Source organism: Variovorax sp. J31P207 (genome assembly GCF_030316965.1).
Taxonomy (GTDB): domain Bacteria; phylum Pseudomonadota; class Gammaproteobacteria; order Burkholderiales; family Burkholderiaceae_C; genus Variovorax; species Variovorax ginsengisoli_B.
Genome location: NZ_JASZYN010000006.1, coordinates 109,320 through 165,954 on the forward strand (window position 1 = coordinate 109,320; position 56,635 = coordinate 165,954).

Below are 56,635 nucleotides of genomic sequence, written 5' to 3' on the forward strand. Positions count from 1 at the left end.
CGTTCCGCGCTCCGAGATGGTCAAGGGCTACGAATTCGAGAAGGATCGCTATGTGCTGTTCACGCCCGATGAACTCAAGGCGGTCGAGGAAAGCGCGAGCCACGCGATCGACATCGTGAGCTTCATTCCCGAGAAGGCGGTCGACCCGATCTACTACGACAAGGCCTACTACCTCGCCCCCGACAAGCGCGGCGGCAAATCCTATTCGCTGCTGCGCGCCGCCATGCAGGAAAGCGGCCGCTGCGCACTCGCGAAATGGGCCTGGAAGGGCAAGCAGTACGTGGTCCAGGTGCGCGCCGCCGAAGACGGCCTGGTGCTGCAGCAGCTGCTCTACGCCGACGAGGTCCGGTCGCTGAAGGAACTCGATATCGAGCAGGTCCAGCCCTCGGACGCGGAAGTGAAGCTCGCGCTCCAGCTGATCGACCAGATCGCCGAGGACAGCTACGACCCGACGCAGTTCGTCGACGAGGAAAAGCAGCGCATCCTGGCCGCCATCGATGCCAAGATCGCCGGCAAGCAGGTGGTCGCGGCCGAGGCGCGCGACGCCGACGCGGGCGGCCAGATCATCGACCTCACCGAAATGCTGCGCGCCAGCCTGGCCCGTGGCGGCACGGCCGGCCAGCGCGCCGCGCGGGCGCCCGCCGACAAGGTCACGCCGCTGGCCTCGAAGGAGCGCAAGGGCGTGAAGCGGGCCAGCGCCAAGGCGCCCGAGGCCGAGGCGCCGGCGCGCGCGCGATCGAGAAAGTGAAGCCGTCGCCGCCGCCGGCGCCCCATACCCTGCGCGGCATCCAGGAGATGCTGGGCCTGTCGCGCAGCGCGGTCGCCAGACTCATCGCCCATGGCTTCGTCAGCCCATCGCGCGGACCGCGCAACGAATACCGCTTCTCGTTTCGCGACGTCGTCCTGTTGCGCACTGCCCACAAGCTGCAACTGGCCGACATCCCGACGCGCAAGATCGTGCGCGCGCTGCAGCGGCTCAAGGGCACGCTGCCAGCCGAACTGCCGCTGAGCGGACTGCGGATCACCGCCGTCGGCAGCGAGGTCGCCGTGCACGAACGAGGCAGCCGATGGGCGGCGGAGTCGGGCCAGTTGCTGATGGACTTCGATGTCGCGGCGATGAGTGGCACGGTGGCCTTCGTCGAGCGCGGCCCGGCCGAGGCGCCGGCGCTCGTCCAGTCCTCGGCCGAGGCCCTGTTCGCGCAGGCCGAGGCCCTGGAGCCGAGCGACCCGGCCGCGGCCGAGCGCGCCTACCGCCGCCTGCTCGAGGGCGCGCCGGCGCATGCCGACGCCTACCTGAATCTCGGCGCCCTGCTCTGCGAATCGGGCCGCCACGCGGAAGCCGTGGCGCTGTACGACGAGGCACTCGCCCAGTGCCCCGACGTCGCCCTGCTGCATTTCAATCGCGCGGTGGCGCTGGAAGACCTCGAACGCTACCCAGAGGCCCTGCTGGCCTACGACCGCTGCCTCACGCTCGACCCGGCCATAGGCGACGCTCACTTCAATGCGGCGCGCCTGCACGACCACCTGGGCGACGAAAAGAAGGCGATCCGGCACTTCAGCGCCTATCGACGCCTCCAGGACAAATGAACGAATTCGGCTTTTTTCACTCTGCCGGCAGAATCGGCACTCCATGAAAACGATTCTCGACACGAGCCCCGACGCTGCAGACGACTGGGCGACGCGGCTCACCGCTGTGACAGCCGACGCCGACCTGCGCGCCAGCGGCCTGATCGAGGTCTCGATCGGCAGCCTGCTGCGCGTGGTGCGGGAGCAGCTCAAGCTCGAGGTGGTCTTCATCGGCGAATTCGTCGACGGCGCCCGGGTGTTCCGCCACATCGCCTCGCGGACCGAAGACGCCGTCATCAAGCAGGGCGAGGGCCATCCCCTCGACGAAACCATCTGCCAGCGCATCGTCGACGGCCGCATGCCCTGCCTGACGCCGGACGTCGCAAGTGTCCGTTCGGACTACGGACTTCCCCTCTACTACGAAGCGCTGGGCGCCCATATCGGGGTGCCGGTGCGCCTGTCGGACGGCACGCTGTACGGCATGTTGTGCGGCTTCAGCTTCACGGCCTGCCCCCATCTGGACGAGCGCGACGTCCGGCGCCTGGAGATGGCCGCCCATGCCACGGCGCGGCTGATCGCGCAGGCCGAGGGGCGTGACTTCGAGCCGCTCGCCTTTGCCCACTGAGGTCCGGTCGCGGGCCATCCCCCATATGGCGGATTCACTTCCGCGCGGGCCTCGTCCAGACTGGGGCCAGTGACTCCCCATCGCTCCGCCGCCATCGTTTCGGTACGCCGCAAGTCGGCACTGCTGGCGGCCATCTCCCTGCTGCTGGCCGCCGCCGCGCTGCAAGGCTACGCGGCGGGCTATCCGCTCGGCATGGCGCTGCTGGCGGCCGCCACCGTGCAGGCCGGCATCTGCCTCACGATGTTCAGCAGCCGGCTGCTGAAGACCGTGCTGGCGGCCAATTTCCTGCTGTTCCTGTGGCACGCCCTAGTCATCAGCCATTTCCTGACCCCTGACGGCGGGCCGGCCGTGTTCCAGCTCGGCGACTTCGCCTCGGCCGTGCTCGGCAGCGCCTCGCTGGTGTTCACGCCGGTGGAGACCATGGCCCTGATCGTCCGCGACGCCTATCTGAAGCGGCTCCGGCGGCCCCGTCGCGGCGCCCCGCCCTGAAGCGCCCCGCGTCTCGAGGGTCCGGCCGTCAGCGAATCAGGGCCTGCAGTTCCCTGAACCGCGGATGCTCGGCCGTGCGCAGCCATTCGAAGCCGACCATCTCGGTGGTCACGAGTTCGGCACCCGCGCCGGCCAGCCGGTCGAAGGCGGCGTCGCGGTTGCGCTCGGTGCGCGAACTGCACGCGTCGGTCACGACCCAGACCTCGAACTCGTCCTCGAGCAGGTCGAGCGCCGTCTGCAGCAAGCATACGTGGGCCTCGCAGCCGGCGATCACGATGGTGTTGCGCTCCTCGGCCGCGGCGGGCTTCTGCAGGTGCTTGGGAAGGCTGCGGGCGTTGCCTTGCGGCGCTTTCGCCGGCACGCGCAGCCATTCGCCCAGGCCCTCCTCAGCACCGCTGAAGTGCATCTTGGCGAGCGTGCGCTGGCACAGCGCGCGGATCTCGGGCAGGTTCTCGCCGAGCTTGGACGGGTTCTGCTCGGTGCCCCAGATCGGGACCTCCACCAGCCGGGCCATTTCTCCCAGGCGGACCGCGTTCTTCGCGACGGCCTCGGCCTCGAAGATGGCCGGCATCAGGCGCGCCTGGTAGTCGACCAGGACCAGTTGGGATTGGGAGGCATCGAGCAGCATGGGAGTCTTTCGCGAAATACGGTGTGATCCCGGACCGTACCACCGTTGCACGAGGACTTCCGGCCCGCGCGTGCCGCGGCGGGGGAACGCGCTTCAGTCGGGCCGCAGCCGGATCAGCTTGCCGTTCGACTCGTCGGTCAGGATATAGAGAAGGCCGTCTGGCCCCTGCTTGACGTCGCGGATGCGCGCCTTGCCGTCTTCGAGCAGCTTCTGCTCGGACGCGACCTTGCCGTCCTTGAGGACGATCCGGTCCAGGTAGCCGAACTTGAGCGAGCCCACGAAGAGGTTGCCCTTCCACGCGGCCCCATAGCGGTCGCTGGTCAGGAAGGCCATGCCCGACGGGGCGATCGAGGGCACCCAGTAGTGCAGCGGCTGCTCCATGCCCTCCTTCTGCGTGATGCCGTCGCCGATCTTGCCGCCGCCGTAGTTCTCGCCGTAGGTGATCACCGGCCAGCCGTAGTTGCGGCCGGCCTGCGGCACGTTGATCTCGTCGCCGCCCTGCGGTCCATGCTCGTGCATCCACAGCTTGCCATCGGGCCCCAGCGTCGCGCCCTGGCCATTGCGGTGGCCATAACTCCAGATCTCGGGCAGCGCGCCCGCCTGGCCGACGAAGGGATTGTCCCTGGGCACCGCGCCATCCTTGCCGATGCGCACGATCTTGCCCAGGTGGTTGTCGAGTTTCTGCGCGTCTTCCTTGCGGCTGAAACGGTCGCCCAGGGTCAGGAACAACGTCCCGTCACCGGCCTCGACGATGCGGCAGCCGAAATGGTTGCGGCTGACCACCTTGGGTCGCTGGCTGAAGATCACGGTGACATCCTCGAGGCGGCTGGCGTCGGCCGACAGCCGGGCGCGCGCCAGCGCGGTGCTGTTGGCCGGGCCGCCCGCCTCGGGTTCGGAAAAGCAGAAGTACAGCGTGCGGTTCCGGCCGAAGGCGGAATCGGCCAGCACGTCGAGCAGGCCGCCCTGCCCGCCCGCCGCGATCGGCGGCAGCCCGGCCAGCGGCGCGCCGAGCTGGCCGTCGGCCGCCACCACCCGCAGCCGCCCGGGCCGCTCGGTGACCAGAAAGCGCCCGTCCGGAAGAAAGGCGACGCCCCAGGGGTTCTCGAGCCCGGCCGCGACGATCTCCGGCCGTGGCGCGGCCTGCACCACGCCGAGGGTCGCCAGAGACGCGAAAAGGAAACGGGTGAGCCCCTGGCGAACCCGCGAAAGTGGCAACGATTTCATGTTTTCCTTGGCGTCGGCGGATTTCCGGGCCGGTGCCATTTCAACCCGAATTGCAAATCTTTTGCATTACATCCCGCAAAGAACTTATGGCCCATAACGTTGACTTTTACATTTGGGTATGTGAGAAATGGAAAAAATCCTTTCTCCGACAACTGTTTACGTGCAGAATCCCGAATCCGCATGAAATTGACACCCCAAGGTGTCGTCCATATCCTACGCGCCATGCGACTTTTTCTCCTCACAACCAGCCTGCTGCTCGCCCTCCACGCACACGCCGCGCCGCAGCTGGATCCGACCAACGACCCGCACACGGGCACCCCGGTCGCCGAGAAGACCCTGCTGGGCCAATTCCACCAGGTTCGCCAGACGGTCGCCGACCGCACCTCCGACCTGGTCGTGACCGCCATCGGCTTCCTGGGTGTGCCCTACCGCCGCGGCGGCAACACGGCCGAGACCGGTTTCGACTGCAGCGGCTTCGTCCGCGCCATGTACACCCAGACGGTCGGCCACCTGCTGCCGCGCCGCGCCGAAGAACAGGCCGCCGCCACCCAGAAGATCGACCGCAGCGAACTCAAGCCCGGCGACCTGGTGTTCTTCAACACCATGCGCCGCGCCTTCAGTCACGTCGGGATCTATGTCGGCGAGGGCAAGTTCATCCATTCCCCCAAGCCCGGCGCGCAAGTGCGGGTCGAAGACATGAGCGGCAGCTACTGGCAGCGCCGTTTCAGCGGCGCCCGCCGGGTCGCCGCGGCGCAGGACGAGGTCAAGGCCTCGGGCGACTGACAGCGCCCTGCGCCGGACGAAAAAAATCCCGCTCCAGGCGGGATTTTTTCATGGGGCGACAAGCCGCCGCTCAGCGCTTCACCGGCGGCAGGTCGGTGCAGTGGCCATGCACCGCCTCCGCCGCCAGCCCGATGCTCTCGCCCAGCGTCGGATGCGGATGGATGGTCTTCCCGATGTCGTAGGCGTCCGCGCCCATCTCGATCGCCAGCGCGATCTCGCCGATCATGTCGCCGGCGTGGGTGCCGACGATGCCGCCGCCGACGATGCGGTGCGACTCGGCATCGAACAGCAGCTTGGTGAAGCCCTCGTCGCGGCCGTTGGCGATCGCCCGGCCCGAGGCGGTCCAGGGGAACAGGCCCTTCTCGATCTTCACGCCTTCGGCCTTGGCCTGGTCTTCGGTCAGGCCGACCCAGGCCACTTCGGGGTCGGTGTAGGCCACGCTCGGGATCACGCGGGCATTGAAAGCCGCGCTCGCCAGTTCCTTGTCGCCCTTCTGCTCGCCGGCGATCACCTCGGCCGCCACGTGCGCCTCGTGCACCGCCTTGTGCTCCAGCATCGGCTGGCCGACGATGTCGCCGACCGCGAAGATATGGGGCACGTTGGTCCGCATCTGGATGTCGACCGGGATGAAGCCGCGGTCGCTGACCGCGACACCGGCCTTCTCGGCGCCGATCTTCTTGCCGTTGGGGCTGCGGCCCACGGCCTGCAGCACCAGGTCGTACAGCTGCGGCTCCTTCGGTGCCTGCTCGCCCTCGAAGGTCACGCGGATGCCGTCCTTGGTGGCTTCGGCGCCCACGGTCTTGGTCTTCAGCATGATGTTGTCGAAGCGCGGCGCGTTGAGCTTCTGCCAGACCTTGACCAGATCGCGGTCGGCGCCCTGCATCAGCCCGTCGAGCATCTCGACCACGTCGAGCCGCGCGCCCAGCGTCGAATAGACCGAGCCCATCTCGAGCCCGATGATGCCGCCGCCGAGGATCAGCATGCGCTTCGGATCGGTGCCGAGTTCGAGCGCGCCGGTGGAGTCGACCACGCGCGGGTCCTTCGGCATGAAGGGCAGGTGCACGGCCTGCGAACCGGCTGCGATCACGCAATGCCGGAACTTGACCGTCTGCGCCTTGCCGGTGGTGGCCTGGCCGTCGCCGCTGGTTTCCTGCACCTTGACATGGAAGGGATCGATGAACTCGCCGATGCCGCGCACCGTCGTGACCTTGCGCATCTTGGCCATCGCGGCCAGGCCGCCGGTGAGCTTGCCCACCACCTTGTTCTTGCGCCCGAGCAGCTTGGCGCGGTCGATCTTCGGCTCGCCGTAGCTGACGCCGAGGTCGGCGAAGTGCTTGACCTCGTCGATGACCGCGGCGACGTGCAGCAGCGCCTTCGACGGGATGCAGCCGACATTGAGGCAGACGCCGCCGAGCGTCGCATAGCGCTCGACCAGGATAACCTTGAGGCCGAGATCGGCGGCGCGGAAAGCGGCCGAATAGCCGCCGGGGCCGGCGCCGAGCACCAGCAGGTCGCATTCGTGGTCGACCGAACCGGTGTAGCTCGATGCGGCGGCAGGCGCCGGGGTCGCTGCAGCCGGGGCCGGCTTCGGTGCCGACGCCGGGCTTGCAGCAGCTGCAGCCGCCGGTGCCGGCGCCGGTGCAGACGCCGCGGCGGCGCCTTCGGCCGCCTCCAGCGTCAGCACCACCGAGCCCTCCTTGACCTTGTCGCCGACCTTCACGGCCACCGACTTGACCACGCCGGCCGCGGACGACGGGATCTCCATCGAGGCCTTGTCCGACTCCACCGTGATCAGCGACTGCTCGGCCTTCACCGTGTCGCCGGCCTTCACCAGCACCTCGATCACCGCGACTTCATCGAAATCGCCGATGTCCGGCACCTTGACTTGTACTTCGCTCATTTGGACACCTTCAGTTTGAGTGTGAGAACGTCGACCGGACCGGCCGAATTGCGATCGAATTCGCAGGCCGCCGCCACGCCGACCTCGGCGACATCGCGCGCCGAACGCGCCTTGTCGTAGACCGCGTGCATGGCGCCGAGTGCGAAGCTGCGTCCCGAGCCGATGCTCCAGAACTGCTTGAACTCGAACACCTCGCGGTAGCTGTAGATGCCGTAGATGCCGCTGGCATTGGCCAGCAGCATCGTGAACTGGCTCGACTCGTAGGGCTCGTGCTCGTCTTCCTTGGCCTGCAGGAAGAACGAGTCCTTGAGCACCGGATGCAGCAGCGTGAAGGTGCGAAAGATCTCGTCCTTGCTGCCGAAGCGCAGCGCCTCGGGCGACTGCGCCGCCAGCGCATGCTGGAGCACCAGGAAGTGCGCCGCCGCGCCGGCCACCGCGAAGATGCTCTGCCCGCCTGCATCGTTCACCATGAACAGCTTCTGGTTGGCTTCGGCGCGGTGCGACAGGCGCGTGTCGCCGAAGGTCACGAGCGAATCCGCCGCCATCACGACCTGGCCGCCCTTGCGGACGGCCACCACCGTGGTCATAGAAGAACGCGGCGGAAGTCGGCCAGCACCTGGCCCAGGTAGGCGTTGAATCGCGCCGCGGCAGCGCCATCGATCACCCGGTGGTCATAGGACAGCGACAGCGGCAGCGTCAGGCGCGGCACGAACTGCTTGCCGTCCCATACCGGCTTCATCTGGCCCTTCGACAGGCCCAGGATGGCCACTTCGGGGGCATTGATGATCGGCGTGAAGTGCGTGCCGCCGATGCCGCCCAGCGAGCTGATCGAGATGCAGCCGCCTTGCATGTCGGCCGAACCGAGCTTGCCGTCGCGCGCCTTCTTGGCCAGATCGCCCATTTCCTGGCTGATCTGCAGCACGCCCTTCTTGTCGGCGTCCTTGAGCACCGGCACCACCAGCCCGTTCGGCGTGTCCGCCGCGAAGCCGATGTTGTAGTACTGCTTATAGACCAGCTGGTCGCCGTCCAGGCTGGTGTTGAAGTCGGGGAACTTCTTCAGCGCCGAGACCATGGCCTTGATCACGAAGGCCAGCATCGTCACCTTGACGCCCGACTTCTCGTTCTCCTTGTTGGTCGCGACCCGGAAGGCCTCCAGCTCGGTGATGTCGGCCTCGTCGTTGTTGGTGACGTGCGGGATCATCACCCAGTTGCGGTGCAGGTTGGCGCCGCTGAGCTTCTTGATGCGCGACAGGTCCTTGCGCTCGACCGTGCCGAACTTGGTGAAGTCGACCTTGGGCCACGGGATCAGGCCGAGCGCCTCGCCGCCGCCGCCCGCGGGCGCCTTGGCGCCGGCGGCCTTGGTGCTGGCCGCGCCGCTCATCACCGCGCGCGTGAAGCTCTGCACGTCTTCCTGGGTGATGCGGCCCTTCGGCCCGCTGCCCTTGACTTCCTCGAGCGGCACGCCGAGTTCGCGCGCGAACTTGCGCACCGAGGGCGAGGCGTGCGGCATCTTGCCGCTTGGCGCGACCGTGGGATCGTGCGCAGGCGGGGCGGCGGCCGGTGCGGACGCCGCAGGGGCCGGTGCCGACGCGCTGGCCGGTGCCGCCGCCGCAGCGGCCTGTGCCGGTGCCGGTGCGGCAGCCACGGGCGCCGCGGCGCCGGCCGTGCCTTCGATCACCGCGATCAGGTCGCCGATGTTGACCGTGTCGCCGACCTTGACCTTGAGTTCCTTGAGCACGCCCGCCGCCGACGACGGGATCTCCATCGAGGCCTTGTCGGACTCGACCGTGATCAGCGATTGCTCGGCCTTGATCGTGTCGCCGGGCTTGACCAGCACCTCGATCACCGCGACATCCTTGAAGTCGCCGATGTCGGGCACCTTGATGTCGATCGGGCCGGCCGCCGCTGCGGGCGCAGGGGCCGCGGCCGCAGGTGCCGGTGCTGCCGCCGCGGCAGGCGCGGGAGCAGCTGCCGCGGGCGCCGAGGCCGCGGGCGCAGCCGCGCCCTCGCCTTCGAGCACCAGCACCACCGAGCCTTCCTTGACCTTGCTGCCGACCTCGACCTTGAGTTCCTTGACCACGCCGGCCTGGCTCGACGGAATCTCCATCGAGGCCTTGTCCGACTCCACGGTGATGAGCGACTGCTCGGCCTTCACCGTGTCGCCGACCTTCACCAGCACCTCGATCACCGCGACCTCGTCGAAGTCGCCGATGTCCGGCACCTTGATTTCCACTGTTGCCATGTCGTGTCTCCCGCCCTTCGGGCGCCGTTGATTGGTTTTATGCGTAGAGCGGGTTGATCTTCTCGGCGTTGATGCCGTACTTCTTGATTGCGTCTGCCACCTTTTGCGCCGGCACCGCACCGTCTTCGGCCAGCGCCTTCAGTGCCGCCACCACGATGAAGTGGCGGTTGACCTCGAAGTGCTCGCGCAGCTTGTTGCGGAAGTCGCTGCGGCCGAAGCCGTCGGTGCCGAGCACCTTGTAGTTGCGGCCCTTCGGGATGAAGGGGCGGATCTGCTCGGCATAGGCCTTCATGTAGTCGGTCGAAGCCACCACCGGACCGGTACTTGCCGACAGCTGCTGTTCGACGAAGGACACGCGCGGCTTCTCGGTCGGATGCAGCAGGTTCCAGCGGTCGGCTTCCTGGCCGTCGCGGGTCAGCTCGTTGAAGCTCGGGCAGCTCCAGACCGCGGCCGAAACGCCCCAGTCCTTCTCGAGCAGCTCCTGGGCCGCGAAGCTCTCGCGCAGGATCGTGCCGCTGCCCAGCAGCTGGACCGACGGCGACTTGGCCTTGAGCGCGGGCGCCTGCTTGCACAGGTACATGCCCTTGATGATCTGCTCCTCGGTGCCGGGCTGCAGGCCGGGCATCGGGTAGTTCTCGTTGAGCAGCGTGATGTAGTAGTAGACGTTGTCCTGCTTCTCGACCATGCGCTTCAGGCCGTGGTGCAGGATCACGCCGACTTCGTGCGCGAAGGTCGGGTCGTAGCTGACGCAGTTCGGGATCGTGTTGGCCAGGATGTGGCTGTGGCCGTCCTCGTGCTGCAGGCCTTCGCCGTTCAGCGTGGTGCGCCCCGAGGTGCCGCCGAGCAGGAAGCCGCGCGCCTGCATGTCGCCGGCCGCCCAGGCCAGGTCGCCGATGCGCTGGAAGCCGAACATCGAGTAATAGACATAGAACGGCACCATGATCCGGTTGTTGGTGCTGTAGCTGGTGGCCGCTGCGATCCAGCTCGACATGCCGCCGGCCTCGTTGATGCCTTCCTGCAGGATCTGGCCGGCCTTGTCCTCGCGGTAGTACATGACCTGGTCCTTGTCGACCGGCGTGTACTGCTGCCCCGCGGGGTTGTAGATGCCGATCTGGCGGAACAGGCCTTCCATGCCGAAGGTGCGGGCCTCGTCGACCAGGATCGGCACCACGCGCGGTCCGAGCGCCTGGTCGCGCAGCAGCTGCGTCAGGAAGCGCACGTAGGCCTGCGTGGTCGAGATTTCGCGCCCTTCGGCGGTCGGCTCGAGCACCGCCTTGAAGGTCTCCAGCGCCGGCACCGTGAAACTCTCGTCGGCTTTCACGCGGCGGTGCGGAAGGTAGCCGCCCAGCGCCTTGCGGCGCTCGTGCAGGTACTTCATCTCGGGCGTGTCGTCGGCCGGCTTGTAGAACGGGAGGTCGGCGATCTGGCTGTCCGGGATCGGGATGTTGAAGCGGTCGCGGAAGGCCTTGATGTCCTCGTCGCCGAGCTTCTTGGTCTGGTGGACCGTGTTCTTGCCCTCGCCGATCTTGCCCATGCCGAAGCCCTTGACGGTCTTCACCAGCAGCACGGTCGGCTGGCCCTGGTGCTTGACGGCGGCGTCGAAGGCCGCATAGACCTTCTGCGAATCATGGCCGCCGCGGCGCAGGTTCCAGATGTCGTCGTCGCTCAGCTTGGCGACCATCTCGAGGGTGCGCGGATCGCGGCCGAAGAAATTCTTGCGCACGTAGGCGCCGTCGTTGGCCTTGAACGACTGGTAGTCGCCGTCGTTGGTGTCCATCATGAGCTTGCGCAGCGCACCTTCCTTGTCGCGCGCCAGCAGTGGATCCCAGCCGCTGCCCCAGATCAGCTTGATCACGTTCCAGCCCGAACCGCGGAATTCGCCTTCGAGCTCCTGGATGATCTTTCCGTTGCCGCGCACCGGGCCGTCCAGGCGCTGCAGGTTGCAGTTGATGACGAAGACCAGGTTGTCGAGCTTCTCGCGCGCTGCCAGGCCGATCGCGCCCAGCGATTCGACTTCGTCCATCTCGCCGTCGCCGCAGAACACCCAGACCTTGCGGTTCTCGGTGTTGGCGATGCCGCGCGCATGCAGGTACTTGAGGAAGCGCGCCTGGTAGATCGCCATCAGCGGGCCCAGGCCCATCGAGACGGTCGGGAACTGCCAGAACTCGGGCATCAGCTTGGGATGCGGATAGCTCGACAGGCCCTTGCCGTCGACTTCCTGGCGGAAGTTGAGCAGTTGTTCTTCGGTCAGCCGGCCTTCGAGATAGGCGCGGGCATAGATGCCGGGCGACACGTGGCCCTGGATGTAGAGGCAGTCGCCGCCGTGGTTCTCGCTCTCGGCGTGCCAGAAGTGGTTGAAGCCGGCGCCGAACATGCTGGCCAGCGAGGCGAAGGAGCCGATGTGGCCGCCGAGGTCGCCGCCTTCGGGCGGGTGGTGGCGGTTGGCCTTGACCACCATCGCCATGGCGTTCCAGCGCATGTAGGAACGCAGCCGCTCCTCGATCTCGGCATTGCCGGGCGAGCGCTCCTCCTGGTCGGTCTCGATCGTGTTGACGTAGGCGGTATTGGCCGAGAACGGTTTGTCGATGCTGTTCTGGCGTGCGTGCTCGAGCAATTGCTCAAGGAGGAAGTGCGCGCGATCGGGCCCCTCGCTCTCGATCACGGCGGACAGTGCGTCCATCCATTCACGCGTTTCCTGCGCGTCCAGGTCGTTTGCAGCCGAGCCGAAATGGTTCTCGGGATTTGCCGACATGCTTGTCTCCTTGTGAGGGGTTGTGGGCGTAATTTAGTGCCGTATCCAGCAGTGCGCGGGAGTTTCGCACAGAATTATTGAAATTTCAAATCGTGCTTGTCGATTTCTTATTATGAAATTCATCGGGGCAAAGCATCCGCACGCAGGTCCCCGGCACTCGGACTGCGCCCCTCTCTGGCCTCAGGGCATCACCTAAACTTGCACGATGCCCCTTTCCTCTCCGATCGCCGTCGCGCGCAATGCCGCGTCGCCGCTGTCCTGGCTGCGCCGCTGGTGGCGCCGCCAGACGCCGGTGCTGCAGGACGCGGTCGCCATGCTGGCGCCGCTGGCCGCGGTGCTGCTCTTCCTCGCGGCCATCGTCTCGGCCTTCTGGTACTTGCGGGCCGAGGAGGTGGAGCGGGTCCAGGAATCGGTGAAGCGCGACGTCGAGTACGCCCAGCAGCGGGTGCGGCTGCGCCTGCTCGAACGGCAGGAGCAGTTGATGCGGCTGGCCCGCGACGCCTCCAACCGCGAGATCGACGCGGCCGAGTTCACCAGCCGGGCGGAGTCGCTGGTGAGCCAGTTCCCCGAGTTGCAGTCGGTCAGCTGGATCGACGACCGCCGGCGCTTCAAGGCCAACTACGCGGCACCGAGCGTCCACCCGGCGCTGCAGCATGCGGTCGGCGAGGTGCTGCGCCCGGGCGACATCGAAAGCAACTATGCGCTGGCGCGCGAACTGCGCCAGCCGGTGTTCTCGCAGCCGCTGGCCGGCGGCGACCCGCCGCCGATGCTCGGGCTGTACATCCCGCTGTTCGACCAGGGGCTGTTCGCCGGCATGCTGATGGGCGAGTTCTCGATCGACGGCCTGTTGCGCTACGGCATGCCTTCCGAGGTGTCGGCCCGCTATGCGGTCTCTCTGCTCGACGCCAAGGGCGGGCTGATCGCCGGCAACACGGTCGCCAGCCCGCGCGGCGCCGGCACCCGGCTGCTGCCCTGGACCGTGCGCACCAACGAATACGAAGTCCCGGTGTCGCCGGTCGGCAACGCGCTGCTGCTGCGGGCGCAGGCCTACCGGACGTCGCAGGGCGTGGTCGGCAACGGCCTGTTCTGGCTGGTCGGGGCGCTCAGCGTGCTCACCAGCTGGATGCTGATCGGCACCTGGCGCCACACCCGCCGCCGGCTGCAGGCCCAGCAGGCGCTGGTGGCTGAGACCAATTTCCGCCGCGCCATGGAGAACTCCATGCTGACCGGCATGCGGGTGCTCGACCTCGAGGGCCGCATCACCTATGTCAACGCCGCCTTCTGCGCCATGACCGGCTGGAGCGAGAACGAGCTGGTCGGCCAGACGCCGCCCTTCCCCTACTGGCTCGAATCCGACCGCGAGGTCATGAACGAGCGGCTCGAGGAAGAGCTCCACGGGCGTGCCCTGCCCGGCGGCTTCCAGGTCCGGGTCAAGCGCCGCAACGGCAGCGTCTTCAATGCCCGGCTCTACGTCTCGCCGCTGATCGACGCCCGCGGCCACCAGACCGGCTGGATGACCTCGATGACCGACATCACCGAGCCGACCCGGATCCGGGAGCAGCTGTCGGCCTCGTACGAGCGCTTCACGACGGTGCTCGAGGCGCTGGATGCCTCGGTGTCGGTGGCGCCGCTCGGCAGCGAGGAACTGCTGTTCGCCAACAAGCTCTACCGGCTCTGGTTCGGCTCGAACACGGTCGGCCACCTGGGCATGGTGGCGCAGGCCGGCGTGCCGGCCACGCAGGCGCGCGACGAGGAGATGGACGACGTCGACTCCTTCGCCGGCCTGCCGATCGACCAGCTGACCACCGCCCAGCCGGCCAACAACGAGATCTTCGTGCCCGAACTCGGCAAGTGGCTGGAAGTGCGCTCGCGCTACCTGACCTGGGTCGACGGCCGGCTGGCGCAGCTGGTGATCGCCACCGACATCACGCCGCGGCGCGACGCCGAGGACCTGGCGGCGGCGCAGGCCGACCGCGCCCATGCCGCCAGCCGCCTGATCACGATGGGCGAGATGGCCTCCAGCGTGGCGCACGAACTCAACCAGCCGCTGACCGCGATCACCAACTACTGCAACGGCATGGTGTCGCGCATCAAGGGCCAGCAGATCGACTCGGAGGCCCTGCTGGCGGCGCTCGAGAAGACCTCCAAGCAGGCCCAGCGGGCCGGCCAGATCATCCAGCGCATCCGTTCCTTCGTGAAACGCAGCGAGCCCAACCGCACGCCGGCCGAGGTCTCGACCATGGTCAGCGAGGCGGTCGAACTGGCGGGCATCGAGTTGCGCCGGCGCAACGTGCGGCTCAACCACTACGTGGCGGCGCGGCTGCCGATCCTGCGGGTCGACCCGATCCTGATCGAGCAGGTGATGGTCAACCTGCTGAAGAACGCCGCCGAGTCGATCGACCTGGCCAACCGGCCGCTGGCGCGGCGCAGCGTCGAGCTGAGAGTGCTGCCGAAGACCATCGACGGCCAGCCGGCGGTCGAGTTCTCGGTCCAGGACACCGGCATGGGCCTGGCGCCCGAAGTCATGGACCGGCTCTACGAGGCCTTTTTCTCGACCAAGCCGGAAGGCATGGGGATCGGCCTCAACCTTTGCCGCACCATCGTCGAGTCCCACCGTGGCCGGATGCAGGCCGAGAACATCTACAATGGGCCGGATGTGGTCGGATGCCGTTTTTCCTTCTGGTTACCGGTGTTGGACGCTATCGATTCCGTAGCAAGCAACGAGGCGAAAGTACCTGCATGAGTTTGATTCCGAAGAAGGGCACTGTCTATGTCGTCGACGACGATGAAGCGGTTCGTGATTCGTTGCAATGGCTGCTCGAGGGCAAGGACTACCGGGTCCGCTGCTTCGATTCGGCCGAGTCCTTCCTGTCGCGCTACGACCCGCGCGAAGTGGCCTGCCTGATCGTCGACATCCGCATGGGCGGCATGTCGGGCATCGAGCTCCAAGACCGCCTGATCGAGCGCCGCTCGCCGCTGCCGATCGTGGTCATCACCGGCCACGGCGACGTGCCGATGGCGGTCGACTCGATGAAGAAGGGCGCGATGGATTTCATCCAGAAGCCCTTCAACGACGAGGCGCTGGTGGCGCTGGTCGAGCGCATGCTCGACCACGCCCGCGGCGCCTTCGCGCAGCACCAGCAGTCGGCCAGCCGCGACGCCCTGCTGTCCAAGCTGACCGGCCGCGAGGCCCAGGTGCTCGAACGCATCGTCGCCGGGCGCCTCAACAAGCAGATCGCCGACGATCTCGGCATCAGCATCAAGACGGTGGAGGCGCACCGCGCCAACATCATGGAAAAGCTCAACGCCAACACCGTGGCCGACCTGCTCAAGATCGCCCTGGGCCAAGCGGCGACGCCAGCCAAGGCCTAGCGACCTCCCGCCACCGATTGCAACTCCACGCCTGCGCAAGCGGGCGTTTCCATTTCTGAAGTTCGAAAAACGATGACAGCCCAACTGATTGACGGCAACGCGCTCTCCAGGACGCTGCGCGCCGAGGTCGCCACCCGCGCCGCGGCGCTCAAGGCCCGCGGCGTGGTGCCCGGCCTGGCCGTGGTGCTGGTCGGCGAGAACCCGGCCAGCCAGGTCTACGTGCGCAACAAGGTCAAGGCCTGCGAGGACAACGGCCTGCACTCGGTGCTCGAGAAGTACCCGGCCGACCTCAGTGAAGCCGACCTGCTGGCCCGCGTCGAGGCCCTCAACAACGACCCGGCCATCCACGGCATCCTGGTCCAGCTCCCCCTGCCGGCCCACATCGATGCCCAGAAGGTGATCGAGGCGATCGCGCCGGCCAAGGACGTCGACGGCTTCCACGTCGCCAGCGCCGGCGCCCTCATGACCGGCTCGCCCGGCTTCTGGCCCTGCACCCCCTACGGCTGCATGAAGATGCTCGAGTCGATCGGCTACGAGCTGCGCGGCAAGCACGCGGTGGTCATCGGCCGCAGCAACATCGTCGGCAAGCCGATGGCCCTGATGCTGCTGGCCAAGAGCGCCACCGTCACCATCTGCCACAGCGCGACCGCCGACCTGGGCGCCATGACCCGCCAGGCCGACGTGGTGGTGGCGGCGGTCGGCAAGCGCAACGTGCTCACGGCCGACATGGTCAAGCCCGGCGCCGTCGTCATCGATGTCGGCATGAACCGCAACGACGAAGGCAAGCTCTGCGGCGACGTCGATTTCGCCGGCGTGCGCGAGGTGGCCGGCTGGATCACGCCGGTGCCAGGCGGCGTCGGCCCGATGACCATCACGATGCTGCTGGTGAACACGATCGAGGCCGCAGAACGCACGGCCGCCGCCAGCGCCACTTGAACTCGCGCCCCCCGTCCGCCATCTGAATCAGACCATGACCAATCCGCTCCTCGACTTCAACGACCTCCCGCTGTTCGACCAGATCAAGCCGGAGCATGTCGCACCGGCGGTCGACGCCCTGCTCGCCGGCGCCGAGTCGGCCTTGCAGGCGGTGACCGAGCCCGCCTTTCCGGCCGAGTGGACGGCCATCGCGAAGGTGCTGGACGTGGCGTCGGAGCGATTCAGCCGCGCCTGGGGCGCGGTCGGCCACCTCAACGCCGTGGCCGACACCCCCGAGCTGCGGGCCGCCTACAACGAGGCCATGCCGCGCGTCACCGCCTTCTGGACCCGCCTGGGCTCGGACGAGCGGCTGTACGCCAAGTACAAGGCCATCGACCCCGCGACCCTGAACCCCGAGCAGCGTCAGGCGCACCGCAACGCGATCCGCAACTTCGTGCTCGGCGGCGCCGAACTGCAAGGCGCGGCCAAGGCCCGCTTTGCCGAGATCCAGGAACGCCAGGCCGAGCTGAGCCAGAAGTTCAGCGAGAACGCGCTCGACGCCACCGACGCCTTCGCCTGGTACGCCGTGCTCGAAGACCTCGACGGCGTGCCTGAAGACGTGATCGGCGCCGCCCGCGCGGCCGCCGAAGCCGAGGGCAAGGACGGCTACAAGCTCACGCTCAAGATGCCCTGCTACCTGCCGGTGATGCAGTTCGCCCGCAGCAGCGCGCTGCGCGAGCGGCTTTATCGCGCCTACGTCACGCGGGCCAGCGAATTCGGCGACCCGGCCTTCGACAACACGGCGCTGATCCGCGAGATCCTCGCGCTGCGCCAGGAAGAAGCCAAGCTCCTCGGCTACCCCAACTTCGGCGAGCTCTCGATCGTGCCGAAGATGGCCGAGTCGGCCGACCAGGTGATCAAGTTCCTGCGCGACCTCGCGGCCAAGGCCCGGCCCTACGGCGAGCGCGACCTGGCCGACCTGCGGGCCTTCGCCGCCGAGCACCTGGGGCTCGCAGATCCCCAGCCCTGGGACTGGACCTATGTCGGCGAGAAGCTCAAGGAAGCGCGCTACGCCTTCAGCGAGCAGGAGGTCAAGCAGTACTTCACGGCGCCCAAAGTGATGGCGGGCCTGTTCAAGATCGTCGAGACCCTGTTCGAGGTGTCGATCCAGCGCGACACGGCGCCGGTCTGGCACCCCAGCGTGGAGTTCTACCGCATCGAGCGCGCCGGCCAGAAGGTCGGCCAGTTCTACCTCGATCCCTCGGCCCGCGCCGCCAAGCGTGGCGGCGCCTGGATGGACGACGTCCGAGCCCGCTGGCTGCGCCCGGACACCGGCCGGCTGCAGACGCCGGTCGCCCAGCTGGTCTGCAACTTCGCCGAGGGCGTCGACGGCAAGCCGCCGCTGCTCACGCACGACGACGTCACCACCCTCTTCCACGAGTTCGGCCACGGCCTGCACCACATGCTGACCCGCATCGACGAACGCGACGTCTCCGGCATCAGCGGCGTCGAATGGGACGCGGTCGAGCTGCCGAGCCAGTTCATGGAGAACTTCTGCTGGGAATGGGACGTGCTCGCCCACATGACCTCGCACGTCGACACCGGCGCGCCGCTGCCGCGCCCCCTGTTCGACAAGATGACCGCGGCCAAGAACTTCCAGAGCGGCCTGCAGACCCTGCGCCAGATCGAGTTCTCGCTCTTCGACATGCTGCTGCACACCCGCTACGACGCCGCCACCGCCCAGCCGGGCGACGTGATGGCGCTGCTGGCCGCGGTGCGCCAGGAAGTCGCGGTGATGCCGGCGCCGGAATTCAGCCGCACGCCGAACACCTTCAGCCACATCTTCTCGGGCGGCTACGCGGCCGGCTACTACAGCTACAAGTGGGCCGAAGTGCTGAGCGCGGATGCCTACGCAGCGTTCGAGGAGACCGCGGGCGCCAACGGCGAGCCGAGCATCGAAACCGGGCGCAAGTACCGCGAGGCGATTCTCGAAGCCGGCGGCAGCCGCAGCGCGATGGAGTCCTTCAAGGCTTTCCGGGGCCGCGAGCCCCAACTCGATGCGTTGTTGCGACACCAGGGCATGGCCGAGGCGCAGCCAGCCTGACATACTTCGTTACATTGGAATCCGGAAAGCACCAATGAAACTCCAGACTGCCCTCGCGGGCCTCACCTTGCTGCTGGTCGCCGGCGCTGCGCTGGCGCAGCCGGTCTACCGCAACGTCGACAAGAACGGCAAGGTCACGTTCTCCGACCAGCCGCCGAGCGCCAACGCGCCGGCGGCGCCGGCCCGGGCCGGCAACAGCGTCGCGAGCGCGGGCGGCGGGCTGCCCTACGAGTTGCGGCAGGTGGTCCAGCGCTATCCGGTCACGCTCTACGCCAGCGAGGACTGCGGCCCTTGCGCCGCCGGCCGCTCGCTGCTGGTCACGCGCGGCGTGCCTTTCGACGAACGCACGGTCAAGTCCAACGAGGACGTGGCGGCGCTCCAGCGCCTGAGCGGCCAGAGCTCGCTGCCGCTGCTGACGATCGGATCGCAGCAGCTCAAGGGCTTCGGTGACGCCGAGTGGTCGCAGTACCTGGATGCGGCCGGCTATCCCAAGAGCTCGCAATTGCCGGCCGGCTGGCGCAACGGCCCTGCCCAGCCGCTGGTGGCGCAGCAACCCGCGGCAGAGCCCGCGCCGGCCGCCGCGGCACCGGCGCCTTCGCCGGCGGCCGACCTGCCGGCTGCGGCCAACGGCCCGACGCCGAGCAACCCGGCCGGGATCCGGTTCTAGCAGCTTCCGGCGTCCCCTCAGCCGAAGTTCATCGTGCGCACGCCCGAGGGCGTCGCCAGCAGGCAGACGCTGGCGCGCTGGTGGGCGAACACGCCGACCTCGACCACGCCGGGCCACCGGTTCACCTCGTTCTCGAAGTCGAGCGGATCGGTGATCCGCAGGCCGGTCACGTCGACGATGTGCTGGCCGTTGTCGGTCACCAGCGGGGCGCCGTCCTTCTCGCGCACCTGCGCCAGGCCGCCCAGCCGCGAGAACTGCCGCATGATGCGCCGGGCCGCCATCGGGATGACTTCGACCGGCAGCGGGAAGGCGCCCAGCGTGTTCACCAGCTTGGAGGCATCGGCGATGCAGACGAAGCGCTTCGACTGCGCCGCCACGATCTTCTCGCGCGTGAGCGCGGCGCCGCCGCCCTTGATCATGTAGCCGCGGCCATCGATCTCGTCGGCCCCGTCGATGTAGACCGCCAGTTCGTTGACGGCATTGCTGTCGAACACCTCGATGCCCAGCGCCCGCAGCCGCTCGGTCGATGCCACCGAGCTCGAGACCGCACCCCGGATCTGGTCCTTGATGCCGGCCAGCGCCTCGATGAACTTGTTCACGGTCGAGCCGGTGCCGACGCCGATGATCTCGCCCTTGGGCACGTAGTCCAGCGCGGCACGGCCGACCAATGCCTTGAGTTCGTCCTGCGTCAGGACGGGAGCGGGTGCGGAGGAAGTCATCGGGGAGAATCCTGGGCTGATTGAAGTCTGAAGCCGAGAATTATCCGATGCTCCTGCCGTTGCCCTCCTCTCTTTACGGGCTTGCCCGCCCCTTCCTGTTCGGATTCGACGCCGAACGGGCCCACGAGCTGACCCTGGACGCGCTGGCGCGGACCCAGAACACGCCGCTGGCCTGCGCCTACGCGGCGCCGCGCGTGGCCGATCGGATCACCCTGGCAGGGCTGTCGTTCCCGAATCGGGTCGGACTGGCGGCGGGCCTTGACAAGAACGCCCGCTGCATCGACGCCTTCGGCGCCATGGGCTTCGGCTTCGTCGAAGTCGGGACGGTCACGCCCAAGCCGCAGCCGGGCAACGCGAAGCCGCGGATCTTTCGCCTGCCGCAGCGCGACGCCCTGATCAACCGGCTCGGCTTCAACAATGAAGGCCTCGAGGCCTTCATCGCCAACGTGCAGCGGGCCCGCTTCCGGCGCGACACCTCGAGGCCGCCGATGCTGCTGGGGCTCAACATCGGCAAGAACGCCGCCACCCCGATCGAGCGCGCGGTCGACGACTACCTGGTCTGCCTCGATGGCGTCTATCCGCACGCCGACTATGTCGCGATCAACATCTCGAGCCCGAACACCGCCAACCTGCGCTCGCTGCAAAGCGACGAGGCACTCGATGGCCTGCTCGGTGCCGTGGCCGACAAGCGCGAAGCGCTGGCGGCGCGCCAGGGCAAGCGGGTGCCGCTGTTCGTCAAGATCGCGCCCGACCTCGACGAGGCGCAGGTCAAGGTGATCGCCGCGACGCTGCTGCGCCACCGGATGGACGGCGTCATCGCCACCAACACCACGCTGGCGCGCGACGCCGTGGCCGGCCTGCCCCATGCCGAAGAAACCGGCGGCCTGTCGGGTGCACCCGTGCGCGAAGCCAGCAACCGGGTGATCGGCCAATTGCGCGCAACGCTCGGCAAGGGCTTTCCGATCATCGGCGCAGGCGGCGTGCTGAGCGCAGCGGACGCCCTGGCCAAGGTCGAGGCCGGCGCCGACCTGGTGCAGATCTACACCGGGCTCATCTACCGCGGCCCGGCACTGGTGCGCCAGGCCGCCCAGGCCCTGCGCGCAGGCAAAGCCTGAGACGCTTCAGCCGCGCATCCGCCAGAGCACCGGGGCGATCACTGTCGCCCAGCGGACCAGGCGGCGCGGGCCCAGCACGGCGATCACCGCGGCGGTCGCGACCCCGGTAGCGATCGGGTGTTCGCGCGCGATGCGCAGGGCCGCAGCCGAGGCGGTTTCGGGCTGGCCCGGTGCTTCGCCGACGCCGCTGGCCGCCGCCTCCAGGGTCGCGATGCGCGCGCGCTGGCGCTCGATACGCGCCAGCAGCTGCTCGCTGGTGAGCGAAGGCGCATGCGGGTCGTCTTCGTCCTGGTCGGCACCGAAGCGCTGGTGGATCCAGGCTAGATCGCGTTCGAAGGTCACGCGCGCCGAATCGAAGGCCGAGGACTTGCGCAGCGTGCCCATGAGCAGCAGCACGGCCGCGATCCAGAGCCCGCCCCACACCAGCGCCAGCACCCAGGCCACCGTGGCGCGATACGGCGTGTCCCAGAAATGCACCACGATCGCCACCGACAGCAGCGCGATGACGACGGTGGTCAGCCCGGCGACCGCCACCCCGAGGCCGAGCATCAGCCGCAGGCGCTGCTTCTCCTCGTCCCAGGCCAGCCGCAGGAGCTGGGCGCGATCACCGGCGGCCAGCGCCCCTTCGCCGGCCAGGATGCGCAGGCGCCGCAGGCGGGACTTGATTCCGAACAGGGCGCTGAGGCTCATCCTCCGAACTCCGCCGCGCCCTTGGGGCGTTGATCAGCGGCGCCCAAGCAGCAGGCCCACCAGCACACCCACGGCCAGCGCGGCGCCGGCAATTTGCCACGGTTCGTCATGCGCGTAGGCATTGGCCGTATTGGCGGCTTCACGGGCCTTCTGCGCGGCGATGCGGCTCTTCTCGGCCGCCAGCTCGCGCGCGATCGCCAGCTTGCTGTCGATGCGCTGGCGCAGTGCCTTGATATGCGGCACGGAATCGAGGTCCTTGCTGGCGAGCACGCCGCGCACATCGCTGGCGATGTCTTCGGCCACGGCGTTGGCCGCGGCTTCGAGGTTGGTGGAAGCAGTCATCGAAAAAGGTCCTCCTCATTCACGCCGGCACCGCGCCGGCGACACCGCGCCGACAAAACGGCACGCCGTTCCATGGTACATGCCCGCGCGGCTCTACGACAGCAGATCACCGACCAAGCGGCCGATCGCCAGGCTGCTGGTGAGCCCCGGCGACTCGATCCCGAACAGGTTGACCAGCCCGGGCACGCCGTGCGCCGCCGGGCCCTGGATCATGAAGTCGGCCGCGGCGTCCCCGGGACCGGATATCTTGGGTCGGATGCCGGCATAGCCCGGCACCAGCGCACCGTCCGGCAGCGCCGGCCAGTACTTGCGCACCTCGGCATAGAAGCCCTCGCCGCGCGCCGGGTCCACCACCAGGTCGTCGGGCGATGCCACCCACTGCACGTCCGGGCCGAATTTGGCTTGGCCGCCGAGATCGAGGGTCAGGTGCACGCCCAGTCCCGCGGCCTCGGGCACCGGATAGATCAGGCGGCTGAACGGCGCCCGGCCGGCGAGCGTGAAATAGCTGCCCTTGGCGAACCAGGCCCCCGGCACCGCGGCTGCGCGCAGGCCGTCGAACTGCCGGGCCAGCTGCGGCGCGGCCAGACCGGCCGCATTGACCACGCTGTTGCAGCGCAGGGCCGTGCCGTCGGAAGCCTTCAGCACGATGCCGGCGCCGCCGCACTCGGCGCCGACGACGCCGGACTTCAGCGCCAGCACGCCGCCAGCATGCTCGAGGTCGCCCTGCAGGCTCAGCATCAGCGCGTGGCTGTCGACGATGCCGGTGCTCGGCGAATGGAGGGCCGCCAGGCATTCGAGCGCCGGCTCCATCGCCCTGGCCTGCGTGCGCGAGAGCGGCACGAGGTCGTCGACGCCGTTGGCGCGCGCCTTGGCGGCGATCGCCTCGAGCTGCCCGACCTGCGCTTCGCTGGTGGCGACGATCAGCTTGCCGCAGCGCCGATGCGGCAGCCCGCGTTCTTCGGCGTACGCGTACAGACGCTGCTTGCCCTCGACGCACAGCTGCGCCTTCAGGGAGCCCTGGGGATAGTAGATGCCGGCGTGGATCACCTCGCTGTTGCGCGAACTGGTGCCGGTGCCGATCGCGCCCTCGGATTCGAGCACGATGACCTCGCGTCCCCGCAGGGCCAGCGCGCGCGCCACGGCCAGACCCACCACGCCGGCGCCAATGACGGCGCAATCGAATTCGTCCATCCCGCAAGCTTAGCGTGCGGGATGCCGACGATGAAGAAAGTGATTGGTGGGCGGTGGAGGCTTCGAACCTCCGACCCCAGCAGTGTGAATGCTGTGCTCTACCCCTGAGCTAACCGCCCCCGGTACACGGTGTCAGAGTGAATCTGGCCGCACACCTTTTGGATGTTTTCGCACCGTGCGATGCGAAGCCTGCGATTATGCCACAGCTTTTTCGGCCGTCTGGCGAAAAAGCGTTCGGCCGTTGCTGGACTTGTCGAGCTGCGCCAAAACCTCTTCGTGGGCGGCGAGTTCGTGCTCGGTCGCGACCAGCACCGGCAGCTCGAAGGCGCTCAGGTCGATCGCCAGCACCGCACCGTGCGCGGGCTCGTTCGACGCGACATCGATCAGCAGCGCATCCTGTCCGCGCGTGAGGTTGATGTAGACGTCGGCCAGCAGCTGGGCGTCGAGCTTGGCGCCGTGGAAGGTGCGGTTCGACCGGTCGACCCCGAAGCGATCGCACAGCGCATCGAGCGAGTTGCGCTTGCCCGGATAGACCGCCTTGGCCATGGCGAGCGTGTCGGTCACCTCGCCGACGAAGCTGGCGAGCGGCGGCAGGCCGGCGAGTTCGAGTTCCTTGTTGAGGAAGCCGACGTCGAAGGCCGCGTTGTGGATGATCAGCTCGGCATCGCGCAGGTAGTCGACGACATCCTGCGCCAGCGTCGCGAACTTCGGCTTGTCGCGCAGGAAATCGGTGGTCAGCCCGTGCACCTTCAGCGCGTCCTCGTGGCTCTCGCGCTCGGGGTTGAAGTAGATGTGCAGGTCGTTGCCGGTCAGCTTGCGATTGAACAGCTCCACGCATCCCAGTTCGATGACGCGGTCGCCGTTCTCGGCCGACAGGCCGGTGGTCTCGGTGTCTAGAACGATGAGCCTGGACATCAGTGGTTTTCTTTGGCGTGGTTGATCGAGTACTTCGGGATCTCGACCGTCAAGTCGGTCTGGGCGAGTATCGCCTGGCAGCTCAGGCGCGATTGCGGCTCCAGGCCCCAGGCGCGGTCGAGCAGGTCTTCTTCGCCCTCTTCCGCCTCGTTCAGCGACTCGATGCCCTTGCGGACGATCACGTGGCAGGTGGTGCAGGCGCAGCTCATCTCGCAGGCATGCTCGATGTTGATGTGGTTCTCGAGCATGGCCTCGCAGATCGAGGTGCCGGCCGGCGCCGTGATCTCGGCGCCTTGCGGGCAGTACTCGGAATGGGGAAGGATCTTGATCGTGGGCATGTTCTAGAGGGATTCGATCTGTCGGCCGGCGAGCGCACGCGCGATGCCGGCATTCATTCGGGCGGCCGCGAAGGCTTCGGTGCCGTCGGCCAGTGCCTTGGTGGCGGCCTCGACGACGGCAGCATCGTCGGCCGAGCGCGCACTGCGCAGCGCGGCCATCAGCTGCTCGATCGCGGCGTGCTCCTCGGCCGACAGCAGCGAGGCGTCGGCGTCCAGCGCGCTCTGCGTCGCCATCAGCATGCGGTCGGCATCGACGCGCGCCTCAACCAGTGCGCGGGCCTGCATGTCCTGCTGCGCGGTCGCGAAGCTGTCCTTCAGCATGGCCGCGATCTGCTCGTCGGACAGCCCGTAGGAAGGCTTGACCGCGACGCTGGCCTCGACGCCGCTGCCCTGCTCCTTCGCGCTCACGCTGAGCAGGCCGTCGGCATCGACGGTGAACGTGACCCGGATGCGCGCCGCGCCGGCGACCATCGGCGGGATGCCGCGCAGCTCGAAGCGCGCCAGGCTGCGGCAGTCGGCGACCAGGTCACGCTCGCCCTGCACCACGTGCAGCGCCAGCGCGGTCTGGCCGTCCTTGTAGGTGGTGAAGTCCTGCGCCATCGCGGTCGGGATGGTCTGGTTGCGCGGCACGATCCGCTCGACCAGGCCGCCCATGGTCTCGATGCCGAGCGACAGCGGAATCACGTCGAGCAGCAGCAGGTCGCCGGCGCCGCCGTTGCCGGCCAGTTGGTTGGCCTGGATCGCGGCGCCAAGCGCCACGACCTGGTCCGGGTCCAGGTTGGTCAGCGGCTCGCGGCCGAGGCAATCGGCCACCGCACGGCGGACCTGAGGCATGCGCGTGGCGCCGCCGACCAGCACGATGCCCTGCAGTTCGCCCGGCGCCAGCCGCGCATCGCGCAGCACGCGCCGCACGGCCGCGATGGTGCGCGCGGTCAGCGCGGCGGTGGCGGCTTCGAACTGCTCGCGCGACACGTCGACCCGGATGTCGCCATCCGCCAGGTGGGCGACGAAAGGCGCGGATGGCGCCTCCGAGAGGGCCTCCTTGGTGGCCCGGGCGGCGACCAGCAGGGCCGCCCGATCGGCATCGCTGCGCGCCTCGAGCCCGCACTGCGACAGCACGAGGCCGGCCAGCGCATGGTCGTAGTCGTCGCCGCCCAGCGCCGAATCGCCGCCGGTCGCGATGACTTCGAACACGCCTTGCGTGAGCCGCAGGATCGAGATGTCGAAGGTGCCGCCACCGAGGTCGTAGACGGCGTAGACGCCTTCGCTGGCATTATCCAGCCCGTAGGCGATCGCAGCCGCGGTCGGCTCGCTGATGAGCCGCAGGACGTGGAGGCCGGCGAGCTGCGCCGCATCCTTGGTGGCCTGGCGCTGGCCTTCGTCGAAGTAGGCCGGCACGGTGATCACGACGCCATGGAGGTCGTCGTTGAAAGTGTCTTCGGCCCGGTAGCGCAGGGTCGCCAGGATCTCGGCGCTGACTTCGGTCGGCGACTTCTCGCCGGCCGCCGTCTGGACCTTGACCATGCCGCCGTCGCCCGCCAGGTGGTAGGCCATCGCCTCGCGGTTGGCGATGTCCGCCAGGCCGCGGCCCATCAGCCGCTTGACCGAGGTGATGACATTGGACGGATCGCTCGCCCGCGCGGCCAGCGCGTCGAAGCCGATCTGCCGGCGCTCGGCGTCGAGGTAGCGCACGGCGGAGGGCAGCAGCACGCGGCCTTCGGCGTCGGGCAGGCATTCGGCCACGCCGTTGCGCACCGCCGCGACGAGCGAATGGGTGGTGCCGAGGTCGATGCCGACCGCGATGCGACGCTGGTGCGGATCGGGCGCCTGGCCCGGTTCTGAAATCTGGAGCAATGCCATCGCGCTATTTTCTCTATTGGTCGACCTTGGCCTCGATGTCCTCGGCAAAGCGCTCGATGAACATGAGGGCTCTCACTTGCCGTGCCGCTTCTGCGTAGTCGCCCTTCTCGTCGATCAGCCAGTCGAGCGAGGACAGCGCACGCGCGCGGGCCGCCTCGACCTCCGCGCGCAGCTTCTCGAACGCGGCCGCGTCCTGGGCGTCGTCGAGCTCCTCGCGCCACGCCATCTGCTGCATCAGGAAGGCGGCCGGCATCGCCGTGTTGGTCTCGGCCCGGATCGGCGCGCCGTTCAGCTGGCACAGGTAGGTGGCCCGCTTGATCGGGTTCTTGAGCCGCTGGTAGGCCTCGTTGATGCGCACCGACCACTGCATCGCCAGCCGCTGCGCCGCGCCGCCCTGCGCCGCGAAGCGGTCGGGATGGGCCTCGCGCTGCAGTTCCTTCCAGCGGGTGTCGAGGGCGCCGCGGTCCTGCGCAAAGGTCGCCGGCACGGCGAAAAGCACGAAATCGGTGTCGTTCAGGTTCATGACGTTAAAAAGCCGCCGGCACGTTGGTGTGGGCGGCTTGGGCGCATCGCAAGCGGGGGCTCAGATGCGAAAACTCTCGCCGCAGCCGCAACGGTCGCGTTCGTTCGGGTTGTTGAACTTGAAGCCCTCGTTGAGGCCCTCGCGCACGAAGTCGAGCTGCGTGCCGTCGATGTAGGCCAGGCTCTTCGGGTCGACCAGCACCTTGATGCCATGGTCTTCGAACACCACGTCTTCGGGCGCGAATTCGTCCACGTACTCGAGCTTGTAGGCCAGGCCCGAGCAGCCGGTGGTCTTGACGCCCAGCCGCACGCCCACGCCCTTGCCTCGTTTGCCGAGGTAGCGGGAGACGTGGCGCGCGGCCGATTCGGTCAGGGTCACAGCCATGTCAGTGAACGGATTCCGCCGCCACGGCCGCGACGCCGTGCTTGGCCTTGTAGTCGCTGACAGCCGCCTTGATCGCGTCTTCGGCCAGGATCGAGCAGTGGATCTTGACCGGCGGCAGCGCCAGTTCCTCGGCGATCTGCGAATTCTTGAGCGCCGCTGCTTCGTCGAGCGTCTTGCCCTTGACCCATTCGGTCACGAGCGAGGACGAGGCGATCGCCGAGCCGCAGCCGTAGGTCTTGAAGCGCGCGTCTTCGATCACGCCGGTCTCGGGGTTGACCTTGATCTGCAGCTTCATGACGTCGCCGCAGGCCGGCGCGCCGACCATGCCGGTGCCGACTGAGTCGTCGCCCTTTTCGAAGGAGCCGACGTTGCGGGGATTTTCGTAGTGGTCAATGACCTTGGATGAGTAAGCCATGGTGGGGTACCTCTGTGAATTTTCAGTGAGCCGACCACTGGATCGTGCTGATGTCGATGCCGTCCTTGAACATCTCCCACAGCGGGCTGAGTTCGCGCAGCTTGGCGACGTTGTGCTTTATGGTCGAGATCGCGTAGTCGATTTCTTCTTCGGTCGTGAAACGGCCGATGGTCATGCGCAGGCTGCTGTGGGCCAGTTCGTCGCTGCGGCCGAGTGCACGCAGCACGTAGCTGGGCTCCAGGCTGGCCGATGTGCAGGCCGAGCCGCTGGACACCGCCAGGCCCTTGATGCCCATGATCAGCGACTCGCCTTCGACGTAGTTGAAGCTGATGTTCAGGTTGTGCGGTACCCGGTGTTCGAGGTTGCCGTTGATGAAGACCTGCTCGACGTCCTTCAGGCCGTCGAGCAGCCGCTTCTGCAGCGCGGTGGCCTTGGCGATGTCTTCCTTCATCTCGAGCTTGGCCAGGCGGAAGGCCTCGCCCATGCCGACGATCTGGTGCGTCGGCAGGGTGCCCGAGCGCATGCCGCGCTCGTGGCCGCCGCCGTGCATCTGGGCCTCGAGCCGCACGCGCGGCTTGCGGCGCACGTACAGCGCGCCGATGCCCTTGGGGCCGTAGGTCTTGTGCGAAGCCAGGCTCATGAGGTCGATCGGCAGCGTCTTGACGTCGATCTCGACCTTGCCCGTGGCTTGCGCCGCGTCGACGTGGAAGATCACGCCCTTCTCGCGGCAGATGTTGCCGAGCGCGACCACGTCCTGGATCACGCCGATCTCGTTGTTGACGAACATCACGCTCGCCAGGATGGTGTCGGGACGGATCGCGGCCTTGAACGCCTCGAGGTCGAGCAGGCCGTCTTCCTGGACGTCCAGGTAGCTCACTTCGAAGCCCTGGCGCTCGAGTTCGCGCATGGTGTCGAGCACCGCCTTGTGCTCGGTCTTGACCGTGATGAGGTGCTTGCCCTTGCCCTTGTAGAAATGCGCCGCACCCTTCAGTGCGAGGTTGTTCGACTCGGTGGCGCCGGAGGTCCAGACGATCTCGCGCGGATCGGCGCCGATCAGGTCGGCCACCTCGACACGGGCCTTCTCGACGGCCTCCTCGGCCTCCCAGCCCCAGGCGTGGCTGCGCGACGCCGGGTTGCCGAAATGCTCGCGCAACCAGGGAATCATCGCATCGACGACGCGCGGGTCCACCGGCGTGGTGGCGCCGTAGTCGAGGTAGATGGGGAAATGAGGGGTGACGTCCATGGCTGGCTCAGGCTGGCGTGGGGTTGATCGTTGTGTGTGGTGTTTCAAGCGAGGCGCCCGGAGGCGCCGCCGGATCAGGATTTGGCGAAGGCGTTGCCCAGTGCGAACACCGAGTTCGGTGCGTTCACGCGGATCGGCTTGACCACCGGCTGGGCCGAGATCGCCCGCTTGACGGCCGGCTTGTTCTCGATCTGCACGCCCTTGGCGATCTGGTCGTCGACCAGCTTCTGCAAGGTGACGGAGTCGAGGAACTCGACCATCCGCTGGTTCAGCGAAGCCCACAGCTCGTGCGTCATGCAGCGCCCGGCCTCGCCGAGGCAGTTTTCCTTGCCGCCGCACTGGGTGGCGTCGATCGGCTCGTCGACCGAGACAATGATGTCGGCCACCGTGATGTCGGCCGCCTTGCGGCCGAGCGAATAGCCGCCGCCGGGACCGCGGGTGGACTCCACCAGTTCATGGCGGCGCAGCTTGCCGAACAGCTGCTCCAGATAGGACAGCGAAATCTGCTGCCGCTGGCTGATCGCGGCCAGCGTGACCGGACCGGTGTTCTGGCGCAGTGCCAGATCGATCATGGCCGTAACCGCAAAGCGGCCTTTGGTAGTGAGACGCATCGCAAGCTCCTTGAGTGCTTACCGTGGAAAGGACACCGAACCCCCCGGGCCGCGGTGACGTCGTCTCCGCCCTGCACGACCCCGGTCCGATCGGTGAACCGAAAGGTTGGAGTCGCCCTTCATCGCGAAGTTCTTTTGTTCTTGAGTATTTCGGTCAAGTATAGCAGAAGCCCCTGCGGGCTGCTGGGGTAAACCCGGTGGCGGCCGGGGAGACCTGATCAGTTGGGGACAGAGCAAAAACTGCTTCGCAGTTTCTTGGTCTGTCCCGCAAGGTCTCAGATGGAAATGTTGTCGTGCCCGGAGGCCCCGAAAGCCTGCTCCCGGAGTTCGGCCAACTGGTCGCGGACCCGGGCGGCCTTCTCGAATTCGAGGTTCCGGGCGTGCTCCAGCATGAGCTTCTCGAGCCGCTTGATCTCGCGCGCCACGTCCTTTTCGGACATGTCCTCGACCTTGGCGCGCTCCAGCTCGCGCTTGGCCGCCTCCTTGCCCGATTTCTCGCTGTAGACGCCGTCGATCAGGTCGCGCACCTGTTTCACGATGCTGCGCGGCGTGATGCCGTGGGTCTCGTTGTAGGCGATCTGGCGGGCCCGGCGCCGCTCGGTCTCGCCGATCGCCTTCTTCATCGAATCCGTCATCCGGTCGGCGTAGAGGATGGCCTTGCCGTTCAGGTTGCGCGCGGCGCGGCCGATGGTCTGGATCAGGGAGCGCTCGGCGCGCAGGAACCCTTCCTTGTCGGCATCGAGGATCGCCACCAGCGAGACCTCGGGGATGTCCAGGCCTTCGCGCAGCAGGTTGATGCCGACCAGCACGTCGAAGCTGCCCAGGCGCAGGTCGCGCAGGATTTCGACCCGCTCGACCGTGTCGATGTCGCTGTGCAGGTAGCGCACCTTGACGCCGTTGTCGCTCAGGTAGTCGGTCAGCTGCTCGGCCATGCGCTTGGTCAAGGTGGTGATCAGCACCCGCTCGTTCTTGTCGACCCGCAGGCGGATCTCCTGCAGCACGTCGTCGACCTGGTGGGTGGCGGGGCGGACCTCGACCTCGGGGTCGATCAGGCCGGTGGGGCGCACCAGCTGCTCCACCACGTTGCCGGCGTTGTCCTTCTCGTACTGCGCCGGGGTGGCCGAGACGAAGATGCACTGCCGCATCCGGGTCTCGAACTCCTCGAACTTGAGGGGGCGGTTGTCCAGCGCCGACGGCAGCCGGAAGCCGTACTCGACCAGCGTGGTCTTGCGCGCCCGGTCGCCGCTGTACATGCCGTTCAGCTGGCCGATCATCTGGTGGCTCTCGTCGAGGAACATCAAGGCGTCCTTCGGCAGGTAGTCGGTCAGCGTGGCCGGCGGCTCGCCGGGCGCGGCGCCCGAGAGATGCCGCGTGTAGTTCTCGATGCCCTTGCAGTGGCCGATCTCGGCCAGCATCTCGAGGTCGAAACGGGTGCGCTGCTCGATGCGCTGCGCCTCGACCAGCTTGCCTTCGGCGACGAAGAACTTGAGCCGCTCGTCGAGTTCGAGCTTGATGGTCTCGACCGCGCTGAGCACCTTGTCGCGCGGCGTCACGTAGTGGCTCGACGGATAGACCGTGAAGCGCGGGATCTTCTGCCGGATACGGCCGGTGAGCGGATCGAACAGCTGCAGCGACTCGATCTCGTCGTCGAACAGCTCGATGCGGATCGCCAACTCGCTGTGCTCGGCCGGGAAGACGTCGATGGTGTCGCCGCGCACCCGGAAGGTGCCGCGCGAGAAATCCTGCTCGTTGCGCGTGTACTGCATGCGGATCAGGCGGCCGATCACGTCGCGCTGACCGATCTTGTCGCCCTGGCGCATGATGAAGCGCATCTGCGTGTAGTCCTCGGGCGTGCCGATGCCGTAGATGGCGCTCACGGTCGCCACGATCACCGTGTCGCGCCGCTCCAGCACGCTCTTGGTGGCCGACAGCCGCATCTGCTCGATGTGCTCGTTGATCGAGCTGTCCTTCTCGATGAACAGGTCGCGCTGCGGCACGTAGGCCTCGGGCTGGTAGTAGTCGTAGTAGCTGACGAAATACTCGACTGCGTTCTTCGGGAAGAACTCGCGGAATTCGCTGTAGAGCTGGGCCGCCAGCGTCTTGTTGGGCGCAAAGACGATCGCCGGCCGGCCGAGCCGGGCGATCACGTTGGCCATCGTGAAAGTCTTGCCCGAGCCGGTGACGCCCAGCAGGGTCTGGAACACCTCGCCGTCCTGCACGCCCTCGACCAGCCCCGCGATCGCCTTCGGCTGGTCGCCGGCCGGCGGATAGGGCTGGAAAAGCTCGAACGGCGACCCGGGAAAACTGACGAATTCGCCCGGCTTGTGCGGCCCCACCGGGTCGGCATGTTGCGGTTCGGGAATGACTTCTGAGGTTTCTGGCATGGCGTGGACGGCTGAAGCTGGTGGCGTGGCCGGTAAAATTCAAGCTAACCGGGCAGCGTAACGCAGGACCCGGCTTCACGTGAACCGCTCATCCAAAGGACTTTCCATGTCAATGTTCACCGCCGTCGAAATGGCGCCTCGCGACCCGATCCTGGGCCTCAACGAGCAATACGCAGCCGACGGCAATCCGAAAAAGGTCAATCTCGGCGTGGGCGTGTACTACGACGACAACGGCAAGCTGCCGCTGCTGAAGTGCGTGCAGGCCGCGGAAGAAGACATGATGAAGGCGCCCAGCGCCCGCGGCTACCTGCCGATCGACGGCATCGCCGCCTATGACAACGCGGTCAAGGGCCTGGTCTTCGGCGCCGACAGCGAACCCGTGAAATCCGGCCGCGTCGCCACCATCCAGGCCATCGGCGGCACCGGCGGCCTGAAGGTCGGCGCCGACTTCCTCAAGAAGCTCACCCCCGGCGCCAAGGTGCTGATCAGCGACCCGAGCTGGGAAAACCACCGCGCGCTGTTCACCAACGCCGGTTTCACGGTCGAGAGCTACCCCTACTACGACGCCGCCAAGCGCGGCATCGACTTCGAGGGCATGCTGGCCGCGCTCACGGCGGCGCCGGCCGGCACCATCGTCGTGCTGCACGCCTGCTGCCACAACCCGACCGGCTACGACATCACGCCGGCCCAGTGGGACCAGGTCATCGCCGCGGTCAAGGCCGGCGGGCTGACCCCCTTCCTCGACATGGCCTACCAGGGCTTCGGCCACGGCATCCAGGAAGACGGCGCGGTGATCGGCAAGTTCGTCCAGGCCGGCCTGACCTTCTTCGTCTCGACCTCCTTCTCGAAGAGCTTCAGCCTGTACGGCGAGCGCGTGGGCGCCCTCTCGGTGCTGTGCGAGAACAAGGAAGAGGCCGCCCGCGTGCTGTCGCAGCTCAAGATCGCGATCCGCACCAACTACAGCAACCCGCCGATCCACGGCGGCGCGGTGGTGGCAGCCGTCCTCAACGACCCGGCACGGCGCGCCGTCTGGGAAGCGGAACTGGCCGAAATGCGGGTGCGCATCAAGGCCATGCGCCAGAAGCTGGTCGACGGCCTGAAGGCCGCCGGCGTGAAGCAGGACATGGGCTTCATCACCTCGCAGATCGGGATGTTCAGCTATTCGGGCCTGACCAAGGACCAGATGGTGCGCCTGCGCGAAGAGTTCGGGGTCTACGGCACCGACACCGGCCGGATGTGCGTGGCGGCGCTCAACAGCAAGAACATCGACTACGTCTGCGAGAGCATCGCCAAGGTGCTCTGACGGCGGTTCCGGCCGTTCGCGGCGCCCTGCCGGCGCCGCCGCGTGAAGATGTCACGACTGGGGCCCCCGAATGGGGCGCCCCCTCTATTTTGCGGGGTGGGCTGCTGATATATTGCATTGCAACAACTCTCAGAATCCCCGATGCTCTACCAACTTTACGAAGCGCAGCGCTCCCTCATGGAGCCGTTCGCCGACTTCGCACAGGCCGCTTCCAAACTTTACGGCCAAAGCACGGCATTCGGACAGGCACCGCTGGCGCAGCGCATCGCGGCCGGCTACGACCTCTTGTACCGCCTGGGCAAGGACTACGAGAAGCCGGAATTCGGCATCAAGACCGTCAAGGTCGATGGCCACGACGTGGTGATCCATGAAAGCGTCGAGCTCGAGAAGCCGTTCTGCAAGCTGCGCCGCTTCAAGCGCTTCACCGACCAGCCGGAAACCCTGAAGACGCTCAAGAGCCAGCCGGTGGTGCTGGTGGTGGCGCCGCTGTCGGGTCACTATGCGACCTTGCTGCGCGACACGGTGCGCGCCCTGCTGCAAGGCCACAAGGTCTACATCACCGACTGGACCAACGCCCGGCTGGTGCCGCTGTCCGAAGGCAAGTTCCACCTCGACGACTACATCAACTACGTCGAGGAGTTCATCCGCTACCTGCAGACCGAATACGGCAACTGCCACGTCATCAGCGTCTGCCAGCCCACGGTGCCGGTGCTGGCGGCGGTGTCGCTGATGGCCAGCCGCGGCGAGCAGATCCCGCTGTCGATGACCATGATGGGCGGACCGATCGATGCCCGCAAGTCGCCGACCGCGGTCAACAACCTGGCGATGAACAAGAGCTTCGAGTGGTTCGAGAACAACGTGATCTACCGCGTGCCGGACGGCTTCCCGGGTGCCGGACGCCGCGTCTACCCGGGCTTCCTGCAGCACACCGGCTTCGTTGCGATGAACCCGGAAAACCATGCCAGCAGCCACTACGACTACTTCAAGAACCTGATCAAGGGCGATGACGCCAGCACCGAGGCGCACCGCAAGTTCTACGACGAGTACAACGCCGTGCTCGACATGGACGCCGACTACTACCTGGACACCATCCGCACCGTGTTCCAGCAGTTCGACCTGGTGAACGGCACCTGGCAGGTGACCAACCCCCAGGGCGAGCGCGAACTGGTGCGCCCGCAGGACATTCGCGGCATCGGCCTGCTGACGATCGAAGGCGAGCTCGACGACATCTCGGGCTCCGGCCAGACGCGCGCGGCGCACGAACTCTGCACCGGCGTCGTCGCCAGCGAGCAGCACCACTACGAGGTCAAGGGCGCGGGCCACTACGGCATCTTCAGCGGCCGCCGCTGGCGCGAACTGGTCTACCCCGAAGTCCAGGCCTTCATTGCCCAGCACGACAAGCCGCAGAAACGCGCGGGCCCGCCGGTGCCGGTCGCCGAAGACATGGTGCGGCCGGCAACGGCACGGAAGGCGACGCGCAGCGCCGAGCCCGCCACCGCCGCAGCGCGCAAGAAGGCCCCCGCCACCCAGACGAAGCGGGTGGCGCGCAAATCCGCCTGAGGCCGTGGACCCGCGCACTGCCACCCTGCTGGACGCGCTGCCGCAGACGCAGTGCACCCGTTGCGGCTACCCTGACTGCGCCGGCTACGCCGAAGCCATCGCGGCCGGCGAGGCCGACATCAACCAATGCCCGCCAGGAGGCGCCGAGGGCGTGCAGCGGCTGTCCGACCTGACCGGCCGGCCCGCCCGGGCCCTCGACCCGCAGTTCGGCATCGAGCTGCCACGCACCCTGGCGGTCATCGACGAGGCCTGGTGCATCGGCTGCACCCTGTGCCTCGATGCCTGCCCGACCGATGCCATCGTCGGCATCCACAAGCGCATGCACACCGTCATCGACGCCCATTGCACGGGCTGCGAGCTGTGCATTCCCGCCTGCCCGGTCGACTGCATCTCGCTGGAGACGGTCACGCCGGGCCGCACCGGATGGCAGGCCTGGTCGCAGGCACAGGCCGACCACGCGCGTGCGCGCTACGCGTTGCACGCCGCCCGGCAGGCCTCAGGCGCGGCTTCGGCCGTGCCTCCGAGCGAGGCGCCGGCGGCGGCACCCGAGGCGGCCGACCGCAAGCGCTCCATCATCGAGGCGGCGCTGGCCCGGGCCCGTGCCGCCGCCAGCCAGCGCCGCGAACCATGAGCCTCGACACCCTGCTGCTCTACGCGCTGGCCTCGATCGCGCTCGCCATCACGCCGGGGCCGACCATGCTGCTCGCGCTCTCCAACGGCATCTCGGGCGGCATGCGCGCGGCCGCCTGGGGCATCGCCGGGGCGTCGATCGGGAGCTGCGTCGTGATCACCACGGTGGCGCTGGGACTGGGTTCGCTGCTGGCGGCGTCCGAATGGCTCTTCAATGCGATTCGCGTCGCCGGCGTGCTCTACCTGGTCTGGCTCGGCGTCAAGCTCTGGCGCATGCCACCGGCGGATGTCGGCGCGGCGCTGGCCGTGTCGGGGGTCCCGCCGCTGCGCGGCCGGCTGGCGCTGCTGCGCAGCCTGGCGGTGGCGCTGTCGAATCCGAAGTCGCTGCTGTTCTTCGCGGCCTTCCTGCCTCAGTTCGTCGACGTCGCCCATCCGCAGGGGCCCCAGTACCTGGTTCTGGGCGTCATCTTCGTCTGCATCGACACACTGGTGATGCTGAGCTACGCCTCCGCCGGCACCCAGGCCGTGCGCTGGCTTTCGCAGCGCAGCCTGCGCGCGCTCAACCGCGGCTGTGCAGTCGGCATGTGGCTGCTGGCCGCCACGCTGGCGATTTGGCGCCGCCCCGGCTAGTTGCTGCTCGCCCCCAGGTTGGGCGTCAGCCGCCGGCCAAGGTCGAGAAGGCGGTCACTACTTCCGGGGGAGCCTGCACCATTTCAATCAGGACGCCCTCGCCCGCAATCGGGAATTCGTCATTGCTCTTCGGATGCAGGAAGCAGATGTCGAATCCGGCCGCGCCCTTGCGGATGCCGCCGGGCGCGAAGCGAACGCCCTGGGCCGTGAGCCATTCGACGGCCTTGGGCAGGTCGTCGATCCACAGGCCCACGTGATTCAGCGGCGTGGTGTGGACCGCCGGCTTCTTCTCGGGGTCGAGCGGCTGCATCAGGTCGACCTCGACCTTGAAGGGGCCGCTGCCGATGGCGCAGATGTCTTCGTCGACGTTCTCGCGCTCGCTCTTGAAGGTGCCGGTGACCTCCAGGCCCAGCATGTCGACCCACAGCTTCTGCAGCCGGGTCTTGTCCGGGCCGCCGATCGCGATCTGCTGGATGCCCAGCACCTTGAATGGACGCGTCATGCGCATGCTCCTTGTTCGGTGGTCGAACGGGCCTTCAGGCCCAGCCTGGCCAGCAGCTGGACGTCGGCCTCGACATCGGGGTTGCCCGTGACCAGCAGCTTGTCGCCGTAGAAGATCGAATTGGCGCCGGCCAGGAAGCACAGCGCCTGCACCGCATCGCCGAGTTGCTGGCGACCCGCGGACAGCCGCACGCGTGCCTTCGGCATCGTGATGCGGGCGACGGCGATCATGCGCACGAAGTCCAGCGGATCAATGGGCGGCGCATCAGCCAGCGGCGTGCCGGGCACGCGCACCAGGCTGTTGATCGGCACCGATTCCGGGTAGGGATCGAGGTTGGCGAGCTGGGCGATGAGCCCCGCCCGGTGCACCGGCGCCTCGCCCATGCCGACGATGCCGCCGCAGCAGACGCTGATCCCGGCGGCGCGCACGTGGGCCAGCGTATCGAGCCGGTCCTGGTAGCTGCGGGTGTCGACGATGTCGGTGTAGTACTCGGGCGCCGTGTCGAGGTTGTGGTTGTAGTAGTCGAGCCCGGCCGCCTTGAGCTGCAGCGCATGCTGCGGCTCGAGCATGCCGAGCGTGGCGCAGGTCTGCAGGCCCAGGCCCTTGACGGCCTCGACCAGCACCGCGATCTTCTCGACGTCGCGATCCTTGGGCGCGCGCCAGGCGGCGCCCATGCAGAAGCGCGTGGCGCCGGCGTCCCTGGCGGCCTGCGCAGCGCGCAGCACCTCGTCGACCTCCATCAGCTTCTGCGCCTTGACGCCGGTGTCAAACTCGGCCGACTGCGGGCAATAGCCGCAGTTCTCGGGACAGCCGCCGGTCTTCACCGACAGCAGCGTGGCAAGCTCGATGTCGCCGTCGGGGAAATGGGCGCGGTGCACCGCCTGGGCCTCGAACAGCAGGTCGTTGAAGGGCTTGTCGAGCAAGGCCTGCACGGCCTCCACCGACCATGGCCCGGACCGTGGAAGCGGCGGCGGCACCGGCCGATGCAAGGTGACGGCCTTGGCCGTCGACATGTCGTTGGCCCCCATCTATGCAAACTCCATGATGATCTGGTCGACCGCCAGCGATTCGCCCCTGGCCGCCGCGATGTGGCCGACCACGCCGTCCTGCGTCGCGAACAGCACGTTTTCCATCTTCATCGCCTCGATGACGGCGAGCTTCTCGCCGGCCTGCACTTGCTGGCCAGGCTGGACCGAGACTTCGACCAGGAGGCCAGGCATCGGCGACATCAGGAACTTGCTCAGGTCCGGCGGCGCCTTGTAGGGCATCAGCGAGAGCAGCTGCGCGCCCAGCGGCGACAGCACTATCGCCTCGATCTGCGTGCCGTTGTGCGACACCCGCAATGCCAGCGGATTCTTGCCCGCGCCGCGCTCGACCTGCGCGGTGAAGGCGCGGCCGTTGACCAGGCCCTCGACCCGGATGTTCCCGAGCTGTGCGCGGCTGTCGATCTTGTAGCTGTTGCTGCCGACCGTCACCGCGCTGGAGCCGGTCTGGCCATGGAAGTCGGTGACCGACACCGACTTGTGGACATGCTGGCCCCGCGCGTCCAGCACGACCGCGACGAACTCTTCGCCGACCTTCACGCCGTGCCCTTCGAGCTGGCCGCTGATGCCCGACGCGCGCGCCCGGTAGCGGCGATGCACGAAGGCCGCCAGCGCGACCAGGAAATCGGGATCATCGTGCGGCACGTCCTCGGCATGGAAGCCCTTGCCGTAGTGCTCGGCGATGAAGCCGGTGTTGAAGTCGCCGCTGACGAACTTGGGATGGGCCAGCAGCGCCGCCTGGAAGGGGATGTTGCTGCTGATGCCGCGGATCACGAAGCCGTTGAGCGCCTCGCGCATCAGCGCGATGGCGTGGGCGCGGTCGCGGCCATGGACGATCAGCTTGGCGATCATCGAGTCGTAGAACATCGGGATCTCGCCGCCGTCGTAGACGCCGGTGTCGACCCGCACGCCGTACAGGTGCTCGGTGTCGGCGGAGAACATGGTCTCCTTGGGCGGCTGGAAGCGCACCAGCCGGCCGGTCGAGGGCAGGAAGTTGCGGAACGGGTCTTCGGCGTTGATGCGGCATTCGATCGCCCAGCCCTCGCGCTTGACGTCCTTCTGCGCCAGCGGCAGCTTCTCGCCGGCGGCGACGCGGATCATCAGCTCGACCAGGTCCAGGCCGGTGATCGCCTCGGTCACAGGGTGCTCGACCTGCAGCCGGGTGTTCATTTCCAGGAAGTAGAAGCTCTGGTCCTTGCCGACCACGAACTCCACCGTGCCCGCGCTCTGGTACTTCACGGCCTTGGCCAGCGCCACGGCCTGCTCGCCCATCGCCTTGCGCGTGGCGTCGCTGATGAAAGGCGACGGTGCTTCCTCGATCACCTTCTGGTGGCGGCGCTGGATCGAGCATTCGCGCTCGTTCAGGTAGATCACGTGGCCGTGCGAGTCGCCCAGCACCTGGATCTCGATGTGTCGCGGCTCCTCGACGAACTTCTCGATGAAGACCCGGTCGTCGCCGAAGCTGTTGCGGGCCTCGTTGCGGCACGAGGTGAAGCCCTCGAAGGCTTCCTTGTCGTTGAAGGCCACGCGCAGGCCCTTGCCGCCGCCGCCGGCCGAGGCCTTGATCATCACCGGGTAGCCGATGTCCTTGGCGATCTGCACCGCGCGCTCGGCGCTCTCGATGGCGTCGTTCCAGCCGGGGATGGTGTTGACCTTGGCTTCGTTGGCGAGCTTCTTCGAGGCGATCTTGTCGCCCATCGCGGCGATCGAGTAGTGCTTCGGGCCGATGAAGACGATGCCCTCCTCCTCGACCTTGCGCGCGAAGGCCTCGTTCTCGGACAGGAAGCCGTAACCGGGGTGCACGGCTTCGGCGCCGCACGCCTTGCAGGCGGCGATGATGCGATCGGCCTGCAGGTAGCTGTCGCGGCTGGCCGAGCCGCCGATATGCACCGCCTCGTCGGCCAGCTCGACGTGGCGCGCGTCCTTGTCGGCATCGGAATAGACGGCGACCGTGAGGATGCCCATCTTCTTCGCCGTCTTGATGACGCGGCAGGCGATCTCGCCGCGGTTGGCGATCAGGATTTTCTTGAACATGTTGTTGTTCTCCGGTCTCAGAGCGGAATGTTGCCGTGCTTGCGCCACGGGTTTTCGAGTTTCTTCTCGCGCAGCATCACCAGGCTGCGGCAGATCCGCTTGCGGGTCTCGCTCGGCAGGATCACGTCGTCGATGTAGCCGCGCGTGCCGGCCACGTACGGGTTGGCGAAGCGCGCCTTGTATTCGGCCTCGCGCGCGGCGAGCTTCTCGGGGTCGTTCTTGTCTTCGCGGAAGATGATCTCGACCGCACCCTTGGCACCCATCACCGCGATCTCGGCGCGCGGCCAGGCCAGGTTGACGTCGCCGCGCAGGTGCTTCGAGGCCATCACGTCGTAGGCACCGCCGTAGGCCTTGCGCGTGATGACGGTGATCTTCGGCACGGTGCACTCGGCATAGGCGTAGAGCAGCTTGGCGCCATGCTTGATGATGCCGCCGTACTCCTGGCTGGTGCCGGGCATGAAGCCGGGCACGTCGACGAAGGTCACGACCGGGATGTTGAAGGCGTCGCAGAAGCGCACGAAGCGCGCCGCCTTGATCGACGACTTGATGTCCAGGCAGCCCGCCAGCACCAGCGGCTGGTTGGCGACGATGCCGATGCTCTGGCCCTCCATGCGCGCGAAGCCGATGACGATGTTCTTCGCGTAGTCGGGCTGCAGTTCGAAGAAATCGCCGTCGTCGACCACCTTCACGATCAGCTCCTTCATGTCGTAGGGCTTGTTGGGGTTGTCGGGCACCAGGGTGTCGAGCGACAGGTCGGCGCGGTCGGCCGGGTCGCCGCTGGGCCGCACCGGCGCCTTCTCGCGGTTGTTGAGCGGCAGGTAGTTGTAGAGCCGGCGCAGCATCATCAGCGCCTCGACGTCGTTCTCGAACGCCATGTCGGCGACGCCGCTCTTGGTGGTGTGGGTCGAGGCGCCGCCGAGCTCTTCGGCGGTGACGTCCTCGTGGGTCACGGTCTTCACCACCTCGGGGCCGGTGACGAACATGTAGCTGCTGTCCTTCACCATGAAGATGAAATCGGTCATGGCCGGCGAATAGACGGCGCCGCCGGCGCAGGGGCCCATGATCATGCTGATCTGCGGCACCACGCCCGAGGCCATCACGTTGCGCTGGAACACTTCGGCATAGCCGCCGAGCGAGGCCACGCCCTCCTGGATGCGGGCGCCGCCCGAATCGTTGAGGCCGATCACCGGCGCGCCGACCTTCATGGCCTGGTCCATCACCTTGCAGATCTTCTCGGCGTGGGCTTCGCTGAGCGCGCCGCCGAAGACCGTGAAGTCCTGGCTGAAGACGAACACCAGGCGGCCGTTGATCATGCCGTAGCCGGTGACCACGCCATCGCCCGGGATCTTGTTGTCGGCCATGCCGAAGTCGCTCGAGCGGTGCTCGACGAACATGTCCCATTCTTCGAAGGTGTTGTCGTCGAGCAGCAGGGCGATGCGCTCGCGCGCCGTCAGCTTGCCCTTGGCATGCTGGGCGTCGATGCGCTTCTGGCCACCGCCGAGTCGCGCCTGGGCGCGGCGATTTTCGAGTTGTTCGAGGATTTCTTTCATGACGTTCCGTCGTAGGAGTTGATCTTTTTTGAAAGGGATGGCCGAAGGCTACGCCTGTCCGGCCTGGGCGGCGAGCAATTGGCGCGCAGCCGTCGAGGCCGGCAGCCGGCCGGCCGCCACCTGGGCCACAGCCTGCGGCAGCAGCTCGCGCACCTGCGGATGCTGGCGGAAGGCCTGCTTGAGGCCGGCGTCGATGCGCTCCCACATCCAGGCCAGCGCCTGCTTCTCGCGCCGACTGGCGAAGCGGCCGTTGGTCGCCTGCAGCGACTTGAACTGCAGCACCGCAGCCCAGAAGGCGTCCACGCCGGTGCCCAGCAGGGCACTGAGCTGGATCACGCGGGGCAGCCAGAAGCGCACTTCGGCCTCGGGCGAGCCGGGCGTCGCGTGGGCGGCGTGGATGGCCTGGGCATGCGCGGGATTGCCATGGTGGCCGAACAGGCGCAGCGCCGATGTGATCTGGGCCTGGGCGCGGGTGGCCGCATCCTTGTCGATGTCGGCCTTGTTGATCACCACCAGGTCGGCCAGCTCCATCACGCCCTTCTTGATCGCCTGCAGGTCGTCGCCGGCGTTGGGCAGCTGCAGCAGCACGAACATGTCGGTCATGCCCGAAACCGCGGTCTCGCTCTGGCCGACGCCGACGGTCTCGACGATCACGATGTCATAGCCGGCCGCTTCGCAGACCAGCATCGCCTCGCGCGTCTTCTCGGCCACGCCGCCCAGGGTGCCGCTCGAGGGACTGGGCCGGATGTAGGCGCGCTCGTGCACCGACAGGTGCTCCATGCGCGTCTTGTCGCCGAGGATGGAACCGCCCGAGACGGTGGACGACGGATCGATGGTGAGCACGGCCACCCGGTGCCCCAGTCCGATCAGGAACAGCCCGAGGGTTTCGATGAAGGTCGACTTGCCGACGCCCGGCACACCCGAGATGCCGAGCCGGAACGATTTTCCGGTGTGCGGCAGCAGGGCCGTGAGCAGCTCGTCGGCCTGCGCGCGATGGTCGGCACGGGTCGACTCGAGCAGCGTGATCGCCTTGGCGATCGCGCGGCGCTGCGGTGGGCCGTCGTCGGCCAGCAGGGCGTCCACCGTGACCGGTGTCTTGGCGGGCGGCATCGTCAGGCTGCAACCGCCGCGCGAATCTGCTCCAGCACGTCCTTGGCGCTGGCCGGGATCGGCGTGCCGGGGCCGTAGATGCCCTTGACGCCGGCCTCGTAGAGAAAGTCGTAGTCCTGGCGGGGAATCACGCCGCCGACGAAGACGATGATGTCGTCCGCGCCCTGCTTCCTGAGCTCGGCGATGATCGCCGGCACCAGCGTCTTGTGGCCGGCGGCGAGGGTGCTGACGCCCACGGCATGGACGTCGTTCTCGATCGCCTGCCGGGCGCATTCCTCGGGGGTCTGGAACAGCGGGCCCATGTCGACGTCGAAGCCGAGGTCGGCGAAAGCGGTGGCGACCACCTTGGCGCCGCGGTCGTGGCCGTCCTGGCCGAGCTTGGAGATCATCACGCGCGGGCGCCGGCCCTGTTCCTCGGCGAAAGCCGCGATCTCGTGCTGCAGCGCCTCCCAGCCTTCGGCTGAGTCGTAGGCGGCGGCATAGACGCCGGTGACCTTCTGCGTGTCGGCGCGGTGGCGGCCGTAGATCTTCTCGAGCGCGTCGCTGATCTCGCCGACGGTGGCGCGCAGGCGCACCGCATTGATGCTCAGTTCGAGCAGGTTGCCTTCGCCGCTTTCCGCGGCGGCGGTGAGCGCGTCGAGGGCGGCCTGCACGGCGGCGCTGTCGCGCTTCTCGCGGATGGCCTTCAGCTTGGCGATCTGGCCGTCGCGTACCTTGACGTTGTCGATCTGCAGGATGTCGTGGGTGTCTTCGGTCTTGAGCTTGTACTTGTTGACGCCGACGATGACGTCGCGTCCCGAATCGATGCGCGCCTGCTTGTCGGCCGCCGCGGCCTCGATCTTGAGCTTGGCCCAGCCGCTGTCGACGGCCTTGGTCATGCCGCCCATGGCCTCGACCTCCTCGATGATCGCCCAGGCCGCATCGGCCATGTCCTGCGTCAGCTTCTCCATCATGTAGCTGCCGGCCCAGGGGTCGATCACGCTGGTGATGTGGGTCTCTTCCTGGATGATGAGCTGCGTGTTGCGCGCGATGCGCGAGCTGAACTCGGTGGGCAACGCGATCGCCTCGTCGAGCGCGTTGGTGTGCAGGCTCTGGGTGCCGCCGAAGACGGCGGCCATGGCCTCGATGGTGGTGCGCACCACGTTGTTGTAGGGGTCCTGCTCGGTCAGCGACCAGCCGGAGGTCTGGCAGTGCGTGCGCAGCATCAGGCTCTTGGGGTTCTTCGGATTGAACTCCTTCATGATCCGGCACCACAGCAGGCGCGCCGCGCGCATCTTGGCGACTTCAAGGTAGAAGTTCATGCCGATGGCCCAGAAGAAGCTGAGTCGGCCGGCGAAGCCGTCGACGTCGAGGCCCTTGGCCAGCGCGGTCTTCACGTATTCCTTGCCGTCGGCCAGGGTGAAGGCCAGTTCGAGCGCCTGGTTGGCGCCGGCCTCCTGCATGTGGTAGCCGCTGATCGAGATCGAGTTGAACTTCGGCATCTTCTGCGCCGTGTACTCGATGATGTCGCCGATGATCCGCATGCTCGGCGCCGGCGGAAAGATGTAAGTGTTGCGGACCATGAACTCCTTGAGGATGTCGTTCTGGATGGTTCCGCTCAGCTGGTCCTGGGCCACGCCCTGCTCCTCGGCCGCGACCACGTAGCCCGCCAGCACCGGCAGCACGGCGCCGTTCATCGTCATCGAGACGCTGACCTTGTCGAGCGGGATCTGGTCGAACAGGATCTTCATGTCCTCGACCGAGTCGATCGCCACGCCGGCCTTGCCGACGTCGCCCGTCACCCGCGGATGATCGCTGTCGTAGCCGCGGTGGGTGGCGAGGTCGAAGGCGACCGACACGCCCTGCCCGCCCGCCGCCAAGGCCTTGCGGTAGAAGGCATTCGACTCCTCGGCGGTCGAGAAGCCGGCGTACTGGCGGATGGTCCATGGGCGCACCGCGTACATGGTGGCCTGGGGGCCGCGCAGGTAGGGCTCGAAGCCGGGCAAGGTGTCGGTGTACTGGAGGCCCTGGAGATCGGCCGCGGTATAGAGCGGCTTGACCGTGATGCCGTCCGGCGTGACCCAGTTGAGCGCTTCGAGGTTGCCGCCGGGGGCGGACTTGGCGGCCGCCTTGGTCCAGGCTTCGAGGGTCGCAGGCGAGAAGGTGTAGTCGGATTTGCTCATGGGCGCCGCTTAGGAGGTCATGCAAAGGTTCGGGGACGAGTGTCTGCGCAGTCGCAGCACAACGCCAGCGAGTGTACCTTATTCATAATTATTAATTCAAGTCGCCTGTTTGCGGTACATTTCAGGCATGTCCGCCGTCACCCTCACCCCGCGCGCCCTCTATGAAGAAGTGGCAGAGCTGCTGCGCCAGCGCATCTTCAGCCGCGAGCTCGAACCCGGGAGCTGGATCGACGAACTCCGGCTGGCCGAGGAATACGGCATCAGCCGGACGCCGCTGCGCGAGGCGCTGAAGGTGCTGGCCGCCGAGGGACTGGTGACGATGAAGGTGCGGCGCGGCGCCTACGTCACCGAGGTGTCGGAAAAGGACCTGACGGACGTCTACCACCTGCTGAGCTTGCTCGAGAGCGATGCGGCCGGCGTCGTGGCCGGGCACGCCAGCGAGGCCGAACTGGCCGAGCTCGAGCGGCTGCACGCCGAACTCGAGGCGGCCGCCAAGCCCGGGCATGTCGACCGCGAGCATTTCTTCGCGCTCAACGAGCGCTTTCACATGCGGCTGCTGGCGATCGCCAACAACCGCTGGCGCGACCAGATGGTGGCCGACCTGCGCAAGGTGATGAAGCTGAACCGGCACAACTCGCTGCTGAAGGCGGGGCGGATCGACGAGTCGCTGAACGAGCACCGGGCGATCATGGCGGCGATCAAGGCGCGCGACCCGGACGCCGCAATGGCCCGGACGCAGGAGCACTTCCGCAACGGACTGCAGGCGGCGAATTGAGTTCGTCGAACACGGCCGGGCTTCGCCGGCCGGAGGTCACTGGGAGGCGGCGACCGTTTCGTGCGCGATGTCCATCACTTCGTGCGGCGGCAGCGTCTTGAGCTTGTGGTCGCTCCACACCTGGCGCCAGCGGCGGGCGCCGGCCAGGCCATTGCGCAGACCCAGCATGTGGCGCGCGATGTTGGACCAGGGCGTGCCATGCTCGGCCGCCTCACGGGCCATGTAGTCGCACATCTGCAGCTCGACCGCTTCGCGCGTCAGCGTCGAGGGCGGCTCGCCGTAGAACACCGCATCCCACTCGGACAGGCTCCAGGGGTTGTGGTAAGCCTCGCGGCCGATCATGACGCCGTCGAGCAGGCGCAGGTGGGCCTGCATCTGCGCCGTGTCGGCGAAGCCGCCGTTGATCGAGAAGGCGAGCGCCGGGAAGTCGTGCTTGAGCCGGTGCACCAGCTCGTAGCGCAGCGGCGGCACCTCGCGGTTCTGCTTCGGCGACAGGCCCTTGAGCCAGGCGTTGCGGGCATGGACGATGAAGGTGCTGCAACCGGCCTCGCTGACCCGGCCGACGAAGTCGCGCACGAACTCGTAGCTCTCGATCTTGTCGATGCCGATGCGGTGCTTGACCGTGACCGGGACGTCGACCACGTCGACCATCGCCTTCACGCAGTCGGCCACCAGCTGCGGTTCGTTCATGAGGCAGGCCCCGAAGGCACCGCGCTGCACCCGCTCGCTCGGGCAGCCGCAGTTGATGTTGATCTCGTCATAGCCCCAGGCCTCGCCCAGCTTCGCGCAGTGGGCAAGGTCGGCGGGCTCGCTGCCGCCGAGCTGCAGCGCCACCGGATGCTCCTCGGCGTTGAAGCGCAGGTGGCGTGGCACATCGCCATGGATCAGCGCGCCGGTGGTCACCATCTCGGTGTAGAGCAAGGCGCGGCGGGTCAGCAGGCGATGGAAGTAGCGGCAGTGGCGGTCGGTCCAGTCCATCATGGGCGCGACGGACAGGATCTTCGGTGCAGTCAAGGAGCGGTCCTGGATTCGAAATGAAGCTGGGCCCCGCGAGGGGCGAGCGTTCCGGATTCTGCCACCCCGCGGCCCGCCGCCGCGGCGCAGGGCTAAGCCTGCAGCGATCCCTGGGCGAGGCGCCGGTTCGTCAGCAACGCCGCCAGGCCCTGGGGCGCGTAGTCCGCGACCCGGTCGAGGTACAGCTGCACGCTCGGATGGAACAGCGCATCCGCCGGAACCGTTCGCGGCCCGTGCGGCAGCAGGTCGAAGGGCGGGTCCTTGTACGGCGTATGGACCGGCCCGAAAGCGCCGGCCTTGGCCGCCTGGTACTGCGGCGAGATCGCCACGCCGCAGCCCTTGAAGTGATCGATCATCCAGTCGAGCGCAAAGCCCGACAGGTCCTGCGTCGGGTAGCCGCCGCCGACATCCGAATGCGCACCGCAGAACCAGCGCTGGTGGACGCCGTCCCTGGCGTCCCACAGGGTCGGTTCGAAGTCGCCCCGCTGCTCGTCGATGGCGATGGCATGGAAGCCGCTGCGCACCTTCGGCGACAACGCCCGGTCGGCGAACTCGAAGACGTCGATCTTCTTCGCGTCGGCCGGGTCGTAGAGCGGCACACCCAGGGAGCCGACCGTGTCCCAGACGCCGATGGCCTCGATGCCGACGCCCTGCACCAGCCGCGCCGGATCGATGCGGCGCGACTTGAATTCCTCCAGGTAGCCCAGCAGGGTGCTCGCCTTGCCCGCCCGCCGCCGGTACTCGGCCCAGACATGGATGCCGAGGCCATAGGCCTTGCCGGCGTCGTAGCTGCCGTCGTCCGCGCGCATGGCGTCCGGCGGCAGCAGGCCCATCGCGGCGATCATGCCGCCCAGGGCGCGCACCGTGTAGGCACCGCGGCTGAAACCGGCCAGGTAGATGCGGTCGCCGGGCTGGTAGTTGCGCGACACGAAGGTGTAGCCGCGCACGATCCGCTCGATGAAGCCCTCGCCGAAGACGCCCCCCAGGATCTTGCGGATCGCATTGCCCGAATCGCCCACGCCGTGCAGGTACTTGGCGACCTGGGTGGCGCCGCCGTCGGGACCGAGCGCGACTTTTTCCTGTTCGTCCTGCTTGCGCAGCGAGTCGGGCGTGACCGCGCCGGCCAGGGCCGCGAACAGCCGCAGCACGTTGGTGGCGTCGGCCTGCAGCTCGTCGCCATCGCCCTGGCCATGGCCCAGGCCCTTCCAGGTGCCGTCGGCACAAAAAACGATGTTCTTCGCCATGCTGCGTCCTTTTCTCGGAGATGCCGGGCGGTCCAGTCTGGTCCGCCGCGGGTGCGGAAGCCATGCGCCATTCGCTCTATGCCGCGCGCTCGAAGGGCCCGCCTGCAGGCCTTCGGCGGAAATGCTATGGTGCGAATCCAGGGTTAACCCTTCACCTTCCCCTCCCCCGTGCCATCTCACCCAGCCCCCGGCCATGCCGGGCCGCAGGCTCCCGCCGTGCCTGCCGCGCTCTCGACCGAACTCACGCTGCTGTTCGCGGTGGCCTGCGGGCTGTGCGTCGCCAACATCTACTTCGCCCAGCCGCTGATCGGCCCGATCGCGGCCACGCTGCAGATGCACGCCGGCCTGGCCGGGCTGATCATGACGCTGACCCAGCTCGGCTACGGCGCCGGGCTGCTCTTTCTGGTGCCGCTGGCCGACGTGGTGGAAAACCGCCGGCTGATCCTGGCCGCGATGGCCGGCGCGGTCGTGGGCCTGCTCGGGATCGCCTTGTCGAACTCGGCCGTCACCTTTCTGGCGGCCTCCTTCCTGGTCGGCACCTGCGCCGTCGCGGCCCAGGTGCTGGTGCCCCTGGCCTCGCACCTGGTGGCCGACGCGACACGGGGCAAGGTGGTCGGCAACATCATGGCCGGGCTGCTGGCCGGGATCATGCTGGCCCGCCCGTTCTCCAGCCTGGTGGCCTCGGCCTTCGGCTGGCGGGCGGTGTTCGCGGTCTCGGCGCTGCTGATGGCCGTGCTGGCCGGGGTGCTCTGGCGGGCCCTGCCCCGGCGCCGCCCGCATGGCTCGATCGGATACGCACGCACCCTCGCCTCGCTGCCGGGCATCGTCCGGCGCACGCCCCTGCTGCGCCGGCGAGCGCTCTACCAAGGACTGCTCTTCTCGGCTTTCCAGGCTTTCTGGACCGCCGTGCCGCTGGCGCTGGTGCATGAGTTCGGCCTCGGCCAGGGCGGCATCGCCTTGTTCGCGCTGGCCGGGGCGGCCGGTGCGCTGGTCGCCCCCTGGGCCGGCCGGCTGGCCGACCGGGGACACACGCAACCCGCCACGGGCGCAGCCATCGGCGTCGCCCTGCTTTCATTCGGTGTTGCCGCGCTCGGCTTCCGCTTTCATTCGATGGCGGCGCTGGTGGCTGCCGCGGTGCTGCTCGACGGCGCGGTCCAGCTGTGCAACGTGCTGAGTCTCCGCAGCCTCTACATCATGGCGCCCGAACTGCGAGGCAGGCTCAACGGGCTGTTCCTGACCTTCATCTTCCTGTGCGCCGCGGTGGCTTCGGCGCTGGCGGCGGCGGTCTACACCTTCCACGGATGGGGCGCGCTGTGCGCCCTGGGCGCCGGCTTCGGGGGGGTCGGCCTGTTGTATTACGGCACCGAATTCAGGCGGAATGCCCTTTCGCCGCCACCCGCGGCAGCGCTTCGAGATAATAGGGGTTAACCCTCGATCCCCCCCCTGATGACAGCTCCTTCCTCGCAGCGCGCGTCGCCGCGCATGCCCGTGGCCCTGCTCGCCCTCGCCGCCGCCGCCTTCGCCATCGGCACCAGCGAGTTCGTGGTGATGGGACTGCTGCCCGACATGGCCCTGGACCTCGGCGTCACGCTGTCGCAGGCCGGCCTGCTGGTGACCGGCTACGCGATGGGCGTGGTGGTGGGCGCCCCGGTGTTCGCGGTGGCGACGGCCCGGCTGCCGCGCAAGGCCACGCTGGTCGCGCTGGCCTGCCTGTTCGTGCTGGGCAACCTGCTGTGCGCGCTGGCACCGGACTATGGGCTGCTGATGGCCGCCCGTGTCGTCACCGCCCTGGCCCACGGCACCTTCTTCGGCATCGGGTCGGTGGTCGCCGCAGGACTGGTGCCGCCCAACCGCCGCTCGCAGGCGATCGCGCTGATGTTCACCGGCCTCACGCTGGCCAACGTGCTCGGCGTGCCGATGGGCCGGATCATCGGCGAGCACTTCGGATGGCGGATGACATTCGCCGCGATCGTGGTGATTGCGCTGGGCGCCGTCGCCGCCCTGGTCGCGCTGCTGCCGCGGCAGATCGAGATGCAGCGGGGCAACATCCTGCGCGAATTCAGCGTGCTGGCCGACCGCCGCATGCTGCTCGCGCTGGCCACCAGCGCCCTGACCTCGGCCAGCCTGTTCTGCGTCTTCACCTTCATCGCGCCGCTGCTGACACAGGTCAGCGGCTTCTCGAACGCGGCCGTGGCCCCGATCCTGCTGCTGCTGGGCGTCGGGCTGACGATCGGCAGCACCATCGGCGGCCGCCTCGGCGACCGGCGGCTGGTGCCCTCGATGCTGGGGGTGCTGGGGCTCAACGCGTTGGTGCTGGGGCTGCTGCATTTCGCGCTGCCGATGAAGGCGCCGACGGTGCTGCTGATGCTGCTGTGGACCACGCTCTCGTTCGCATTGGTGCCGCTGCTGCAGACGCTGATCGTGCAGCATGCGAGTGCGGCGCCGAACCTCGCCTCGACCCTGAACCAAGGCGCGTTCAATCTCGGCAACGCGGCCGGCGCCTGGATCGGCAGCGGCATGCTGGCCGCGGGCGCCCCGCTGGCCGGCCTGCCCTGGGCCGGCGCGGCCATCTCGCTCGGCGCCCTGGCCCTGGCCGCCTGGAGCAGCCGGCTGGGCGACCGCGAAGCGCTGCTGCAGACCGCCTGAGCCCGCCAGGGGAAGTCCCCCTGCACATCCCTGGTTGCGGGATTAGGGATGACACCGAGATGATCGGTGCATCCAAGTATCAGCCAGGGCAAAGGAAGTACCAAACCCGGAAATTCGCGTCTCCACAATCGGCGCACGGCGACCCGCGTCGTCGATCACAAGGAGACATTCATGAAGCGTTTTCTGAAGGCGGGCCTGGCGCTCGCAATGGCCGGTGCGGGCTTGGCCCATGCCGCAACCGAACTCGTGATCGCGACCGTGAACAACGGCCACATGATCGAGATGCAGAAGCTCGGCAAGTTCTTCGAGCAGGCCAACCCCGACATCAAGCTCAAGTGGGTCACGCTGGAAGAAGGCACGCTGCGCCAGCGCGTGACGACCGACATCGCCACCAAGGGCGGTCAGTTCGACGTCATGACCATCGGCATGTACGAAACGCCGATCTGGGCCAAGAAGGGCTGGCTCAACCCGATCGCGACCGACGCGGCGTATGACGTGGACGACCTGCTGCCGGCGATGCGCAACGGCCTCTCGGCCGACGGCAAGCTCTACGCCGCGCCCTTCTACGGCGAAAGCTCGATGCTCATGTACCGCAAGGATCTGGCGGACAAGGTCGGCTTCAAAATGCCCGACCAGCCGACCTGGGTGCAGGTGAAGGAGCTCGCCGGCAAGATCCACGACCCGAAGGGCGGTGTCTACGGCATCTGCCTGCGCGGCAAGCCGGGCTGGGGCGACAACATGGCGCTCCTGACCACCATGGTCAACACCAACGGCGGCCAGTGGTTCGACAACAGCTGGAAGCCGCAGATCGACACCAAGCCCTGGCATGACGCGATCAGCTTCTACGTCGACCTCATGAAGGCCTACGGCCCGCCCGGCGCGTCGGCCAACAGCTTCAACGAGAACCTGGCGCTGTTCAACGAAGGCAAGTGCGGGATGTGGGTCGATGCCACCATCGCGGCCTCGTTCGTGAGCGATCCCAAGCAATCGAAGGTGGCCGACAAGGTGGCCTTCGCGCAGGCCCCGACCGCGGTCACGCCGAAGGGCGCCAACTGGCTGTGGGCCTGGGCGCTCGCGATTCCTGCCGGCTCGCAGAAGGTCGACGCGGCGCAGACTTTCATCAAGTGGGCGACCTCGAAGGACTACATCAAGCTGGTCGCGAAGGAAGAAGGCTGGGGCTCGGTGCCAACGGGCACGCGCAAGTCGACCTATGCCACGCCGGAGTTCGTCAAGGCCGCGCGCTTCGCCGAGGCCGAGAAGAAGGCCATCGACACCGCGAACCCGAACGACAGCACGCTGCCCAAGTCGCCTTACGTCGGCGTGCAGTACGCGGCCATTCCGGAATTCCAGGCCATCGGCGTGGCCGTGGGCCAGCAGATGAGCGCGGCGCTCGCGGGCAAGGTGACGGTCGACCAGGCCTTGAAGACCTCGCAGACCACCGCCGAGCGCGAGATGAAGAAGGCCGGGTACTACAAGTAGCCCGACACCGGACATTTCGCCGTGTCGCATCTCCCAACTCCCGTCCCCGAGACCCCGCCGGCGGACCCGCAAGGCTGGCTCCACGGCGGCGCCCGGTCCGCTCGAAAGGACGCCGCCGCGGGCCGCCTGCTTCCCCGCGCGTTGATGGCGCCGGCCGTGGCGGTGCTGGTCCTCTGGATGCTGGCGCCGCTGTTGATGTCGATCTACTTCTCGTTCGTCAACTACAACCTCATGCAGCCCGGCGAGCGCACGTTCAACGGGATCGAGAACTTCCACTACTTCGTTACCGACCCGGACTTCTGGCCCGCCGTGTGGAACACGCTGGTGCTGATCGGCAGCGTGATCGTCATCACGGTGGTGCTGGGCGTGGGGCTGGCACTGCTGGTCAACGAGCCCTTCCCGGGCCGCGGCATCGTGCGCGTGCTGCTGATCTCGCCCTTCTTCGTGATGCCCACGGTGAACGCGCTGCTGTGGAAGCACATGATGATGAACCCGATCTATGGCGTGCTGGCCGACCTCTGGCGCGCCTTCGGGGCCGAGCCGGTCGACTGGCTCACCGACCTACCGCTGTTCTCCGTGATCATCATGGTCGCGTGGCAGTGGCTGCCCTTCGCCTGCCTGATCTTCATCACTTCGCTGCAATCGCTCGACCGCGAGCAGATGGAGGCCGCGCGCATGGACGGCGCGACTGCCGTCCAGCGCTTCGGCTACCTCACGCTGCCGCACCTCGGACGGCCGATGGCGGTGGTGATCATGATCGAGATGATCTTCCTGCTCTCCGTGTTCGCCGAGATCGCGATCACGACCGCCGGCGGCCCCGGCAACGAGAGCACGAACCTCACGTACATGATCTTCAAGCAGTCGCTGATGAACTTCGACGTCGGTGTCGCATCGGCGGGCGCGCTGTTCGCGGTGGTGCTGGCCAACATCGTGGCGGCCTTCCTGATCCGCATCATCGGCAAGAACCTCGACTGAAGGGATGCACGCCATGGACGAACGCCGACTCCCCCTGATCCTTCGCGCCGTCGGTGCGTGGATCGTCACCTTGCTGCTGTTCTTTCCGCTCGGCTGGCTGGTGCTGACCTCGTTCAAGACAGAGTTGCAGGCGATCCACGTGCCGCCGCTCTTCTTCTTCGAGCCCACGCTGGAGAACTTCACCGAGGTGCAGCGCCGCAGCGACTACCTGCTGTTCGCGCGGAACTCGCTGATCACGAGCATCGGCTCCACGATCATCGGCCTCGCGATCGCCGCGCCGGCCGCCTACTCGATGGCCTTCTTCCGCACCCGGCGCACGCGCGACATCCTGATGTGGATGCTCTCCACCAAGATGATGCCGGCGGTCGGCGCACTGGTGCCGATCTACGTGATCGCGCAGACCGCCGGCCTGCTCGACACGCGCACCGCGCTCACCGTGGTCTTCACGCTGTCGAACCTGCCGATCATGGTGTGGATGCTCTACACGAGCTACAAGGACATCCCGCCCGAGATCCTCGAAGCCGCGCGCATGGACGGCGCGAACCTGTGGACCGAATTCCGCCACGTGGTGCTGCCACTGTCGATCGGCGGGCTCGCCTCCACCGGCCTGCTGTGCCTGATCCTGAGCTGGAACGAGGCCTTCTGGGCGCTCAACCTCAGCTCCGCGAAGGCCGGCACGCTGGCGACCATGATCGCCTCGTACTCGAGCCCCGAAGGCCTCTTCTGGGCCAAGCTGTCGGCCGCCTCGGTGATGGCGATCGCACCCATCGTTGTGTTCGGCTGGTTCAGCCAGAAGCAACTGGTGCAGGGCCTCACCTTCGGTGCGGTCAAGTAACGAACTTCAGAGAGGACACCCACATGGCCTACCTCCAACTCGACAATATCCAGAAGAGCTTCGGCGACACGCACGTGATCAAGGGCGTGAACCTGGAGATCGACAAGGGCGAGTTCATCGTCTTCGTCGGCCCCTCGGGCTGCGGCAAGTCGACCTTGCTGCGGCTGATCGCGGGGCTCGAATCGATCACCAGCGGCCGGCTCCTGCTCGACGGCAAGGACATCACGCACACGCCCTCGGGCAAGCGCGACCTGGCGATGGTGTTCCAGAGCTATGCGCTCTATCCGCACATGAGCGTGTTCGACAACATGTCCTTCGCGCTCAAGCTCGCGGGGGTGTCGAAGGACGTGATCAAGAGCAAGGTGGACTACGCGGCGAAGACGCTCAACCTCACGCAGTATCTGGCCCGCACGCCGAAGGAACTGTCGGGCGGCCAGCGCCAGCGGGTGGCGATCGGCCGCGCGATCGTGCGGGCGCCGAAGGTGTTCTTGTTCGACGAACCGCTGTCCAACCTCGACGCCGCGCTGCGCGGCAACACCCGGGTCGAGATCCACAAGCTGCACCGCGCGCTCGGCGCCACCAGCATCTACGTGACGCACGACCAGGTCGAGGCGATGACCCTGGCCGACCGCGTCGTGGTGCTGCGCGACGGCCTGATCGAGCAGGTCGGCACGCCGATGGAACTCTACGACCGCCCGGCCAACCAGTTCGTCGCCCAGTTCATCGGCATGCCGTCGATGAACATGGTCGAGGCCAAGGCGATCCCCAGCTTCTCGGCCCAGACCGGCGGCCGACTGCCGGCCGACGGCTTTCTCGGCGTGCGCCCGGAGGCGCTGCGCGTGCACCAGGGGCAAGGCATCGGCGCACCGGCCCGCGTCGAGCTGATCGAAGCACTCGGCGCCGACACGCTGATCCACATCGATGTCGGCGGCGTGCCGCTGGTGGCGCGCCAGAACGAACGCACGGCCCTGCAGGCCGGCGACGCGGTGAGCGTCGAACTGGACCCCGCCGTGCTTCATTTCTTCAACCGCGAAGGCCGCACGGTCGCGGCCTGAACCCGCTCGCGCCATGAACTCCCCCGCCCCTGCCGACTTCGTGGTGCTCCACCTCGGGCTCGGCTCCTTCCACCGGGCCCACCAGGCGGTGTATCTGCAAGCGCTGATCGATGCCGGCGACACGCGCTGGTCGATCACCGGCGCCAACCTGCGGCCCGACATGGCCGAGGTCGAATCCGCCCTGCGCGCGCAAGGCGGCCGCTACACGCTGGAGACGGTGACGCCGGCCGGCGCCTACCGCTACCAGCGCATCGAGGCGATCCGCGAGGTGCTGCCCTACGACCCGACCCTGGCCGCGGTGATCGCCCGCGGCGCCGACGCCCGCACCCGGATCGTCTCGTTCACCGTGACCGAGGCCGGCTACTACCTCGACCCGCACGACCGGCTCGATGTCGCGGCGCCCGACCTGGCGCGCGACCTCGACCGGGCCCGCCAAGGGCTCGCCGGCAGCACCATCTACGGCGCCGTCTGCGCCATCCTGCGTGCGCGCCGCGCGGCCGATGGCGGGCCGGTGACGCTGCTGAACTGCGACAACCTGCGCCACAACGGCGATCGCTTCCAGCGCGGCTTGAGCGCGTTCATCGAGGCCGCCGGCGAGACCGAGCTGCTGGCCTGGGCGCACGCCCACACCAGCACGCCGAACGCGATGGTCGACCGGATCACGCCGCGCCCGCCGCCCGAGCTGCGCCAGCGGGTGCGCGCCGCCACCGGCTGGGACGACGCCGCGCCGGTCACCGGCGAGAGCTTCATCCAGTGGGTGATCGAGGACCGCTTCATCCACGGCCGGCCCGCGTGGGAAAAGGTCGGCGTGCAGCTGGTCGATTCGGTCTCGCCCTACGAGGAGGCGAAGATCCGGATCCTCAACGCCAGCCACAGCTGCATCGCCTGGGCCGGCACCCTGGCCGGGCTGAACTACATCCATGAAGGCACGCATGACGCGACGATCCGGCGCATGGCCTTCGACTACGTCACGGACGATGTCATCCCCTGCCTCGACCGCCCGGGGCAGCCGAGCCCGGTCGACCTGCCGGCCTATCGCGACGTGGTGCTCGAGCGCTTCGGCAATCCTGCGATCCGCGACACCAACCAGCGGGTGGCGATGGACGGCTTCTCGAAGATCCCGGGCTTCATCGCACCGACCGTGCGCGAGCGGCTGGCGCGCGGCGAGCCCATCGCCAGCGTCGCCCTGCTGCCGGCCCTGTTCCTGGCCTTCCTGCAGCGCTGGCACCAGGGCACGCTGCCCTACGCCTACCAGGACCAGGGCATGGACGAGGCGCTCGCCCATGCGATCTGCGCGGCCGCCGATCCGGTGGCGGCGCTGGGCGCCGACCGCGGCCTGTGGGGCGACGCCGCCGGCGACGCCCGGCTGGTCGACGCGCTGCGGGACGCCGACCTGCGGGTGCAGCGCTTCATCGCCGGAGCACGGCCATGACCGGCCGCCTGACGCAGCGCCATGTGCTGATCACCGGTGCCGGCGGCGGGATCGGGCTCGCGATCGCCGAGGCCTGCCTCGCCGAAGGCGCCCGCTGCACGCTCGCCGACCGCACCGAAACCCCGCCGGATGGCGTGGCGCAGTTGCGGCGCCGGCACCCCGACGCGGCCGCCTACGTGGCGGCGGACGTCAGCGACAGCGCATCGGTGGGCGGCATGCTCTACGCGGCGCGGGCGGCGCACGGCGACATCCACACCCTGGTCAACAACGCGGCACTGTTCGACATGGCACCGCTGCTCGAGAGCGACGCGGCCTCGTTCGACCGCCTGTTCGCGGTCAACGTCAAGGGCATGTTCTTCGTGATGCAGCGCGTACTGCAGCACATGGTGGATGCCGGCGTCGCGGGCGGCTCGGTCATCAACATGGCCTCGCAGGCCGGCCGCCGCGGCGAGGCGCTGGTGTCGCACTACTGCGCGACCAAGGCGGCGGTCATCAGCTACACGCAGAGCGCCGCGCTGGCGATGGCGCCGCACGGCATCCGGGTCAACGCCATCGCGCCGGGCGTGGTGGACACGCCGATGTGGAACCAGGTCGACGCCCTGTTCGCCAAGCACGAGGGCCTGCGCCCGGGCGAGAAGAAGCAGCGGGTCGGGCGCGAG

51 protein-coding genes and 1 tRNA gene (2 of these 52 only partly in view) are annotated in these 56,635 nt (G+C 67.8%); 24 read left to right on the forward strand and 28 right to left on the reverse strand.

Translation table 11 applies throughout. From position 1 onward, the window contains the following. The 4 genes from ku to QTI68_RS21100 form a co-directional block, all read left to right on the forward strand. Positions 1–748, forward strand: the 3' portion of a protein-coding gene (gene ku / locus QTI68_RS21085) for a non-homologous end joining protein Ku (protein WP_286524132.1). The gene continues 170 nt to the left of window position 1, outside the view; only the last 748 of its 918 coding nucleotides appear in the window; its start codon lies off the left edge, out of view; it ends in the stop codon at positions 746–748. Continuing rightward, positions 745–1,587, forward strand: a complete 843-nt coding sequence (locus QTI68_RS21090) for a tetratricopeptide repeat protein (protein ID WP_286524133.1) — start codon at positions 745–747, stop codon at positions 1,585–1,587. Before ku ends, QTI68_RS21090 begins: the two co-directional genes overlap by 4 nt. Before the next feature lie 43 nt (positions 1,588–1,630). Then, entirely contained in the window at positions 1,631–2,191 is a 561-nt protein-coding gene (locus QTI68_RS21095) for a GAF domain-containing protein (protein ID WP_286524134.1), read from the forward strand. 69 nt (positions 2,192–2,260) lie between these two features. After that, entirely contained in the window at positions 2,261–2,680 is a 420-nt protein-coding gene (locus QTI68_RS21100; RefSeq protein ID WP_286524136.1) for a hypothetical protein, read from the forward strand. Positions 2,681–2,708: 28 nt separating this feature from the next. Here the strand turns inward: QTI68_RS21100 and QTI68_RS21105 are convergent, their stop codons facing one another. Both QTI68_RS21105 and QTI68_RS21110 read right to left on the reverse strand, forming a co-directional pair. Next, positions 2,709–3,308 carry an isochorismatase family protein gene (locus tag QTI68_RS21105; RefSeq protein WP_286524137.1) on the reverse strand — a complete coding sequence of 200 codons (600 nt, stop codon included), beginning with the start codon at positions 3,306–3,308 and terminating at the stop codon, positions 2,709–2,711. 93 nt (positions 3,309–3,401) lie between these two features. Continuing rightward, positions 3,402–4,532, reverse strand: coding sequence for a PQQ-dependent sugar dehydrogenase (locus QTI68_RS21110; RefSeq protein WP_286524140.1), 1,131 nt, complete (start codon positions 4,530–4,532; stop codon positions 3,402–3,404). Between the two features lie 222 nt (positions 4,533–4,754). Between QTI68_RS21110 and QTI68_RS21115 the strand changes: the two genes are divergently transcribed. Next, entirely contained in the window at positions 4,755–5,315 is a 561-nt protein-coding gene (locus QTI68_RS21115) for a C40 family peptidase (RefSeq protein WP_286524143.1), read from the forward strand. 70 nt (positions 5,316–5,385) lie between these two features. Here QTI68_RS21115 and lpdA read toward each other — a convergent pair whose 3' ends face one another. Genes lpdA through aceE form a run of 4 tightly spaced genes read right to left on the reverse strand, consistent with a single transcriptional unit; the run spans position 5,386 to position 12,209 of the window. Beyond that, positions 5,386–7,215, reverse strand: a complete 1,830-nt coding sequence (gene lpdA, locus QTI68_RS21120) for a dihydrolipoyl dehydrogenase (protein WP_286524145.1) — start codon at positions 7,213–7,215, stop codon at positions 5,386–5,388. Continuing rightward, positions 7,212–7,802 carry an Ntn hydrolase family protein gene (locus QTI68_RS21125; protein ID WP_286524146.1) on the reverse strand — a complete coding sequence of 197 codons (591 nt, stop codon included), beginning with the start codon at positions 7,800–7,802 and terminating at the stop codon, positions 7,212–7,214. The genes lpdA and QTI68_RS21125 overlap by 4 nt, the downstream gene beginning before the upstream one ends. Further along, a complete protein-coding gene (aceF, locus tag QTI68_RS21130; RefSeq protein ID WP_286524147.1) occupies positions 7,799–9,457 on the reverse strand; it encodes a dihydrolipoyllysine-residue acetyltransferase in 1,659 nt (552 codons plus the stop codon). Before aceF ends, QTI68_RS21125 begins: the two co-directional genes overlap by 4 nt. Before the next feature lie 37 nt (positions 9,458–9,494). Further along, positions 9,495–12,209, reverse strand: coding sequence for a pyruvate dehydrogenase (acetyl-transferring), homodimeric type (aceE, locus tag QTI68_RS21135; protein ID WP_286524149.1), 2,715 nt, complete (start codon positions 12,207–12,209; stop codon positions 9,495–9,497). Between the two features lie 205 nt (positions 12,210–12,414). On the opposite strand from aceE, the gene QTI68_RS21140 reads away from it, so the two are divergent. The 5 genes from QTI68_RS21140 (at position 12,415) to QTI68_RS21160 (ending at position 19,267) form a co-directional block, all read left to right on the forward strand. Then, positions 12,415–14,952 (forward strand): PAS domain-containing sensor histidine kinase, encoded by a 2,538-nt coding sequence (locus tag QTI68_RS21140; RefSeq protein ID WP_286524152.1) that lies wholly within the window; start codon positions 12,415–12,417, stop codon positions 14,950–14,952. Further along, positions 14,949–15,581: a response regulator transcription factor gene (locus QTI68_RS21145; RefSeq protein WP_286507613.1), complete on the forward strand. Its 633-nt coding sequence runs from the start codon at positions 14,949–14,951 to the stop codon at positions 15,579–15,581. Before QTI68_RS21140 ends, QTI68_RS21145 begins: the two co-directional genes overlap by 4 nt. A gap of 72 nt (positions 15,582–15,653) precedes the next feature. Then, entirely contained in the window at positions 15,654–16,517 is an 864-nt protein-coding gene (folD, locus tag QTI68_RS21150) for a bifunctional methylenetetrahydrofolate dehydrogenase/methenyltetrahydrofolate cyclohydrolase FolD (RefSeq protein ID WP_286524154.1), read from the forward strand. Between the two features lie 34 nt (positions 16,518–16,551). After that, the gene (locus tag QTI68_RS21155; RefSeq protein ID WP_286524157.1) at positions 16,552–18,600 is read left to right on the forward strand and encodes a M3 family metallopeptidase; all 2,049 of its coding nucleotides are present in this window, start codon (positions 16,552–16,554) and stop codon (positions 18,598–18,600) included. A 34-nt stretch (positions 18,601–18,634) separates the two neighbouring features. Then, entirely contained in the window at positions 18,635–19,267 is a 633-nt protein-coding gene (locus QTI68_RS21160) for a glutaredoxin family protein (protein ID WP_286524160.1), read from the forward strand. A 17-nt stretch (positions 19,268–19,284) separates the two neighbouring features. Here QTI68_RS21160 and rpiA read toward each other — a convergent pair whose 3' ends face one another. Continuing rightward, positions 19,285–19,986: a ribose-5-phosphate isomerase RpiA gene (gene rpiA, locus QTI68_RS21165; RefSeq protein ID WP_286524162.1), complete on the reverse strand. Its 702-nt coding sequence runs from the start codon at positions 19,984–19,986 to the stop codon at positions 19,285–19,287. A 47-nt stretch (positions 19,987–20,033) separates the two neighbouring features. Between rpiA and QTI68_RS21170 the strand changes: the two genes are divergently transcribed. Further along, the gene (locus QTI68_RS21170) at positions 20,034–21,101 is read left to right on the forward strand and encodes a quinone-dependent dihydroorotate dehydrogenase (RefSeq protein WP_286524164.1); all 1,068 of its coding nucleotides are present in this window, start codon (positions 20,034–20,036) and stop codon (positions 21,099–21,101) included. A gap of 6 nt (positions 21,102–21,107) precedes the next feature. Here QTI68_RS21170 and QTI68_RS21175 read toward each other — a convergent pair whose 3' ends face one another. From QTI68_RS21175 to uvrB, 13 genes are all read right to left on the reverse strand, one after another. Then, positions 21,108–21,791: a phage holin family protein gene (locus QTI68_RS21175; RefSeq protein WP_286524167.1), complete on the reverse strand. Its 684-nt coding sequence runs from the start codon at positions 21,789–21,791 to the stop codon at positions 21,108–21,110. 33 nt (positions 21,792–21,824) lie between these two features. Next, positions 21,825–22,133, reverse strand: coding sequence for a glycine zipper domain-containing protein (locus tag QTI68_RS21180; RefSeq protein ID WP_286524169.1), 309 nt, complete (start codon positions 22,131–22,133; stop codon positions 21,825–21,827). A 93-nt stretch (positions 22,134–22,226) separates the two neighbouring features. After that, entirely contained in the window at positions 22,227–23,324 is a 1,098-nt protein-coding gene (locus tag QTI68_RS21185) for an NAD(P)/FAD-dependent oxidoreductase (protein ID WP_286524172.1), read from the reverse strand. A gap of 44 nt (positions 23,325–23,368) precedes the next feature. Continuing rightward, a tRNA-Val gene (locus tag QTI68_RS21190) sits at positions 23,369–23,443 on the reverse strand. 76 nt (positions 23,444–23,519) lie between these two features. Continuing rightward, a complete protein-coding gene (dnaQ, locus tag QTI68_RS21195) occupies positions 23,520–24,239 on the reverse strand; it encodes a DNA polymerase III subunit epsilon (RefSeq protein ID WP_286524174.1) in 720 nt (239 codons plus the stop codon). Further along, complete coding sequence (fdx, locus tag QTI68_RS21200; protein ID WP_286524177.1) at positions 24,239–24,577, reverse strand: ISC system 2Fe-2S type ferredoxin; 339 nt, start codon at positions 24,575–24,577, stop codon at positions 24,239–24,241. The genes dnaQ and fdx overlap by 1 nt, the downstream gene beginning before the upstream one ends. A gap of 3 nt (positions 24,578–24,580) precedes the next feature. Then, positions 24,581–26,437 (reverse strand): Fe-S protein assembly chaperone HscA, encoded by a 1,857-nt coding sequence (hscA, locus tag QTI68_RS21205; protein WP_286524180.1) that lies wholly within the window; start codon positions 26,435–26,437, stop codon positions 24,581–24,583. Between the two features lie 13 nt (positions 26,438–26,450). Next, a complete protein-coding gene (gene hscB, locus QTI68_RS21210) occupies positions 26,451–26,960 on the reverse strand; it encodes a Fe-S protein assembly co-chaperone HscB (protein WP_286524182.1) in 510 nt (169 codons plus the stop codon). A gap of 60 nt (positions 26,961–27,020) precedes the next feature. Next, positions 27,021–27,344: an iron-sulfur cluster assembly protein IscA gene (iscA, locus tag QTI68_RS21215; RefSeq protein ID WP_286507593.1), complete on the reverse strand. Its 324-nt coding sequence runs from the start codon at positions 27,342–27,344 to the stop codon at positions 27,021–27,023. A 1-nt stretch (position 27,345) separates the two neighbouring features. Continuing rightward, positions 27,346–27,759 (reverse strand): Fe-S cluster assembly scaffold IscU, encoded by a 414-nt coding sequence (gene iscU, locus QTI68_RS21220; RefSeq protein WP_286524184.1) that lies wholly within the window; start codon positions 27,757–27,759, stop codon positions 27,346–27,348. A gap of 22 nt (positions 27,760–27,781) precedes the next feature. Next, entirely contained in the window at positions 27,782–29,002 is a 1,221-nt protein-coding gene (locus QTI68_RS21225) for an IscS subfamily cysteine desulfurase (protein ID WP_286524185.1), read from the reverse strand. A gap of 74 nt (positions 29,003–29,076) precedes the next feature. Continuing rightward, positions 29,077–29,613, reverse strand: a complete 537-nt coding sequence (gene iscR, locus QTI68_RS21230) for a Fe-S cluster assembly transcriptional regulator IscR (protein ID WP_158720462.1) — start codon at positions 29,611–29,613, stop codon at positions 29,077–29,079. 275 nt (positions 29,614–29,888) lie between these two features. Beyond that, positions 29,889–31,997 (reverse strand): excinuclease ABC subunit UvrB, encoded by a 2,109-nt coding sequence (gene uvrB, locus QTI68_RS21235; RefSeq protein ID WP_286524186.1) that lies wholly within the window; start codon positions 31,995–31,997, stop codon positions 29,889–29,891. 106 nt (positions 31,998–32,103) lie between these two features. Here uvrB and QTI68_RS21240 point away from each other — a divergent pair, with 106 nt between their 5' ends. The 4 genes from QTI68_RS21240 to QTI68_RS21255 all read left to right on the forward strand — a co-directional run bounded on the left by QTI68_RS21240 (position 32,104) and on the right by QTI68_RS21255 (position 36,120). After that, positions 32,104–33,300: an amino acid aminotransferase gene (locus QTI68_RS21240; protein WP_286524189.1), complete on the forward strand. Its 1,197-nt coding sequence runs from the start codon at positions 32,104–32,106 to the stop codon at positions 33,298–33,300. Positions 33,301–33,441: 141 nt separating this feature from the next. After that, entirely contained in the window at positions 33,442–34,860 is a 1,419-nt protein-coding gene (locus QTI68_RS21245; protein WP_286524191.1) for a polyhydroxyalkanoate depolymerase, read from the forward strand. Between the two features lie 4 nt (positions 34,861–34,864). Then, complete coding sequence (locus QTI68_RS21250; protein WP_286524194.1) at positions 34,865–35,491, forward strand: RnfABCDGE type electron transport complex subunit B; 627 nt, start codon at positions 34,865–34,867, stop codon at positions 35,489–35,491. After that, entirely contained in the window at positions 35,488–36,120 is a 633-nt protein-coding gene (locus tag QTI68_RS21255) for a LysE family translocator (RefSeq protein WP_286524195.1), read from the forward strand. The genes QTI68_RS21250 and QTI68_RS21255 overlap by 4 nt, the downstream gene beginning before the upstream one ends. 25 nt (positions 36,121–36,145) lie before the next feature. Here QTI68_RS21255 and QTI68_RS21260 read toward each other — a convergent pair whose 3' ends face one another. The 6 genes from QTI68_RS21260 to scpA are packed head-to-tail and all read right to left on the reverse strand — an operon-like array spanning position 36,146 to position 44,521. Beyond that, positions 36,146–36,622 carry a VOC family protein gene (locus QTI68_RS21260; protein WP_286524201.1) on the reverse strand — a complete coding sequence of 159 codons (477 nt, stop codon included), beginning with the start codon at positions 36,620–36,622 and terminating at the stop codon, positions 36,146–36,148. Then, the gene (bioB, locus tag QTI68_RS21265) at positions 36,619–37,650 is read right to left on the reverse strand and encodes a biotin synthase BioB (RefSeq protein ID WP_286524203.1); all 1,032 of its coding nucleotides are present in this window, start codon (positions 37,648–37,650) and stop codon (positions 36,619–36,621) included. Before bioB ends, QTI68_RS21260 begins: the two co-directional genes overlap by 4 nt. Next, complete coding sequence (locus QTI68_RS21270) at positions 37,651–39,699, reverse strand: acetyl-CoA carboxylase biotin carboxylase subunit (protein ID WP_286524205.1); 2,049 nt, start codon at positions 39,697–39,699, stop codon at positions 37,651–37,653. Positions 39,700–39,716: 17 nt separating this feature from the next. Next, a complete protein-coding gene (locus tag QTI68_RS21275; protein ID WP_286524208.1) occupies positions 39,717–41,249 on the reverse strand; it encodes an acyl-CoA carboxylase subunit beta in 1,533 nt (510 codons plus the stop codon). Between the two features lie 48 nt (positions 41,250–41,297). Then, positions 41,298–42,359 carry a methylmalonyl Co-A mutase-associated GTPase MeaB gene (gene meaB / locus QTI68_RS21280; protein WP_286524211.1) on the reverse strand — a complete coding sequence of 354 codons (1,062 nt, stop codon included), beginning with the start codon at positions 42,357–42,359 and terminating at the stop codon, positions 41,298–41,300. 2 nt (positions 42,360–42,361) lie between these two features. Further along, positions 42,362–44,521 (reverse strand): methylmalonyl-CoA mutase, encoded by a 2,160-nt coding sequence (gene scpA / locus QTI68_RS21285; protein WP_286524212.1) that lies wholly within the window; start codon positions 44,519–44,521, stop codon positions 42,362–42,364. A 127-nt stretch (positions 44,522–44,648) separates the two neighbouring features. On the opposite strand from scpA, the gene QTI68_RS21290 reads away from it, so the two are divergent. After that, positions 44,649–45,296 carry a GntR family transcriptional regulator gene (locus QTI68_RS21290; protein WP_286524214.1) on the forward strand — a complete coding sequence of 216 codons (648 nt, stop codon included), beginning with the start codon at positions 44,649–44,651 and terminating at the stop codon, positions 45,294–45,296. 36 nt (positions 45,297–45,332) lie between these two features. On the opposite strand, the gene dusA is transcribed toward QTI68_RS21290, so the two are convergent. Continuing rightward, the gene (gene dusA, locus QTI68_RS21295; protein ID WP_503011727.1) at positions 45,333–46,277 is read right to left on the reverse strand and encodes a tRNA dihydrouridine(20/20a) synthase DusA; all 945 of its coding nucleotides are present in this window, start codon (positions 46,275–46,277) and stop codon (positions 45,333–45,335) included. A gap of 125 nt (positions 46,278–46,402) precedes the next feature. Continuing rightward, positions 46,403–47,554: a T6SS phospholipase effector Tle1-like catalytic domain-containing protein gene (locus QTI68_RS21300; protein ID WP_286524219.1), complete on the reverse strand. Its 1,152-nt coding sequence runs from the start codon at positions 47,552–47,554 to the stop codon at positions 46,403–46,405. A 216-nt stretch (positions 47,555–47,770) separates the two neighbouring features. On the opposite strand from QTI68_RS21300, the gene QTI68_RS21305 reads away from it, so the two are divergent. The 8 genes from QTI68_RS21305 to QTI68_RS21340 form a co-directional block, all read left to right on the forward strand. Continuing rightward, entirely contained in the window at positions 47,771–48,982 is a 1,212-nt protein-coding gene (locus QTI68_RS21305) for an MFS transporter (protein WP_286524221.1), read from the forward strand. 54 nt (positions 48,983–49,036) lie between these two features. After that, positions 49,037–50,200: an MFS transporter gene (locus QTI68_RS21310; protein ID WP_286524859.1), complete on the forward strand. Its 1,164-nt coding sequence runs from the start codon at positions 49,037–49,039 to the stop codon at positions 50,198–50,200. Positions 50,201–50,371: 171 nt separating this feature from the next. After that, positions 50,372–51,679 carry an ABC transporter substrate-binding protein gene (locus tag QTI68_RS21315; protein WP_286524224.1) on the forward strand — a complete coding sequence of 436 codons (1,308 nt, stop codon included), beginning with the start codon at positions 50,372–50,374 and terminating at the stop codon, positions 51,677–51,679. A gap of 21 nt (positions 51,680–51,700) precedes the next feature. Further along, positions 51,701–52,654, forward strand: a complete 954-nt coding sequence (locus tag QTI68_RS21320) for a carbohydrate ABC transporter permease (protein WP_503011719.1) — start codon at positions 51,701–51,703, stop codon at positions 52,652–52,654. A 13-nt stretch (positions 52,655–52,667) separates the two neighbouring features. Further along, on the forward strand, positions 52,668–53,489 hold the full coding sequence (locus QTI68_RS21325; protein ID WP_286524226.1) for a carbohydrate ABC transporter permease: 822 nt from the start codon (positions 52,668–52,670) through the stop codon (positions 53,487–53,489). A gap of 23 nt (positions 53,490–53,512) precedes the next feature. Continuing rightward, the gene (locus tag QTI68_RS21330) at positions 53,513–54,544 is read left to right on the forward strand and encodes an ABC transporter ATP-binding protein (protein ID WP_286524229.1); all 1,032 of its coding nucleotides are present in this window, start codon (positions 53,513–53,515) and stop codon (positions 54,542–54,544) included. 13 nt (positions 54,545–54,557) lie between these two features. Next, positions 54,558–55,976 (forward strand): D-arabinitol 4-dehydrogenase, encoded by a 1,419-nt coding sequence (dalD, locus tag QTI68_RS21335; RefSeq protein WP_286524231.1) that lies wholly within the window; start codon positions 54,558–54,560, stop codon positions 55,974–55,976. Further along, on the forward strand, positions 55,973–56,635 hold the 5' portion of the coding sequence (locus tag QTI68_RS21340; RefSeq protein WP_286524233.1) for an L-iditol 2-dehydrogenase. 126 nt of this gene lie beyond the right edge of the window; only the first 663 of its 789 coding nucleotides appear in the window; its start codon is at positions 55,973–55,975; its stop codon lies off the right edge, out of view. The genes dalD and QTI68_RS21340 overlap by 4 nt, the downstream gene beginning before the upstream one ends.

Bases quoted from the DNA above. Each gene is read 5' to 3' on its own strand.
- QTI68_RS21275 (WP_286524208.1), bottom strand. From the start codon at position 41,249: ATGAAAGAAATCCTCGAACAACTCGAAAATCGCCGCGCCCAGGCGCGA.
- aceE (WP_286524149.1), bottom strand. From the start codon at position 12,209: ATGTCGGCAAATCCCGAGAACCATTTCGGCTCGGCTGCAAACGACCTG.
- rpiA (WP_286524162.1), bottom strand. From the start codon at position 19,986: ATGACTTCCTCCGCACCCGCTCCCGTCCTGACGCAGGACGAACTCAAG.
- hscB (WP_286524182.1), bottom strand. From the start codon at position 26,960: ATGAACCTGAACGACACCGATTTCGTGCTTTTCGCCGTGCCGGCGACC.
- meaB (WP_286524211.1), bottom strand. From the start codon at position 42,359: ATGCCGCCCGCCAAGACACCGGTCACGGTGGACGCCCTGCTGGCCGAC.
- scpA (WP_286524212.1), bottom strand. From the start codon at position 44,521: ATGAGCAAATCCGACTACACCTTCTCGCCTGCGACCCTCGAAGCCTGG.
- lpdA (WP_286524145.1), bottom strand. From the start codon at position 7,215: ATGAGCGAAGTACAAGTCAAGGTGCCGGACATCGGCGATTTCGATGAA.
- QTI68_RS21330 (WP_286524229.1), top strand. From the start codon at position 53,513: ATGGCCTACCTCCAACTCGACAATATCCAGAAGAGCTTCGGCGACACG.
- QTI68_RS21245 (WP_286524191.1), top strand. From the start codon at position 33,442: ATGCTCTACCAACTTTACGAAGCGCAGCGCTCCCTCATGGAGCCGTTC.
- QTI68_RS21255 (WP_286524195.1), top strand. From the start codon at position 35,488: ATGAGCCTCGACACCCTGCTGCTCTACGCGCTGGCCTCGATCGCGCTC.
- fdx (WP_286524177.1), bottom strand. From the start codon at position 24,577: ATGCCCACGATCAAGATCCTTCCCCATTCCGAGTACTGCCCGCAAGGC.
- QTI68_RS21145 (WP_286507613.1), top strand. From the start codon at position 14,949: ATGAGTTTGATTCCGAAGAAGGGCACTGTCTATGTCGTCGACGACGAT.
- QTI68_RS21260 (WP_286524201.1), bottom strand. From the start codon at position 36,622: ATGACGCGTCCATTCAAGGTGCTGGGCATCCAGCAGATCGCGATCGGC.
- QTI68_RS21125 (WP_286524146.1), bottom strand. From the start codon at position 7,802: ATGACCACGGTGGTGGCCGTCCGCAAGGGCGGCCAGGTCGTGATGGCG.
- bioB (WP_286524203.1), bottom strand. From the start codon at position 37,650: ATGGGGGCCAACGACATGTCGACGGCCAAGGCCGTCACCTTGCATCGG.
- QTI68_RS21225 (WP_286524185.1), bottom strand. From the start codon at position 29,002: ATGGACGTCACCCCTCATTTCCCCATCTACCTCGACTACGGCGCCACC.
- QTI68_RS21315 (WP_286524224.1), top strand. From the start codon at position 50,372: ATGAAGCGTTTTCTGAAGGCGGGCCTGGCGCTCGCAATGGCCGGTGCG.
- QTI68_RS21310 (WP_286524859.1), top strand. From the start codon at position 49,037: ATGCCCGTGGCCCTGCTCGCCCTCGCCGCCGCCGCCTTCGCCATCGGC.
- uvrB (WP_286524186.1), bottom strand. From the start codon at position 31,997: ATGCCAGAAACCTCAGAAGTCATTCCCGAACCGCAACATGCCGACCCG.
- QTI68_RS21140 (WP_286524152.1), top strand. From the start codon at position 12,415: ATGCCCCTTTCCTCTCCGATCGCCGTCGCGCGCAATGCCGCGTCGCCG.
- QTI68_RS21105 (WP_286524137.1), bottom strand. From the start codon at position 3,308: ATGCTGCTCGATGCCTCCCAATCCCAACTGGTCCTGGTCGACTACCAG.
- iscA (WP_286507593.1), bottom strand. From the start codon at position 27,344: ATGGCTGTGACCCTGACCGAATCGGCCGCGCGCCACGTCTCCCGCTAC.
- dnaQ (WP_286524174.1), bottom strand. From the start codon at position 24,239: ATGTCCAGGCTCATCGTTCTAGACACCGAGACCACCGGCCTGTCGGCC.
- dusA (WP_503011727.1), bottom strand. From the start codon at position 46,277: ATGATGGACTGGACCGACCGCCACTGCCGCTACTTCCATCGCCTGCTG.
- QTI68_RS21110 (WP_286524140.1), bottom strand. From the start codon at position 4,532: ATGAAATCGTTGCCACTTTCGCGGGTTCGCCAGGGGCTCACCCGTTTC.
- QTI68_RS21240 (WP_286524189.1), top strand. From the start codon at position 32,104: ATGTCAATGTTCACCGCCGTCGAAATGGCGCCTCGCGACCCGATCCTG.
- iscR (WP_158720462.1), bottom strand. From the start codon at position 29,613: ATGCGTCTCACTACCAAAGGCCGCTTTGCGGTTACGGCCATGATCGAT.
- QTI68_RS21160 (WP_286524160.1), top strand. From the start codon at position 18,635: ATGAAACTCCAGACTGCCCTCGCGGGCCTCACCTTGCTGCTGGTCGCC.
- dalD (WP_286524231.1), top strand. From the start codon at position 54,558: ATGAACTCCCCCGCCCCTGCCGACTTCGTGGTGCTCCACCTCGGGCTC.
- QTI68_RS21185 (WP_286524172.1), bottom strand. From the start codon at position 23,324: ATGGACGAATTCGATTGCGCCGTCATTGGCGCCGGCGTGGTGGGTCTG.
- QTI68_RS21175 (WP_286524167.1), bottom strand. From the start codon at position 21,791: ATGAGCCTCAGCGCCCTGTTCGGAATCAAGTCCCGCCTGCGGCGCCTG.
- aceF (WP_286524147.1), bottom strand. From the start codon at position 9,457: ATGGCAACAGTGGAAATCAAGGTGCCGGACATCGGCGACTTCGACGAG.
- folD (WP_286524154.1), top strand. From the start codon at position 15,654: ATGACAGCCCAACTGATTGACGGCAACGCGCTCTCCAGGACGCTGCGC.
- hscA (WP_286524180.1), bottom strand. From the start codon at position 26,437: ATGGCATTGCTCCAGATTTCAGAACCGGGCCAGGCGCCCGATCCGCAC.
- QTI68_RS21300 (WP_286524219.1), bottom strand. From the start codon at position 47,554: ATGGCGAAGAACATCGTTTTTTGTGCCGACGGCACCTGGAAGGGCCTG.
- QTI68_RS21270 (WP_286524205.1), bottom strand. From the start codon at position 39,699: ATGTTCAAGAAAATCCTGATCGCCAACCGCGGCGAGATCGCCTGCCGC.
- QTI68_RS21290 (WP_286524214.1), top strand. From the start codon at position 44,649: ATGTCCGCCGTCACCCTCACCCCGCGCGCCCTCTATGAAGAAGTGGCA.
- QTI68_RS21115 (WP_286524143.1), top strand. From the start codon at position 4,755: ATGCGACTTTTTCTCCTCACAACCAGCCTGCTGCTCGCCCTCCACGCA.
- QTI68_RS21325 (WP_286524226.1), top strand. From the start codon at position 52,668: ATGGACGAACGCCGACTCCCCCTGATCCTTCGCGCCGTCGGTGCGTGG.
- iscU (WP_286524184.1), bottom strand. From the start codon at position 27,759: ATGGCTTACTCATCCAAGGTCATTGACCACTACGAAAATCCCCGCAAC.
- QTI68_RS21170 (WP_286524164.1), top strand. From the start codon at position 20,034: ATGCTCCTGCCGTTGCCCTCCTCTCTTTACGGGCTTGCCCGCCCCTTC.
- QTI68_RS21095 (WP_286524134.1), top strand. From the start codon at position 1,631: ATGAAAACGATTCTCGACACGAGCCCCGACGCTGCAGACGACTGGGCG.
- QTI68_RS21155 (WP_286524157.1), top strand. From the start codon at position 16,552: ATGACCAATCCGCTCCTCGACTTCAACGACCTCCCGCTGTTCGACCAG.
- QTI68_RS21180 (WP_286524169.1), bottom strand. From the start codon at position 22,133: ATGACTGCTTCCACCAACCTCGAAGCCGCGGCCAACGCCGTGGCCGAA.